At 44.0% G+C, this 57,671-nt stretch carries 60 protein-coding genes (1 of these 60 cut by a window edge); 56 read left to right on the top strand and 4 right to left on the bottom strand.

What is annotated here, in order from left to right:
* Nucleotides 1-95: 95 nt before the first annotated feature.
* The 36 genes from DESRU_RS19105 to xerA all read left to right on the top strand — a co-directional run bounded on the left by DESRU_RS19105 (nt 96) and on the right by xerA (nt 31,978).
* On the top strand, nt 96-320 hold the full coding sequence (locus DESRU_RS19105) for a hypothetical protein (protein ID WP_013843741.1): 225 nt from the start codon (nt 96-98) through the stop codon (nt 318-320).
* Nucleotides 321-332: 12 nt separating this feature from the next.
* Nucleotides 333-704: a hypothetical protein gene (locus DESRU_RS19100; RefSeq protein WP_013843740.1), complete on the top strand. Its 372-nt coding sequence runs from the start codon at nt 333-335 to the stop codon at nt 702-704.
* Nucleotides 705-719: 15 nt separating this feature from the next.
* Complete coding sequence (locus DESRU_RS19095; RefSeq protein ID WP_013843739.1) at nt 720-1,079, top strand: hypothetical protein; 360 nt, start codon at nt 720-722, stop codon at nt 1,077-1,079.
* Between the two features lie 59 nt (nt 1,080-1,138).
* Nucleotides 1,139-1,489 carry a hypothetical protein gene (locus DESRU_RS19090; RefSeq protein WP_013843738.1) on the top strand — a complete coding sequence of 117 codons (351 nt, stop codon included), beginning with the start codon at nt 1,139-1,141 and terminating at the stop codon, nt 1,487-1,489.
* Between the two features lie 86 nt (nt 1,490-1,575).
* Nucleotides 1,576-2,253, top strand: a complete 678-nt coding sequence (locus tag DESRU_RS19085) for a hypothetical protein (protein ID WP_187290594.1) — start codon at nt 1,576-1,578, stop codon at nt 2,251-2,253.
* Nucleotide 2,254: 1 nt separating this feature from the next.
* On the top strand, nt 2,255-4,099 hold the full coding sequence (locus tag DESRU_RS19080) for a VirB4 family type IV secretion system protein (protein WP_013843736.1): 1,845 nt from the start codon (nt 2,255-2,257) through the stop codon (nt 4,097-4,099).
* 74 nt (nt 4,100-4,173) lie between these two features.
* The gene (locus DESRU_RS19075; protein WP_187290593.1) at nt 4,174-5,580 is read left to right on the top strand and encodes a pilin; all 1,407 of its coding nucleotides are present in this window, start codon (nt 4,174-4,176) and stop codon (nt 5,578-5,580) included.
* Between the two features lie 12 nt (nt 5,581-5,592).
* Nucleotides 5,593-6,588: a hypothetical protein gene (locus DESRU_RS19070; protein ID WP_013843734.1), complete on the top strand. Its 996-nt coding sequence runs from the start codon at nt 5,593-5,595 to the stop codon at nt 6,586-6,588.
* A 129-nt stretch (nt 6,589-6,717) separates the two neighbouring features.
* Nucleotides 6,718-8,481 carry a M23 family metallopeptidase gene (locus tag DESRU_RS19065; protein WP_013843733.1) on the top strand — a complete coding sequence of 588 codons (1,764 nt, stop codon included), beginning with the start codon at nt 6,718-6,720 and terminating at the stop codon, nt 8,479-8,481.
* A gap of 54 nt (nt 8,482-8,535) precedes the next feature.
* On the top strand, nt 8,536-10,317 hold the full coding sequence (locus tag DESRU_RS19060; protein ID WP_013843732.1) for a CpaE/TadZ family protein: 1,782 nt from the start codon (nt 8,536-8,538) through the stop codon (nt 10,315-10,317).
* 11 nt (nt 10,318-10,328) lie between these two features.
* Nucleotides 10,329-11,162: a GGDEF domain-containing protein gene (locus tag DESRU_RS19055; protein WP_013843731.1), complete on the top strand. Its 834-nt coding sequence runs from the start codon at nt 10,329-10,331 to the stop codon at nt 11,160-11,162.
* 519 nt (nt 11,163-11,681) lie between these two features.
* A complete protein-coding gene (locus tag DESRU_RS19050; RefSeq protein WP_013843729.1) occupies nt 11,682-11,936 on the top strand; it encodes an AbrB/MazE/SpoVT family DNA-binding domain-containing protein in 255 nt (84 codons plus the stop codon).
* On the top strand, nt 11,936-12,343 hold the full coding sequence (locus tag DESRU_RS19045; protein WP_013843728.1) for a type II toxin-antitoxin system VapC family toxin: 408 nt from the start codon (nt 11,936-11,938) through the stop codon (nt 12,341-12,343). Before DESRU_RS19050 ends, DESRU_RS19045 begins: the two co-directional genes overlap by 1 nt.
* A gap of 187 nt (nt 12,344-12,530) precedes the next feature.
* Nucleotides 12,531-12,839: a transcriptional regulator gene (locus tag DESRU_RS19040; protein ID WP_013843727.1), complete on the top strand. Its 309-nt coding sequence runs from the start codon at nt 12,531-12,533 to the stop codon at nt 12,837-12,839.
* Nucleotides 12,814-13,071 carry a type II toxin-antitoxin system RelE/ParE family toxin gene (locus DESRU_RS19035; RefSeq protein ID WP_013843726.1) on the top strand — a complete coding sequence of 86 codons (258 nt, stop codon included), beginning with the start codon at nt 12,814-12,816 and terminating at the stop codon, nt 13,069-13,071. Before DESRU_RS19040 ends, DESRU_RS19035 begins: the two co-directional genes overlap by 26 nt.
* A gap of 114 nt (nt 13,072-13,185) precedes the next feature.
* Nucleotides 13,186-13,407 (top strand): AbrB/MazE/SpoVT family DNA-binding domain-containing protein, encoded by a 222-nt coding sequence (locus tag DESRU_RS19030; RefSeq protein WP_013843725.1) that lies wholly within the window; start codon nt 13,186-13,188, stop codon nt 13,405-13,407.
* Nucleotides 13,404-14,297: a stalk domain-containing protein gene (locus tag DESRU_RS19025; protein ID WP_013843724.1), complete on the top strand. Its 894-nt coding sequence runs from the start codon at nt 13,404-13,406 to the stop codon at nt 14,295-14,297. Before DESRU_RS19030 ends, DESRU_RS19025 begins: the two co-directional genes overlap by 4 nt.
* Nucleotides 14,297-16,135 carry an Athe_2463 domain-containing protein gene (locus tag DESRU_RS19020; protein ID WP_013843723.1) on the top strand — a complete coding sequence of 613 codons (1,839 nt, stop codon included), beginning with the start codon at nt 14,297-14,299 and terminating at the stop codon, nt 16,133-16,135. Before DESRU_RS19025 ends, DESRU_RS19020 begins: the two co-directional genes overlap by 1 nt.
* Before the next feature lie 272 nt (nt 16,136-16,407).
* Nucleotides 16,408-17,514 (top strand): Fic family protein, encoded by a 1,107-nt coding sequence (locus DESRU_RS19015; RefSeq protein ID WP_013843722.1) that lies wholly within the window; start codon nt 16,408-16,410, stop codon nt 17,512-17,514.
* A gap of 50 nt (nt 17,515-17,564) precedes the next feature.
* Entirely contained in the window at nt 17,565-18,455 is an 891-nt protein-coding gene (locus tag DESRU_RS19010) for a stalk domain-containing protein (protein WP_013843721.1), read from the top strand.
* 3 nt (nt 18,456-18,458) lie between these two features.
* Nucleotides 18,459-20,300, top strand: a complete 1,842-nt coding sequence (locus DESRU_RS19005) for an Athe_2463 domain-containing protein (protein WP_013843720.1) — start codon at nt 18,459-18,461, stop codon at nt 20,298-20,300.
* A gap of 83 nt (nt 20,301-20,383) precedes the next feature.
* A complete protein-coding gene (locus tag DESRU_RS19000; protein ID WP_013843719.1) occupies nt 20,384-20,872 on the top strand; it encodes a Tad domain-containing protein in 489 nt (162 codons plus the stop codon).
* 205 nt (nt 20,873-21,077) lie between these two features.
* Nucleotides 21,078-21,527, top strand: a complete 450-nt coding sequence (locus DESRU_RS18995) for a hypothetical protein (RefSeq protein WP_013843718.1) — start codon at nt 21,078-21,080, stop codon at nt 21,525-21,527.
* Between the two features lie 4 nt (nt 21,528-21,531).
* Nucleotides 21,532-22,293 carry a Flp pilus assembly protein CpaB gene (gene cpaB, locus DESRU_RS18990; protein ID WP_013843717.1) on the top strand — a complete coding sequence of 254 codons (762 nt, stop codon included), beginning with the start codon at nt 21,532-21,534 and terminating at the stop codon, nt 22,291-22,293.
* A 1-nt stretch (nt 22,294) separates the two neighbouring features.
* Nucleotides 22,295-23,563, top strand: a complete 1,269-nt coding sequence (locus DESRU_RS18985; RefSeq protein ID WP_013843716.1) for a CpaE/TadZ family protein — start codon at nt 22,295-22,297, stop codon at nt 23,561-23,563.
* Entirely contained in the window at nt 23,564-24,934 is a 1,371-nt protein-coding gene (locus DESRU_RS18980) for a TadA family conjugal transfer-associated ATPase (RefSeq protein WP_013843715.1), read from the top strand. It begins immediately after the preceding gene.
* Complete coding sequence (locus DESRU_RS18975) at nt 24,934-25,857, top strand: type II secretion system F family protein (protein ID WP_013843714.1); 924 nt, start codon at nt 24,934-24,936, stop codon at nt 25,855-25,857. The genes DESRU_RS18980 and DESRU_RS18975 overlap by 1 nt, the downstream gene beginning before the upstream one ends.
* A 15-nt stretch (nt 25,858-25,872) precedes the next feature.
* Entirely contained in the window at nt 25,873-26,745 is an 873-nt protein-coding gene (locus DESRU_RS18970; protein ID WP_013843713.1) for a type II secretion system F family protein, read from the top strand.
* A gap of 21 nt (nt 26,746-26,766) precedes the next feature.
* A complete protein-coding gene (locus DESRU_RS21045; RefSeq protein ID WP_013843712.1) occupies nt 26,767-26,913 on the top strand; it encodes a hypothetical protein in 147 nt (48 codons plus the stop codon).
* 39 nt (nt 26,914-26,952) lie between these two features.
* A complete protein-coding gene (locus DESRU_RS18965; protein ID WP_013843711.1) occupies nt 26,953-27,144 on the top strand; it encodes a hypothetical protein in 192 nt (63 codons plus the stop codon).
* 14 nt (nt 27,145-27,158) lie between these two features.
* Nucleotides 27,159-27,659, top strand: coding sequence for an A24 family peptidase (locus DESRU_RS20065; RefSeq protein ID WP_013843710.1), 501 nt, complete (start codon nt 27,159-27,161; stop codon nt 27,657-27,659).
* Nucleotides 27,650-28,060 carry a TadE/TadG family type IV pilus assembly protein gene (locus tag DESRU_RS18955; RefSeq protein WP_238446329.1) on the top strand — a complete coding sequence of 137 codons (411 nt, stop codon included), beginning with the start codon at nt 27,650-27,652 and terminating at the stop codon, nt 28,058-28,060. Before DESRU_RS20065 ends, DESRU_RS18955 begins: the two co-directional genes overlap by 10 nt.
* Nucleotides 28,061-28,177: 117 nt before the next feature.
* Nucleotides 28,178-29,650: a hypothetical protein gene (locus DESRU_RS18950; RefSeq protein ID WP_143758824.1), complete on the top strand. Its 1,473-nt coding sequence runs from the start codon at nt 28,178-28,180 to the stop codon at nt 29,648-29,650.
* Nucleotides 29,651-29,694: 44 nt separating this feature from the next.
* Complete coding sequence (locus DESRU_RS18945) at nt 29,695-30,024, top strand: DMT family transporter (protein WP_013843707.1); 330 nt, start codon at nt 29,695-29,697, stop codon at nt 30,022-30,024.
* A gap of 76 nt (nt 30,025-30,100) precedes the next feature.
* Nucleotides 30,101-30,823, top strand: coding sequence for a glycosyltransferase family 2 protein (locus tag DESRU_RS18940; protein WP_013843706.1), 723 nt, complete (start codon nt 30,101-30,103; stop codon nt 30,821-30,823).
* A 186-nt stretch (nt 30,824-31,009) separates the two neighbouring features.
* The gene (gene xerA, locus DESRU_RS18935) at nt 31,010-31,978 is read left to right on the top strand and encodes a site-specific tyrosine recombinase/integron integrase (protein WP_013843704.1); all 969 of its coding nucleotides are present in this window, start codon (nt 31,010-31,012) and stop codon (nt 31,976-31,978) included.
* Nucleotides 31,979-32,010: 32 nt separating this feature from the next.
* On the opposite strand, the gene DESRU_RS18930 is transcribed toward xerA, so the two are convergent.
* The gene (locus DESRU_RS18930; RefSeq protein WP_187290592.1) at nt 32,011-33,222 is read right to left on the bottom strand and encodes a two-component regulator propeller domain-containing protein; all 1,212 of its coding nucleotides are present in this window, start codon (nt 33,220-33,222) and stop codon (nt 32,011-32,013) included.
* A gap of 281 nt (nt 33,223-33,503) precedes the next feature.
* On the opposite strand from DESRU_RS18930, the gene DESRU_RS18925 reads away from it, so the two are divergent.
* Nucleotides 33,504-34,343, top strand: a complete 840-nt coding sequence (locus DESRU_RS18925) for a hypothetical protein (RefSeq protein ID WP_013843702.1) — start codon at nt 33,504-33,506, stop codon at nt 34,341-34,343.
* Nucleotides 34,344-34,574: 231 nt separating this feature from the next.
* Here the strand turns inward: DESRU_RS18925 and DESRU_RS18920 are convergent, their stop codons facing one another.
* On the bottom strand, nt 34,575-35,606 hold the full coding sequence (locus DESRU_RS18920) for a hypothetical protein (RefSeq protein WP_013843701.1): 1,032 nt from the start codon (nt 35,604-35,606) through the stop codon (nt 34,575-34,577).
* A 214-nt stretch (nt 35,607-35,820) separates the two neighbouring features.
* On the opposite strand from DESRU_RS18920, the gene DESRU_RS18915 reads away from it, so the two are divergent.
* From DESRU_RS18915 to DESRU_RS18865, 11 genes are all read left to right on the top strand, one after another.
* Entirely contained in the window at nt 35,821-37,422 is a 1,602-nt protein-coding gene (locus DESRU_RS18915) for a hypothetical protein (protein WP_013843700.1), read from the top strand.
* 54 nt (nt 37,423-37,476) lie between these two features.
* The gene (locus DESRU_RS18910; protein WP_013843699.1) at nt 37,477-38,232 is read left to right on the top strand and encodes a hypothetical protein; all 756 of its coding nucleotides are present in this window, start codon (nt 37,477-37,479) and stop codon (nt 38,230-38,232) included.
* Between the two features lie 10 nt (nt 38,233-38,242).
* On the top strand, nt 38,243-39,898 hold the full coding sequence (locus DESRU_RS18905) for a hypothetical protein (protein ID WP_013843698.1): 1,656 nt from the start codon (nt 38,243-38,245) through the stop codon (nt 39,896-39,898).
* A 72-nt stretch (nt 39,899-39,970) separates the two neighbouring features.
* Nucleotides 39,971-40,858: a VanW family protein gene (locus DESRU_RS20060; RefSeq protein ID WP_013843697.1), complete on the top strand. Its 888-nt coding sequence runs from the start codon at nt 39,971-39,973 to the stop codon at nt 40,856-40,858.
* Between the two features lie 323 nt (nt 40,859-41,181).
* On the top strand, nt 41,182-42,252 hold the full coding sequence (locus DESRU_RS18895) for a ParM/StbA family protein (RefSeq protein ID WP_013843696.1): 1,071 nt from the start codon (nt 41,182-41,184) through the stop codon (nt 42,250-42,252).
* Nucleotides 42,253-42,329: 77 nt separating this feature from the next.
* Complete coding sequence (locus tag DESRU_RS18890) at nt 42,330-42,926, top strand: HD-GYP domain-containing protein (protein WP_013843695.1); 597 nt, start codon at nt 42,330-42,332, stop codon at nt 42,924-42,926.
* 322 nt (nt 42,927-43,248) lie between these two features.
* Complete coding sequence (locus DESRU_RS18885) at nt 43,249-45,222, top strand: VirD4-like conjugal transfer protein, CD1115 family (RefSeq protein ID WP_013843694.1); 1,974 nt, start codon at nt 43,249-43,251, stop codon at nt 45,220-45,222.
* Nucleotides 45,223-45,304: 82 nt separating this feature from the next.
* Nucleotides 45,305-46,231 carry a TraM recognition domain-containing protein gene (locus DESRU_RS18880; protein ID WP_041275489.1) on the top strand — a complete coding sequence of 309 codons (927 nt, stop codon included), beginning with the start codon at nt 45,305-45,307 and terminating at the stop codon, nt 46,229-46,231.
* Entirely contained in the window at nt 46,228-47,283 is a 1,056-nt protein-coding gene (locus DESRU_RS18875; RefSeq protein WP_013843692.1) for a ParB/RepB/Spo0J family partition protein, read from the top strand. The genes DESRU_RS18880 and DESRU_RS18875 overlap by 4 nt, the downstream gene beginning before the upstream one ends.
* 20 nt (nt 47,284-47,303) lie before the next feature.
* Nucleotides 47,304-48,287 (top strand): S1 RNA-binding domain-containing protein, encoded by a 984-nt coding sequence (locus DESRU_RS18870; RefSeq protein ID WP_013843691.1) that lies wholly within the window; start codon nt 47,304-47,306, stop codon nt 48,285-48,287.
* 51 nt (nt 48,288-48,338) lie between these two features.
* Entirely contained in the window at nt 48,339-49,016 is a 678-nt protein-coding gene (locus DESRU_RS18865; RefSeq protein WP_013843690.1) for a hypothetical protein, read from the top strand.
* A 2-nt stretch (nt 49,017-49,018) separates the two neighbouring features.
* Here DESRU_RS18865 and DESRU_RS20645 read toward each other — a convergent pair whose 3' ends face one another.
* Nucleotides 49,019-49,450 (bottom strand): hypothetical protein, encoded by a 432-nt coding sequence (locus tag DESRU_RS20645; RefSeq protein ID WP_143758821.1) that lies wholly within the window; start codon nt 49,448-49,450, stop codon nt 49,019-49,021.
* Between the two features lie 217 nt (nt 49,451-49,667).
* Here DESRU_RS20645 and DESRU_RS21040 point away from each other — a divergent pair, with 217 nt between their 5' ends.
* The 6 genes from DESRU_RS21040 to mutY all read left to right on the top strand — a co-directional run bounded on the left by DESRU_RS21040 (nt 49,668) and on the right by mutY (nt 56,146).
* Nucleotides 49,668-49,805, top strand: coding sequence for a hypothetical protein (locus DESRU_RS21040; RefSeq protein ID WP_013843689.1), 138 nt, complete (start codon nt 49,668-49,670; stop codon nt 49,803-49,805).
* Nucleotides 49,806-50,221: 416 nt separating this feature from the next.
* Nucleotides 50,222-50,776, top strand: coding sequence for a hypothetical protein (locus DESRU_RS18850; RefSeq protein WP_013843688.1), 555 nt, complete (start codon nt 50,222-50,224; stop codon nt 50,774-50,776).
* A gap of 296 nt (nt 50,777-51,072) precedes the next feature.
* The gene (locus DESRU_RS18845; RefSeq protein ID WP_013843687.1) at nt 51,073-52,263 is read left to right on the top strand and encodes an ornithine--oxo-acid transaminase; all 1,191 of its coding nucleotides are present in this window, start codon (nt 51,073-51,075) and stop codon (nt 52,261-52,263) included.
* Between the two features lie 96 nt (nt 52,264-52,359).
* Nucleotides 52,360-53,475 (top strand): aminopeptidase, encoded by a 1,116-nt coding sequence (locus tag DESRU_RS18840; protein ID WP_013843686.1) that lies wholly within the window; start codon nt 52,360-52,362, stop codon nt 53,473-53,475.
* Between the two features lie 365 nt (nt 53,476-53,840).
* A complete protein-coding gene (locus DESRU_RS18835; protein WP_013843685.1) occupies nt 53,841-55,076 on the top strand; it encodes a competence/damage-inducible protein A in 1,236 nt (411 codons plus the stop codon).
* Nucleotides 55,077-55,078: 2 nt separating this feature from the next.
* A complete protein-coding gene (mutY, locus tag DESRU_RS18830) occupies nt 55,079-56,146 on the top strand; it encodes an A/G-specific adenine glycosylase (RefSeq protein WP_013843684.1) in 1,068 nt (355 codons plus the stop codon).
* Between the two features lie 20 nt (nt 56,147-56,166).
* Here the strand turns inward: mutY and DESRU_RS18825 are convergent, their stop codons facing one another.
* On the bottom strand, nt 56,167-56,586 hold the full coding sequence (locus tag DESRU_RS18825) for a YlbF/YmcA family competence regulator (protein WP_013843683.1): 420 nt from the start codon (nt 56,584-56,586) through the stop codon (nt 56,167-56,169).
* A 481-nt stretch (nt 56,587-57,067) separates the two neighbouring features.
* On the opposite strand from DESRU_RS18825, the gene DESRU_RS18820 reads away from it, so the two are divergent.
* Both DESRU_RS18820 and DESRU_RS18815 read left to right on the top strand, forming a co-directional pair.
* Nucleotides 57,068-57,256 (top strand): 4Fe-4S binding protein, encoded by a 189-nt coding sequence (locus DESRU_RS18820; RefSeq protein ID WP_013843682.1) that lies wholly within the window; start codon nt 57,068-57,070, stop codon nt 57,254-57,256.
* A 137-nt stretch (nt 57,257-57,393) separates the two neighbouring features.
* Nucleotides 57,394-57,671: the start of a respiratory nitrate reductase subunit gamma gene (locus tag DESRU_RS18815; RefSeq protein WP_013843681.1), read on the top strand. Its footprint extends 538 nt past the window's final position; the window shows 278 of its 816 coding nt (coding positions 1-278); its start codon is at nt 57,394-57,396; the stop codon falls past the right edge of the window.

The following is a 57,671-nucleotide window of genomic DNA, read 5'->3' as shown; positions in this document are numbered from 1 at the left end:
CTGCAATGGTTGCATTTTTCTGCTGCTGACATTGCCTTATTAAAAATGATGATGAAGGGGGGTTACTCGGAAAGTTTCTTTAGGAGGGGGACGGGTTGCCTAAAAAAGCCTGGTTAATTAGTTTTTCACTAGTACTGCTATTTCTAGCCCTATCAATCTTAATTCTTGTATTAGCAGACATTCAAACAAAAATTAATTATGTAGGTTGGGTTTTTACAATAATGCTAATTGTCTCGGTGTTATACAGTGTAATGAAACCAATTCTGGTCACCAAAAAAATTATCGATATTGCCCGTCAAGGGAAAAAATCTAAGCTCTAAAAGGAGGGGACTATGAGGAAAACATTTATCCCCTATATTCTAATGTTGTCCTTACTATTCATCTATCCACCGGCTCTTTATGCCGAAGAAGAACAAAATACTAATTCAATGGTACAAGAGCAAGTGATCGACGTATCCAGCGGAATTCCGTTGGTTACAAATGAGCAGGTGGTCAATAAGCTGAACCGTATGAACCAGGAAGTGTACTTTTTAGCCCAGGGATCAATTGGTTGGTGGATGGTCAACGTTCTATGGATACTCGTTCTCCTGGGAATATTTTTTAAAAAGGCTTGGCTTGCTCTGGGAGCAGCCTTCATAGGTTTTCTGTTCGTCATGTTTGGCCCCCAGATTATGGGGTACTTGAATCATCTAACAAAAGTTTAAGGAGGTGAAAACCAAGTGGCACTATCACCATATAAAAAATCATTAGTAATTGTTCTTCTCCTCATTATCATGATGGGAATAACGGTAAGTTCGGCTATGGCTGATAATATTGATATAGGGAGCGGGATTACAGAGGTTTCAAATAAAGCGGTATCTGAAAAACTATTAGATATCTTTAAAAAAGCCGCCTATATATTCAGTGCCTTTGCAGCCCTCTGTTTATTAGGGGTTGCCGGGAAATTTATGGTATCTAAAGGGGATGAGAGGAAAACTGCGGAGGCAAAAACCTGGTTTCAGTGGGTTACTATAGGCTTAATCATTGTCGCATTAGGACTTGTATTCTTAGGCTTTATAGCTTGGTTAGTTAAAACTTAAGAAAGGAGATCGGCCCCCGGACTTCATCCGGGGGCCTCACTTATAACATGAGGATGTACATGGTGCCGTTTAAGAAAGAAGATGAACCCGTGATTCTTTCATTGTTTGGTTTTGACTTAAATACCCGAGAATTAATCTGGAGCTGTAGTTCATTTATCCTCAGCATTTTGTTAGGAGTCATTCAAATCATCATCCTGAGTTTTCCGGTTTTCGTTCCCTTTCTAACAGCCATTCCCATTATTGTGGGGGGCCATTACATGGCTCTTAAAAGGGTGAAACATATTGACTATTATACTACTTTGGATAAGCATATCTGGTTGAAACTGCAAGACCGGTTTACCTGCAAGACCTATCTAAATTATCGCCGTAATACCAAACTGCCGTTAAAGGATGGGGAGGGATCACTGTAGTGGAGTTTTTATTCCCGTTTCTGGTTTTGTTTCTGGTTATTATTCTAGCCCTCGGGATGTTTTTTTTTATACAGCAAACTTCCTCCATGCCGAGATTTATGCAAGAAAAGAAGAAAAAGCTGAACCAACCGGAAGAGATTTTTAAAGAAGCGCACATCAGTGAGCTGATTCATTATAAATATATTCAAAATGGAATTTACCGCCAGGGAAATCGGTATTTCGGGATAGCCAGTCTCAATGGAGCCAATTTTAGTGTAATGTCTACCCCGGAACAGGATAACAAGGAAAGCATGATTGTAAGCATTCTCAGTCAGGTTGATTATCCGAATCAATACATTTCCAATACCGTAATCTCCGATACGGAAAAAGGCGCCCTTGAAGTAAGGCGACGGATCAAAGAAGCCTCGCCGGAGGAATTAACGCCCGGATTAAGGGCTTATATGACCCTGTATGCTGATTTTCTAACCGGCATGAAGCTGCAGAGAGCGGTTTTATCGGCGCAAAGTTGGCTTGTTATCGGCTCTTTAAACGACGATGATGACCCGGAAGAGGCGATTATCAAACGCTTTGAGCATATTTCAAAAAAACTTCATCAAAGGGTGGGCATTGTCATTACCCGGTTGACCAAAAGAGAGGATATCTATGATGCCCTGCACCAAATCCTATTGCCGGATCGAATTATTTCTCCCAGCAGCCGGGTGAATGCAGGGGTTACCGAGCCGCTGCACTGGTCCAGGAATGAAATCAGCAAGGGGGTGGAATAAATTGTTTGGTTGGAAGAGAAAAAAAAGAAACCTTGGGAAGACCAAGAGTATCGAAATAGCAGCACCCAGCCTTCATGATTTAAGTCTGCCGGACAGAATTCAGTTTTATGACGATCATTACCGGATTGATCACCTGTATTGCTGCACGTTGGTTGTAGATGCAATTCCTGAGATTATCAATATGGGATGGTTTAATAACATTACCAACCTGGGCGGGGTAACGGTTTCCGTGAGCAATATTCCCAATAAGCGTAGAGAGGCCAATGAGAAAGTGAACGGCTGGAGAAGTATTGTGGGTTCTGAGCTGATTTTAGCAAAAAAAGCCGGCAATACCAGCGCAGTTGATACTCTGGAGGTCAAATACAACTATTACAGGCAATTGCTGAGAGATATTTCTCTGAAAAGAAATAACATTGTTACGGTTACCGTAACCGTTATGATCACTGCTAAATCTTACGAAGAAATGGATAAAAAAAAGAGCAGAGTAAAGGATTTACTGGCCAACACCAATTCCCGTACTCTTTACAAAAGACAGCACCAGGGGCTTAAAAGCATCTTACCTTTTATCGATACGAATGTACCGGAATATCACGATGTTACCGTGGCCAATGCGGCTTGCCTGGCTCCCCTGATCAGTACCGACTTCAGTCATCCCGCAACCGGTAATGCAATTTATTTTGGTGAAAACGCAACAGGATCTCCGGCCTTCCTGGATTTATTTATCGGTCCGCCGCGGCTCTTCGGTCCTCACATGTTTCTGACAGGGATGACTCGAGTGGGGAAATCCTACACCGTGAAGGGGATGACGGCGAGATCCAGGGCGCTGGGCATCAAAAGCGTCATCATTGACCCGGAAGGAGAGTACGGCAACCTCTGCAAGTCCCTTGGCGGTGTGCTGATACGGTTTAATCCGGGGATGGAATGTATGTTTAATCCCTTTGATGTGGAGCCCGATTATGACGAAGAAACAGGAACGTACTATATCGACCTGCTGAGTAAAGCCGGAGAGATTATCAGCTTATTCTCCGGTTTAATTGAAATAATGGGCGAACGAATGACTGCTGAGGAACGGGCCTTGGCCAGTGAAGCCATCCGTCAAGAGTACCAATCCTGCGACATAACCTCGGACCCTCAGAGTCTGTTTAAAGAAGGGACTGGAAAGAAAGAAGGGGAAAAGTACTCCGCCGGACTGGAATATAAATCGCTGCCAACCATTAGCAGCTTTATTGAAAGGCTTAAAAAATTAGGCGCCCATCGTCTTGCAACCATACTGATTCCCTTTACCAAGGGCCATGAGTATGGTTTTTTTGATGGCCAGGGAATCGGTTCGCTTTTTGACGCACCGATTATTGTGTTTGATTTAAAGGGACTGAACAATAAGTTCGCGGTTACCTACGCCAATTTAGTCATGCTTTCCTGGACCCTTGAAAAATTTATTAAAAAGCACCGGGAAGTTAAAAAGAGGGTTGTTTGTGACGAGTGCTGGATGTTTCTCCTCCATCCGGACACTGCCGAGTTCCTTTCCACGGTTTCCCGCCGGGGCGCTAAGTATAATACCTCCCTTCTCCTTGCCACGCAGTCTTTCCGAGAGTTTATGACAAAAGAAGGAGAAACCATCATTAACATGTGCGACACCCGGTTTTATCTCAAAATGCAGTCTACGGACGCCAAGGGTCTTGGACAGATGTTTGATATTCCCCCGGATGTGATTGAACAAATTAAGAGTTTTGAGCCAGGGCAGGGACTGCTGAAAGTTGGCAATGAGATGGCTGTCATCAACTTTAGGGGACTTCCCTTTGAAGAGTCCTTTATTCGCAGTGATCCGGAAGCCATCATAAGGCGGTAAGGGGGGATATGGTGTTAAAAAAAATCTTTTTGGCATTAGCTATTTGGTCTATAATGGCTGCCCCTGCTTATGCGATGACATTAAAACCTATGGTGGAAGATGTTAGTTCAAAGGTCAGCGATAAAGGTAAAGTTACTTTAACCATTAAGGTTAAAGTGGTAGTTTCTGGGGATAATGTGGATCACAATATAACCATTTATCGAACTCCTCTGGGAGGGGATAATAAGCCGACTGGAAAACAAGAAAAAAGAGGAGAGATTTCTTGCCCGAAAGTAATTCTGGAAGGACCCTTAGACAGTGAGAGAGCGACAACAACCTTTAATGAAAGCCCCGGAAATGGCAAATATCGATATACCGTTAAAACAGACGATGGATCTTCTAGGTCTACAGATGTTACCCTAACCAACCATCTCCCAGGGGCCGATGATGAGGACACCAAAGGAGGGATAACTTCCCTCCACTTTACCAATAAGTGGCTTTCCGTTGTTATGTTGTGGTATTGTACCTTGGTAATGCTCTCGGGGGCGTTTATATTCCTGGTCATCGTTCGTTCCGGATACCGGTACTATCATTCTTCCATAGACCCGTCCATTCGGGCCAGTTTGTTAATGGATATCCAACGCTGTTTTGTGGCCATGCTGATTATTATTTTGGCTCCCTACTGCATCTATCTGCTGATACAAATTAACGATGCCGGGGTTTCTCTTTTTAGAAATATGACCAAAAATATCATTGATTCTACCAATCTCGAATTACAGCAAAAAAATTTGGACGGGGCCGGAATGTTTGAAACCATTGTGGCCGCACCCTTTCAAACCATTGTAGCTATTTTTAATGATGTTTTTGATCTTTATTCACTGGATCAACTAATTTTTAATGACACAGCTCAATCCCCCTTCTTTGGAGATATTTTTGGACAAATACAGGTTGGCAACGTTTTCGCAACAGCTCTGCTGAACATGTGCTTTATCGGTTTCAATGCCTATTTTAACGCTCTATATGAGATCCGCTTTTGGGTTGTTTCCGCGGCCTTTGTGGGTACTCCCCTCATCGTATGGATCTGGGCCCTAACGGAAGAGAGACAGGTACTGGAACTCTGGGGCGGAGAGATAATCAGCACGATCTTTATGCAGTTTTTTCACGCCTTGGTTTTCGGGGTGTTCTTTACCATCCTGGTAGCGAGCCGGGTGGAGCATTCGGCCACCTTTATGGTAAATACCCTGTTGGCAGTGGCCAGTGTAGATGAACTGGCATTGACCTTGAGAAAGGTTGGGGTTTGGTTTGCCTCACTGGGGGGAGCGTTATGCTTTGGAACCCTGCTTTCTGTTGCAATTAAAATGGCCGTGAGCAGAGGCGATGAAAGGAAAATTACCGAGGCTAAAGAAAGCTTCTCTAAGGCTATAACCGGTGTTTTTGTCTTAGGGCTATCTCTCATTATCGCTGGATTTCTGGTTTGGCTGTTCAGCGGAGACTGGTACTAAGGGGGCGTTAAAATGAATGGTGATGGAGATATTACGATTTGGCAGGTTTTTTGGATGATTGTAGCCGTTGTGCCGGCCAGTAAATTTATCAGAGAGATTTTTATGAAGCTGATAGCCCGTGTTGGGGGCATCAATGAGGAGTCCTTGGTTGGAAAAGGGCTGGGTTTACTATCCCTGGCAGCATTAACCACGGGGAAAAAAGGGATGCCCGCTTCCCTGCCGGGAGGGGCCCTTTCACTTGTCAACGGAGACGTGCTAACTGGAGAAAGTGGTGGCATAAACAGCCCAACTGGAGGCGGGGGAGGAGTTCCTTTTATCCCGCCGTCCCTGCCCGGCATTTCTCAAAATCAAGGAAGCCTTTCCGGGATAAATCCAACACCAATGATAAGTTCGTCTCCAATGGTCGCTCCTAGTGCTTCAACTCCGGCTGCCAATACCTCTGTGGCCACCGATTCGAGATTAGATTTACCTTCCGGTTACGCACAAAGGGACTCCGGGATGCTAGTGCCAACAGATTATAAAGAAACTCAGGCGGTCGGCCCGACCCCCTCTACAGATATAGGCAGATCCACCATGGTCAACCCTATGCAACAGACCCTTCAGGGAAAAGGAATTGAAAGGGCGGGAAGGGCGGGTTATGCTTCCGGTTTTGTTTCAAGTTTAGGGATTCCCCAGATGGCTCCGGCACTTGGGGCTGGAATGGCGGCGGGGGGAAGAGGGGCCTACACTGCCACTGCCATGACCGCCGGCTTGGCAAAGGAAACGTTTTCACAGCTTAAAGAGGGACATGGACTGGATTCCTTTGGGAATGCCGTCAAAAACTACACCGGCCAGGATTCTCTATCCGGAGGGTTATCCGCCATGACCGGTTCGATGATCGGATCAACCTTTGGATCTCATTCGGCCATGAGCTTGGGGAATCATTTTTCCGGCGCTGCCGAAAAGATTTTTACACCGGATTATAGGATGGATTGGCATAATCCGTTATTAAAAAGCGAGGAAGATTAATCTTTCTCGTTTTTCTTTTTAGGGAGGCTTTCCGGTAGAGGCGCTGGATTGCTGCGGAATGAGCCTCTAAGATACCTCACCTCTAGATGGTGGGGTATTTTTTAGTAGAACAATGAAAGGACCGATGCCATGGATGAAAGGAATCTTGAGAAAGTCTTTTTAGTCGCAGGAAAAACTGCGGCTAAAAAGCTGGCAAAAAAATTTTGGGTTCTCATATTACCGTATCTTCCGGTCATCTTATTTGGCTTTTTTATTTTCTTTATGATTTGCTGGCTGATTGCCGCCGTTTACTCCGCCTTCCCCATCGTTACGAAAGATAAGAAAAACCCGATACTTGCGGGAGTTTATGAGAGTGAACAGGATAAAGAACTCCACGATAAGTATGTAAAATTAGCAAACCAATACAATGTTGTTGATACCTGGATCGTTTCTGGAGAATCATCCGTAAATAAGCCCCACTATCCGGGAAAGGGAACCTATTTAGGGGCGTTAAATGACCGATACAATCATGACGAGGAATTAAAGCTGCAATGGGGAAATATTCATGCCGCCTGCCTTTACAAGGCGTATAGTTTAAACTTGACTGAAATCTCAAAGGACCTTCCGGAAGACTCGGCCAGGAAGCTGCATCCGTATTTTTATTACAAAGAATCCGAAATTATAACTACAACCACCAATGAAGACGGAGAATCCGAAACCACTAGAAGATTGGTTTATTTGCTGGTGGAAGCCTACACCATCCAGGGTCACTATCAATATCATTATAAATGGGTGACAGAGACTAGAGGCAACACAACTATAACCTATGAACAATTAGAGGACACCCTGCAGATTTTGCCTAATAAGTGGCAGAGGCTGGAGAATTTTATATTGCAGGAATACAAAATTAATCAGGATTCCAACGACCTGGCCCTGGCCAGGGAGGGAGTCTGGGAAGCAGGAATTGCGTTTAATGAATATAAAGAATGGCTGGCCTGGCTGAAGGAAAATGACTTAATGGGCAAATACTTATCCCAGTCCATGATTCCTTCGGAACTTATTCCGTTTTTCAAAGAAGCGGAAGAGAAATATGGCATCCCCTGGTGGTTCCTGGCAGCCATTGCCTATAAGGAATCTTCATTTAATCCCAAGGCAGAAAACACAGAAACAAAATGCTTTGGATTAATGCAGGTATCCCCGAGTAATTGGCAGGTTTATGCTGCCAGATTAGGCTTTGATCCGGAGCTGCATAAAGAGAATCCCCGGGCCCAGATTCTTGTCGGGGCCTACATGCTTCGGGAGTTGGGTTTTAAGAATGTGGACTGGCAGGGAGACTGGAAAGAACAATCGCTGCCCATACTGATCCATTATGGAGGCTTTGTGGAGGTTCCGAGCAACTTAAAAAATAAATATAGCTCTGTAGAAGAATGGTGCCGGGCGGTTTATGCCTCTAAAATTTGGGATTATGCCGAACAGTTTAAGAAAGAAACCCTGTGGCCGGTACCGGGTTACACGGCGATTCGCTCTCCTTTCGATTTAAACCGTCTGCATCCTACTAAAAAAGTGGTCCTCCCACACTATGGGATTGACATTGCTGCACCGATGGGAGCCACAGTGATATCAGTGTCTGCTGGAGAGGTTACGCGTGCGGGATGGGAAAATCCAAATAATCATAAACAAGGTTATGGCTTATATGTAACAATCCGGGATGAAAATTATTTATATAAATATGCACATCTCAGCCAAATCAATGTCAAGCTTCATCAAAAAATACAAGTTGGTGATATAGTAGGTAAAGTAGGTAGTACAGGTGATTCTACCGGACCTCATCTACACTTTGAAGTGAGGGATTTATCCCAGGGAGGGCCTTCAGGTCTGCCCATTGACCCCTTGTTGAAATTATATGGCAATTAAAAAAGCAAGAGTCAGGTTATAGGACCTGGCTCTTTATATTTGGAGGTGACATTCATGAAAGTCTTGTTAGCAACCGGTCATGAAGAGTTGGATGGTGTATTGAAAGAGATGATCCCTAAGCAGGGGATCGAAGTGGTAGGGACTTGCCTAAACCGCATCGTTCTCAGCGAAGTGGCCAAAGAATTGGACGCCGACACCATCATTCTCTCGGGGCTGTTAAAGGGCGATGCTGAGTATGATTTAATTACCCTGGTTAAAAAATTGAGGGAAGAAGGAATTAGAGTCGTTGTACTTCCGGGTTCTCTTGACATGGAGAAAACGAAGCAATTGGTGACATCGCTGGTTCCCTACGGGGTTTATGACTATGTTTTTGATGAACTTACGCCAGGGGATATCATAGAAAGATTAAAAAACCCTGCGGTTCCCAAAGATATCCCCAATGCGTTGGTACGTGCAGCCATGGAACAACAAAGTGTAAGCCAGGAAGTAAGTCGGCAAGTTGAAAACCAGTTGCAAATACAGAAACGCATCAAAACAAAATTGGCAAATAAGCAGCAGAGTTTAAAAAGTAGAAACAGCCTTAATGATTCTCCGCCAACCGATACGATTCTTCTGGCTACGGGTGATGAAGCAATAAACGAATCCATAGCCACTTCAATATCCAGCCATACGGTAATGGTTGACAACCGGGAAAGCTTATTACCAATGACCGAGAGATACCAACCCGGTATGGTGATCTTATCTCCTTTGCTGCCGGGAGACATCGACATCCTGGAGGTAGTGTACCAAGTCCGGCAAGTAAGCAAGAATATTATTTTCATTGCCGGCCAAACGCCTTCCACCGACATAACCTTGTTAAGGATTAAAGAGCTCCAGGTTGAGGTGCTGACAGGGGAAATTAGTATTGGCACCATTCTGCAGACGCTGTTTAAAGCAACGGGGGCCACGGAGAAGGAGTATTCCTTGTCGGATGATGAGCCGGATGAAGAGGAAGACGGGGGGGAAGGGTCCCTTAGTAAATTTGCCCGGGCCGGAACAGAAATGGTAAAGAACCTATCGTCAAGCATTTCAGTATCAAAAATTGCCTTAAAGCGAAAAAAAACAACCGTCAATGATAAGGTTGTAGCGGTGGTATCGCCCGTTTCAACCGGTAAAACTTTCATTGCGGTAAACTTGGCCACAACCCTGGCGCAGATGGGCTTTAGAGTGGTGCTGGTGGACGGTGAGGTACTGCAGCAATCAACACACACCTGGCTCAATGTCTCCCAGGATGAAAAGGGCATCATTGACGCCATGGAAACGGACGATCCATTAACTTGTTCCTATCAGCACCCGATGTTGTCTAATTTATATGTGCTAAACAAAGATCCGTTTAGTGATTCTCCTTTTTTAGGTCTTAAGTCCATGATTAGAATTCTAAATTCCCTTAACGAAAGTGACGAAGTTGATGTAATTATTATCGACACATACCGCAATATGGCGGAGCCCTTCACAAAGGCAATCATCGAAACCGCCTCGCAGGTAATCCTGGTTGCTGATCTTGATTTCAGCCATCTTACTAAAATGCAGGCTGACTTAGATAAAATGGAGAATTCCCTGGACTTTAATAAGTTCAGCCTACTGGTGAACCGGGTGGTGGATAGTGATTATCTAGGGGTCTCGGATGCTGAAAAGGCCACCGGTTTACAGGCCGACGGAGTGATCCCGGAGAGAACCAAAGAAGTCCTGGAAAGCATCAAAAATGGTATACCGGCAGCCCTATTCTGCCCGGAGATTAAAATGGCATTTGGAGATTTTTGGAGTCGTAGGGAACAAGAGCTTCAGGCCTTAGCTTAAGGTGGCTGATTATGAAGTTAAAACACGGATTTGACTTACTTGCTCTCTTAGGGATTGGAGCTTTAATCAGTGCATCCGTTCTATTTGTTATGGACAACAAGTGGATTGCTGGTATTGGATTCCTGCTGTTATTACTCCAGATACTTCTTTTGCTGGTGTTAAAGAAGCTTTTTTTAAAAGACTGTGCGCTCCTGATGGCGTCCATCAAATCACCGGATACCACAAGGAATGAAGGCTATCAGTTTCAGGACGTTGCTTCAATAAATGACAGAATGAATCATTTAAAGATAAGTATCATTTCCCAACTTGAAAAAGAAAGGAAAACGCTGGGAACACTGGCGGATAAGTTTTATAATGCAAAGACCCAATCCATCAAGGACCCGTTGACACAAGTCTATAACAGACGATTTTTAGAGGATAAAGTTGAATTTCTTATTAAGGGAGGACAACCTTTTGGAGTAATCTTTTTAGACATAGATCACTTTAAAAAGGTGAATGACAATTATGGCCATGATGCCGGGGACCTGGTACTAAAAACACTGGCCCATCGAATAGGGGAGGGAATACGTCCGGGAGATATTCTTGCCAGATATGGTGGAGAAGAATTTGTTATCGTGGCTGATAAACTCAACAGCAAAGGCCAAGCTCTTAATCTAGCTGAAAGAGTAAGGTTTATGGCGGCGAGTAAACCAATTGAAATAGGTGAATTACAACTAAGCATTACCATTAGCCTTGGCGCTACGGTTTTTGTAAATGGGGATTCGATGGACAAAGTATTTAAAAGGGCGGATCAAGCGTTATATCAGGCAAAGGAGACGGGGAGAAATAAGGCTGTTTTCGGCTGAGCTCCTGTTAACCCTCGTTGTTTCGTTAACTAATCGCGGGTAATTGAAAACCTCTGAAATTGTTAGCGCAATTTCAGAGGTTCTAGGAAAACCCCGGTAGATCGAGGCACACGAGCCGTATACTTAGTATGGTATTCCACCTATATTTTCTGAAAATAATTTGCGAATGTCAAGAGACAATAAGTAAATATTTACCATATAAAACCAATCTATATAGATTGGTTTTTTGCTTTATAGGGGGATTTTCTTCGGGATATGAGTCAATAACCCCAAGGATATCAGTAATTGAAGTCATCCTAGTTAAATTCTATTCTGAGAGGAGGTCACGTTTTAATGCCAAAATGTATGACTACAACTCTGAAAAACCTATCTTCTTTTATCCCCTCTGATGAACCAATTATCGTCATTGAGGATATTTCAGAATTAGTAGCTTATAAGGAATGAAAAAACTCACCTTTGACAGTGTATTCTATTTACTATATTATAAGAATATGTAAGATGAGTAAGAGGAGGTAAGCCGTGTACACTGTCAAAATATCTTCAAAGGGGCAAATCGTAATCCCCGCAGAAGCAAGAAAGAAGCTAAACATAAAAGAGGGAGATACCCTGGCCGTTTCTGTTGAAGACGGGAGAATCATACTTAAAACCAGACCGGCAAAAATTAAAAAAGGCATTGTGGAACAGACTTTTGGACTTTTGTCAGATATAGACTATGATTTTAAGGAACATGTCAATCAGATCCGCAAGGATTCTGGAAGAAGGTTTGATGTCTGATGAAAGTAATTTTTGACACCAATATTATCATTGACCATTTAAAACGACTTCCACAAGCCCAGGAGCAGCTTCGGCACGTTGAAAACGGCGTATATGAAGGATACGTTTCTACGATTACCATTATGGAACTTTTATCGGCCCCTAGAATTTCAGAGGAACGTCATGAAAAGATCAGAAGTTTATTGGAGATTTTTGAACACATTCCTGTAGATCGAAAGATTGCAGCTGCAGCCGGAAAACTGTTATCCACCTACCATGCTTCACATGGGTTAAATGCCATGGATGCCCTGATTGCAGCCACAGCCCTGGTCCATGAGTCCGTTCTGTTTACGCTGAATAAAAAGCACTTTAGATTCATCGAAGGATTGGTTAGCATTAATCCATATTTAGCAGAAGATCAAGGCTAACTGTAGCGCATCATTACCGGCAAATAAGCCGGTTTTGTATTTTTATAAGGATAAAAAGATTTACCAAAAAGGAGGTCGTTTGAAAATATTTCCATAAAATGGACTAATCTGCTGGACATAGCTATCCAATAATGATAGAATACAGAAAAACAGTAAAACTGTAAAAACAGCGAGGCGGTGTTTTGTTATGGAAAACAAAGCGATGATTCAGCAAGTACAAAAAAGAATGATTATCAGCATAAACAATCCTGCTAAAAAATTGGGAATTAAAGAAGGAGATTACGTTAAAATCGAGATTGATGAAGAAAAGAAAGAGCTACGCATATCTCCGGTAGATTGGCATGATAAGGATCAAGACTATTTTTGGACCGAAGCTTGGCAACAAAAAGTAAAACAGAGTCTGAAGGATCTGGAGGAAGGACGTGTTAAATCTCACGGCAGTATGGATGATTTGATAAAGGAGTTAGAAGATGCCGAAAATACTAAGAACGGATAAGTTTGTAGAAGAATTTTTACATCTTGATTCAAAGGAAAAAAAGCAAGTCATTAAGACTTTGCAACTTCTTGAGAGTAATCCCCGGCATCCCTCCTTGCAGGTTCATCGAATTAAAGGTACTGCTCTATGGGAGGCTTATGCGAATAAGGATATCAGGGTCATTTATGAGCAAACAGGGGACACATTGCTCCTTCTGGTTTGTGGCCACCACGATCTCTTAAAAAGATATTAGTGAAAACTGAATTATTTATTTAAATATTATTCAACCTCCTCTTGCATTAAAAAATAGGGTTTAGTAAAATATGAGTAAGGAAAATTCCTTACTCATAGAGAGGAGAATACTTACTTGGCAGACAAAATAACTTCGACAATTACTTCTAAAAATCAAACAACTGTTCCTTCGGAAGTACGGTTCTACCTGCAGTTAACGGTCGGGGATACAATAGAATATTTCCTTCATGAACAAGGTGTACTGATTAAAAAAGCGGTTCGTGATGATGAAATTGATTGTCCTAACTGCTGTGGTACCGGACGATGTAAAATTGAAAAGGGAGCTGATTTTGGATGAAAAAAATTGGAGTTGGGTTTTTGACCGGCTGCTTGGCCCTGGCCCTGGCCACCGGCGCTTTGGCCGAGCAGAAAGAACAGGTCAACGTGTACGAAAATAATAACCTGGTGAAAAGCGTGGTCTTCATTGAAGGCAGGGGCGAATACTTTGTGGATGGCCAAACTCCCGGAGTGAAAATGGATGCCGCGCCGTACATCAGCCAGGACAGAACCTTCGTCCCGGTGCGCTTCCTGGGTAACGCCCTGGGTGTCACCAATGAAAACATTTTTTGGGATACGGAGACCAGCAAGGCAAAGCTGGTGCTGGGCAGCCGGTCCGCTGAGCTGACCATCGGAAAGAAAGAACTGCTGGCCGGCGACCAGGCCAAGACCATGGATGTGGCGCCGGAACTGAAAAACGCCCGTACTTATCTCCCAGCCCGGTTTGTGGCGGAGGCCCTGGGCTACCAGGTGGACTTCATTGACGGTTTAGTGGTCTGTTATCCGGAAGGAACGGAGAAGCCGGATGTCTCGGCAGTGAAGCAGTATCTGCAGGAGCAGCAGCCGCAGCAAGGCGAGACATACAACCTGAACGGCTTTACGGTACCTGTGAAACCCGAGACTGAGATTTTAATCGATGATGATAAGGAAAATAAGGTTGAAATAAATCTTGCTATCATCGTTCCCAACCGGGATGTTCAGGCCCAGTGTGATGAAGCAGAAGAAATTTTGGCCAGTAAGTTCGGAAGTGAGTTTGCTAAACAAGTGGTGGACGTGGCCAGGACAAAAACACAACAGCTCGCAGCTCTTGACAAGAAATTTACCGGACCCAATGGCGAAACTATATGGGTTATTTCTAGCTATGGTGGTACTCGAACCAGTATTACTATTTGGAGTAAGGGGGCTTATTAATGCGTAAAATAAGCTTGCTTTTCACAATAATATTTGTATTTAGTATGGCCGGTTCTGCAATAGCAAAACCGGCCAATATTATAGAAGCATTGGATAAAGCCAATGAGGACATTCGGGCTAAAAATGACGGCGCTGCTTATTTCTTCTCTCAAAACACCGATGGTAAACCAATCAACGAGGCAAACTGGTCAAAGAATAGTCTTTTCAGCTATGGAGCCCCCCAGGAAGCTTCGCCCGGCAGTAATGATTTTGATCCTATAACCAAGCAGTATCGCTATCATGGCTACACTATGAATGGCGAAAAATACACGAACACCTTTTTTAGAAACGACACCACGGACATTGTTAATATCAATAGTTCAAATTGGATTTTAAGGCCATGGAGAAATCCTGCTGTGCAAAAGTTTGTCACTAATACAATGAAGGAACCGCCATTAGATCCTAAAAACCCCTTCAACAACGACCCGGATTTGTTAGAATCCATTAACCTGGGCTTTGAAAACCTAAAGGACTACAACCCCTACATCCGGTTCCAACGAGACGGAAAACAATGGCAACAATATGTACACGTTTTACAGCCGCCCACTGAATATACATTCGGAATGGGACGGCTGTTTCGTTTGGTGGGAGGCCAGATGCGCTACCTGACCATTCCATTGCCCCCATTATCCTTATTAAAAACCGAAATACCTGACTTTTCCGTCAGCCTGGAAGTGGACCGGTTCAAAAATGTTGAACCGGGAGACAAAATCACCTCCACCGTGACCTATACCCTCAACCCGGACCATCCCCAGCCGGAAAAAGCCTGGCTGCGGCTGCATCATGTGGTCAGCGGGGTCGAATACCCCATCACCCTGGAACCACTTGAACCGCAAGACACCCCGGACCCGGATGGATTTCTCACCTTTCAGCCCGGGGAAAGCAAAACCTACCGGTATACCTTCACCGTACAGGATCAGCCGAGCAAAATCCTGGCCCGCATCAACCCGGTAGATATTGATCAAGACCAAGACTGGTCCAACAACCGGGACGAAGCCTGGATAACCACGGACAACCTTTGGGTGGAGATCATCGACTACACCAAAGAAGCCCAGATTGGCGGGACCGCCTCGGTGAAGGCAAGAATCCATAACGATACCGGGGAACTGCTCACCACCCGCCTGGTGTGGAAAGTCAACGGCGTGATCATGAAAGATATTTCCAACTATGACCTGATCGGATCCCTGGATGACACCCTGACCTTTACCATGCCGGGTGATGCAGCCATCGTAACCGTAGAAATCAACCCGGACCGGGATAGACCCTCCGACGAACGGAGCTACGACGATAACCGGGACAGTTGTACCGTCAACCCCCTGGCGGTGGTCATTCCCCCGGATAAAGAGTCATCCAGCCTAAAGATAAGTATCAGTGCACCGTCTAAAGTGGATGCATTTAAACAATGGTCCTATACCATCACCGTGACCACCGACTACCCGCCCCCGCCGCCGCCTGCCGATGGCGAAAAAGACCCGCCGCCACCGCCCACCATCACCATGAACATGAGCGCAAGCGGCCAAACGGCCGATACAAGCGTGGGCTACCAGTATTGGAATAACGGCTACCAGAAGATCGACCCGGTAAAAAAGACCGATCAAAAAGTCTTCAGTGCGGGGTGGGGAAAAAACCCCCACACCTTTAAATACACCTATCCAGCCACGGGATTATGGGGAAAACCGGTGACCGTGACAATCAAGGCCGACGCCACCAGCAGCAAGGGCCAAAGCGCCAGGGACTCCGCCACGGTTACCATTAACCCCTGGCCTATACCGAATCAAGAGCTTCAGTTAACTTATTAAACGAGGACAAACGGTAATGAATTTCTTACGTTTCGTAAGAAATTCATTGGATACCGGAAGAACCTGCGGGCCCTCCTGACTTTTCCGTCACCTTGATTGGCTGTGGAGAAAGAAGGTTTAGTGAAGAAAAGGGACTGTAGTTATGATAGATGAGCATATAAATTTGATCTTAAAAAAGGTAGATATAAAGGAATGAATTAGTTTAATTAAATAATAGAAATTATTTGCGGAAGTTAAAGGGATTTGGTAAAATTAACTTGAGGTGATATTGAATGGCCTATCAACCCCGGTACGATTTTACCAATGAATTAGTAAACCTGCTTTCTAAAATTGAATATTTTCGCGGCCTCGTAACCAGCAAAACCTTGCCGTTGCATATCTCGGAAAAGCTGAAAGAAAGAGCTAAAATTAAAAGTACTCACTATTCCACCTTTATTGAAGGGAATCCACTAACCCTGCATGAGGTAGAAGAAGTAGTTAACCGACGACCGGATCAATCGGATAGCTACCACATGCAGGAAGTGCGGAACTATTGGCGGGCGTTATCCTTTTTAAATAAAGCCAAACTCAAAAAGCTACCCGTAACGGAAGAGTTTATTAAGAAGCTCCACAGAATTATTGAAGTTCGGGGCCCCGGCAGAAGAGGAAAAATGAGCGAATATCGGGGGGCAACCCCTCCGGGAGTCCTTTTCTGCGTGAGAGATAATACTACGGGCGCTGTGGAATATATCCCCCCCTATTGGGAAGATATCCCGGGTTTAATGAAGGGTCTGGTAGGATGGATCAAAAGAGAGGAAACCTTACCGGTTCCGATTAAAGCAGCAATTGCAGCCTATCAATTGGTTACCATTCACCCCTTTGACGATGGTAACGGTCGGGTGGCCAGAGCGTTGGCTTTATATATCCTCATGCTTCATGGATATGATTTAAATGGCTATTTTACGGTCGAAGAAAATTATGCCAAGGACCTCCAAACTTACTATAACAGCCTACAAATGGGATTGCCGGTTTCTTACTACGAAGGACGAAATACTCCCAACTTAACCCCTTGGATTACCTTTTTTTTAACCACCATGGCGGAGGCATTTGAAGACATCGCCCAGTCAGCGATACGGCTACATGAAGCCTCTGAAGGAAAGCTTCTCGAACTTTCTAAAAAGGAAATTGAATTGCTGCAACTGGCTTTACGCTTTGAAGGCCGCCTGCTCTCATTAGAACTAATGGCAGAATGGTTTCTGGTTAGTAAAAGGACGATTCAGGAATGGGTTAAGGATTGGGTAGAAATAGGACTGCTGGAACCGGCCACGGGAACCAAACGGGTTACTTCTTATAAGATCGGTGAGCGATATAAAGATTTGAGATTAAGCGATATTAGTTAAGCTTCTCTGTTGTAGAGGTTATGTAAAATTAAAAAGGGAGCTGATTCTGATTGAAAAAACTTGGAGTTGGGTTTTTGACCGGCTGCTTGGCCCTGGCCCTGGCCACCGGCGCTTTGGCCGAGCAGAAAGAACAGGTCAACGTGTATGAAAATAATAACCTGGTGAGAAGCGTGGTCTTCATCGAAGGCCGGAGTGAATACTTTGTGGATGGGAACACTCCCGGAGTGAAAATGGATGCAGCGCCGTACATCAGCCAGGACAGGACCTTCGTACCGGTACGCTTCCTGGGCAACGCCCTGGGTGTCACCAATGAAAACATTTTTTGGGATACGGAGACCAGCAAGGCAAAGCTGGTGCTGGGCAGCCGGTCCGCCGAGCTGACCATCGGAAAGAAAGAACTGCTGGCCGGCAGCCAGGCCACGACCATGGATGTGGCGCCGGAACTGAAAAACGCCCGCACTTATCTGCCGGCGCGTTTTGTGGCGGAGGCCCTGGGCTATCAGGTGGACTTCATTGACGGTTTGGTGGTCTGTTATCCGGAAGGAACGGAGAAGCCGGATGTCTCGGCAATGAAGCAGTATCTGCAGGAGCAGCAGCCGCAGCAAGGAGAGACTTACGACCTGAACGGGTATACGGTGCCGGTAAAGCCGAAGACGGAGATTTTGATTGAGGATAGTCCTCGTAGCAATATTGAGATGGCTATTACTATTATTATCCCCAACCGTGATGTGGCGAAACAATGTGATGAGGCAGAGCAAATCTTAGCTAGTAAACTGGGTAATGATTTCGCCAAACAGGTAGTGGATGTGGCAAGGACAAAGACAGCACAATTAGTACAGCTGGATAAAAAATTTACTGGTCCCAACGGTGAAACGGTAAGGGTTATTTCTAGCTATAGTGGTACTCGGACCAGCATCACTATTTGGAGTAAGGGGGCGTAACAAATGCGTAAAATTATGACCCTATTTCTAATCATATTATTTGTATTTAGTATGGCCGGTTTTGCAAGTGCAGAACCGGCCAATATTACAGAGGCTCTGGCAACAGCAAATGATGACTTAAGGGCAAAAAATGATAATGGGAACTATTTTTTTGCCCAAAACGAGCAAGGTAAACCCATAAACGAGGGACTTTGGTTAAAAAGCAAGTTGTTTAGCTACGGTAATCCTCAAGAGGCTTCACCAGGGGCAAATGACTATGACAAAAATACTAACCAATACCGTTATCATGGTTATACAATGAACGGTGAAAAATATACGAATACCTTTTTCAGAAACGACACTACTGAGATTGTGGATGTCAATAGTGCTAATTGGATTCCGTTTCCCTGGGAAAAAGATAATGTACAAAATTTTGTTACTAACACAATGAAAGAACCGTCATTAGATCCTAAAAACCCCTTCAACAACGACCCGGATTTGTTAGAATCCATTAACCGGGGCTTTGAAAACCTAAAGGACTACAACCCCTACATCAAATTTGAACGAACCGGAAAACAATGGCAAGAATATGTGCACGTACTGCAGCCGCCCACTGAATATACATTCGGAATGGGACGGCTGTTTCGTTTGGTGGGAGTCCAGATGCGCTACCTGACCATTCCATTGCCCCCATTATCCTTATTAAAAACCGAAATACCTGACTTTTCCGTCAGCCTGGAAGTGGACCGGTTCAAAAATGTTGAACCGGGAGACAAAATCACCTCCACCGTGACCTATACCCTCAACCCGGACCATCCCCAGCCGGAAAAAGCCTGGCTGCGGCTGCATCATGTGGTCAGCGGGGTCGAATACCCCATCACCCTGGAACCACTTGAACCGCAAGACACCCCGGACCCGGATGGATTTCTCACCTTTCAGCCCGGGGAAAGCAAAACCTACCGGTATACCTTCACCGTACAGGATCAGCCGAGCAAAATCCTGGCCCGCATCAACCCGGTAGATATTGATCAAGACCAAGACTGGTCCAACAACCGGGACGAAGCCTGGATAACCACGGACAACCTTTGGGTGGAGATCATCGACTACACCAAAGAAGCCCAGATTGGCGGGACCGCCTCGGTGAAGGCAAGAATCCATAACGATACCGGGGAACTGCTCACCACCCGCCTGGTGTGGAAAGTCAACGGCGTGATCATGAAAGATATTTCCAACTATGACCTGATCGGATCCCTGGATGACACCCTGACCTTTACCATGCCGGGTGATGCAGCCATCGTAACCGTAGAAATCAACCCGGACCGGGATAGACCCTCCGACGAACGGAGCTACGACGATAACCGGGACAGTTGTACCGTCAACCCCCTGGCGGTGGTCATTCCCCCGGATAAAGAGTCATCCAGCCTAAAGATAAGTATCAGTGCACCGTCTAAAGTGGATGCATTTAAACAATGGTCCTATACCATCACCGTGACCACCGACTACCCGCCCCCGCCGCCGCCTGCCGATGGCGAAAAAGACCCGCCGCCACCGCCCACCATCACCATGAACATGAGCGCAAGCGGCCAAACGGCCGATACAAGCGTGGGCTACCAGTATTGGAATAACGGCTACCAGAAGATCGACCCGGTAAAAAAGACCGATCAAAAAGTCTTCAGTGCGGGGTGGGGAAAAAACCCCCACACCTTTAAATACACCTATCCAGCCACGGGATTATGGGGAAAACCGGTGACCGTGACAATCAAGGCCGACGCCACCAGCAGCAAGGGCCAAAGCGCCAGGGACTCCGCCACGGTTACCATTAACCCCTGGCCCATACCGAATCAAGAGCTTCAGTTAACTTATTAAAATACATGCTTGGAAAGGACCGGTTTATTAAGCCGGTCTTTTTCTATTTATATAGGACAGTAAACAGTAAAAAGGAGGCGTTTTTGCTGAAATTCATTCGGGAAGAAAAAGGGATCATATCGGCCTACTTCGGTGTTCTCTTGCTTGTTTTTCTGCTTTTTAGTGCACTGGGCTTAGACTATGGCAATGCCTTTGTCCTAAAGCACCAGTTACAAAGCGCCTGTGACGCCGCATCTTTAGCGGGAGCTTCAGCGGTATCGGCCAAATTAATCACCGATGGAATGGGCAATGTCACCGGAGAAAAACTGGTTCTTGATCCGGTGATCGCAGAGGCCAGAGCCACCGACATCTGGGCCCAGAATGTGGCAAGCTTAAAATTTACCGCAAAGGGGGTGACCATAGTCGATACATCAAACCACCTTACCCTTGACAGCGATGGGGACGGTTACCTGGATACCTACCGTTGGGGAGTGACAGCCACGGTCCCGAGCATATTGGCCGGTCCTTTAACCGGGATGGGAAATGAAATAAGCGTTACAAGAGTGGCGGACAGCAAGGTAAGAGAACCGTAAGGAGGGATAGGAAATCTACAATAACTATCTATTAATTTGGTCAGAAACTTTAGCCGTAAGGATAACGATCATCCTGCTGGCCATCGGTGCAAACCTATTTCCCATCCTATTGGGACCCATTTGCCTGTTCTTAGGCATTTACCTTATAACCGTTATATTATGGGCCATTTACCATAAGAGAAAGTCTAAGAAGACCGGATTAAAAGTGACCTATCTATTGCCCTGTGAGTATTGGCTTTTCAGTCGGTTAGCTAAAAAAAAGCATATTCGCATACCCAAAGGCAGGATCTTGGAACTGCATCTGAACACCAAAGTATCCTACAAACTTGATTGTCACGAAGCCAGAGAACGGTTTGAGAGAGACTTAGAACAGGATCTCATGCTAATCAAGCGGAGAATGCTTTTGAACGATTTCGGTTTAAACCCGATCATCACTTTAAACACCTTTAATCGCCTCTGGTTGAGAAAAACCCTGGAGATTCTTGGCGGTACCAGATACCAGAAAGTCGTTTTAACGCAAGCCGCCTGCAACTTGTACACAGCCCAAAAGCATAAAAAAGTATTCAAAAAAATGTTTCCAAATTGCAGCCTGAAAGATCCGGGGCGTCAATCCCCTGAAAAATGGGACCTCATTGTTTTTTCGAAAGGAGTTTGAACCTTTGAACCTATTTAAAAAGCAGAGTACAAGTACGTACCTGTTGATCTTAACCATTTTAGCTGCTCTGTCAGCGGGTTTCTTGGGAGTACAGACCATGAAGAAATACACCAATGCACTTCCGGTAGTTGTGGCTAAAACAGAAATACCGCCCTATACTCCCATCACCCAGGAGATGCTGACGGTAGAAAACCGGCCAGAAATTACTGTCAAAAAGGGCATGTTTGCCAACCCCCAGGCCGTTATTGGAAAAGTTGCTAAGACTTCGATTCCGGAAGGATTTCCGGTAAGTAGTGCGTTTTTTGCCATAGAGGGACCGGGAAGTTTAGTTACAACAAAAATATCCGAGTTTAAAGATCCCAGGTTAAGGGGTACGCCGGTAAGGGTTGATGCAATCAATTCATTGAATGGAATGATTGTCCCGGGGGACCGGGTCGATGTAATTGGAAGCATGAAATTACCGATTGGCGGCATCCAGCAGCCCGTAAGTCAAATTATCGGTATCTGCATACCGGTAATATCCATTATCGGTGATCCTGCTAATCCATCCGGTGTTTCACTTGCTCTAACCCCACAACAGGCCCAGGACGCCGCCTTTGCGGAAACTGCCGGACAGATAAAACTAATTGTCAACCCCTATCAGCCAGATATTAACGCAGCAAAAACGACGCCTACAACGCCGGAATCCTTTGTGAATAAATATTTACTTTCCTCCCCCAATAACCCCAATAATTTGAGTACCGAAAATACGGAGGTGATCCCATAAAGTGCGGATTTTACTTTGTGATCCCAATAATGAGTATCTACAACGGTTCAATACCGGTAGAGAGGATTTTGTAAAAGTAACCACCTCTAAGGAAGCAATCGGGGCAGGAGTATTTAATTTGGCCGTAATATCAACAGAACTCCCGGAATGGGAAGGACTGGCCCGCCATTTTGTCGGTCAAAATACGGAGACATACATCATGTCTCCCAATATAACCGATATCAATGTATGGAAAAAAACGACGGAAATAGGCTGCAAAGGGGTGTGGGCCAAGGAAAATGTTCAGAATGAACTGTCTATAAAAATTCAGGGACATATACCTCAAAATGCCGGTGGAAGAAGCAGAAGGCCTTTAAGAGGTCAGCTTACAAGAGATTCCCATAACAACGAAAATCATCATGTGGCAGAGAACGTTCTAACAAAAAACCTACCACCGAGACAGCAAACAGCCGCATACCATCCGCAAAGTCAAAAACCCCCTGCCATTGTGGTGAACAGAGAATTAATCTGCTTTTTCGGAGTGGACGGTGGGGTGAGCAAGACGACGATGTCCATTAACACCGGGGTTGGGCTGATAAAAAAAGGGCAAAGTGTGGTTATTGTGGATTTCGATGTGTTTTCCGGGAATGTGTCTACCCGGCTTAAAGTGGCGCCTGTAACTACCATGGTGGATTGGATCAAAGGGCATAATGAGGATCTCAGCAAATGCCTGGTGGATCATCCTAGCGGCTTAAAAATTCTCCCGGCACCTCTTAATCATGAAGAAGGCGAATTAATTACCGAGGAAGTGGCTATAAAAATTCTGTCCATCTTAACCAGACGGTTTGATGTGGTGATTGTTGATACGGCCCCCCTTTTAATTGCCCCAACCGTCATTACCATGGAAAATGCCACCCGGATTTATGTGCTTTGTCCCCCGGATGCAGCCACTGTGGCCAATACGAAGAAGGTTATTAAACGTCTGGATATGATTCATTTTGAACGCTTCAAGTTTAAACTTCTCGTAACGAAAATGCCAAAGAGTAAGCCCCTGGAGGCCAACCATATGGCTGCCACATTAGAGTTGGAATTGGCAGGCATCATTCCTTATGACGAAGGGGTTCAGGTGGAAACCAACAAAGGGAATCCCCCTATCCTAAGCCGGCGGGCTAAGAATTTTGCCCGGGCGGTTAATATTTTATGCAATACAATTGCGCCCAACCTTCAGGTTGCCAGTGAAAGATTTAGCCTTCTCAACTTTTTTAGACGCCGTAAGGAGGGAATTATTTAAATGCAGGATGCCAAGGGTATCATTGTTACCCCGAGTTTTGGTTATTTAAACAGGAAGATTAAAGAGGGCGGCGGTACGCTGGTCAGCGAACAGCATCTAGGACAAAAAGACACACAGATCTTAAGATCGAAAGTGAATCAGGTTATTCAAGGATTTGATAAAAACCTTGTAGCTAATAAACATAACCCGGTTATAAGAGAAAAATTAACGTCGATGATTCGTGACGCAGTGATGCAGGAGGGAGAGAAATTTCCCTCCTTATTACGTCCCGCCTTGGAATCATTAGCTGAAGAAATTCAAGACGAAATACTGGGATTTGGCGTTATTACAAAACTGCTGGATGATCCGGAGATTTCAGAAGTAATGGTACTGGGTCGCAGAGTGAGCCTAACGGAAAAAATCATGGTTGTTTACTATGAAAAAGATGGGAGGGTGTATGAGGCGGATGTTGTGCCGCCGGATGAGGAAACCGTATACTCCATAATTGAAAAGATTGGAGCTCCCATCGGACGGCGGGCGGATGAAAGCATGCCGATGATGGATGCCCGCCTCCCGGATGGGTCCAGGGTAAATGCAATTATTCCTCCTTTAGCTTTGGACGGTCCTTGCTTAACCATTCGGAAATTCAAAAAAGCGGTGGATATAGAACATTTAATTCATTTATATAAGGCTTTCACGGAACGGGATGCAGAGTTCATGGAATCCTGTGTCAGAGGCAGATTGAATATTGTGGTATCCGGCGGTACAGGCAGCGGCAAGACCACCACTCTGAACGCTTTATCTTCTTTTATCCCTTCAGATGAGCGGATCATAACCATTGAGGATGCGGCAGAATTACAGTTAAAACAGCCTCATGTTGTTCGATTGGAAACCAGACCCCCAAACATGGAAGGAAAAGGCGCCATCACCATTCGGGATGAAGTCCGCAACGCTTTACGTATGAGACCGGATCGTATTGTCGTTGGGGAGGTTCGCTCAGGCGAAGCATTGGATATGCTGCAAGCAATGAATACGGGCCATGACGGTTCCCTTACTACCGGGCACGCCAATTCTCCCCGGGATATGCTGGCCCGTCTGGAGACAATGGTATTAATGTCCGGCATGGACCTGCCCGTTCGGGCAATACGGGAGCAAATCGCGTCCGCAGTAAACTTAATCATTCAACAGGACCGGTTTAGGGACGGCAGAAGGAAGATCACGCAGCTTGTAGCCATACTAGGAATTGAGGGCGATAAGATTATTACTCAGGATTTATTGAGCTATAGCGGCAGAGTAGACGCTTTAGTTCCTGCGCCAGGGAGAAGCAGGTTCATACCGGTATTGGAAAAAGCAAATATACCGGTTCCTTCTTGGATGGAGGAGGCGATTTAATGGAGCATATCTACTTCGGTTTGTTGTGCTTTTTAACGGTTATAGCCTATGGAGCCTATATTCTTAATACCCTAAAAAGTAAAAGAACCATACTTGAGGAAATTGTGAACCTGGAAAAGGAAGCTGTTCAGGAGAATTTAAAAAGGTTTAGGCTGGCCCCAACCAACAATAGCTTTATAAAAAAGCTGGTTTTAACCTCAAGGCAGGCAGGGCTAAATGTTGGAGAACTAGAGATATTTTTGGGGATGTTTATTTCCTCTGTACTCACCTTTTTAATAGTGACCACCCTATTTTCAACGCCATATATCGGTTGGGTCGGTATTCTTATTGGGCTGTATTTGCCCTTTAGTATTCTGCAGGACAAGATAAGAAAAAGGGGTGAAATCCTGTCCAAACAACTTCTTGGAGCCTTAATAATGTGGTCGAACAGTATTCGATCGGGGGCCACCTTATCACAGGCCATTGCGGCATCAATAGATAGGGTAAAACCAGAAATCAGGGAAGAATTGAAACTTATAAAGTATGATCTTGATTTAGGTATTTCAGCAGCAGAAGCTTTGGAAAAGGCTCAAGAAAGGATACCGGTAACAGAATTTAAAATGGTTTGTATGACAGCTCGAATTCACAAGCAGCTAGGCGGTAACCTGGCGGAAAGATTTGAAAAGATTGCCACCACCATTGAAGATCGTATTGATACCCGGAACAACTTAAAAGCCTATACGACCCAGGCGCGTTTGGGATCAACCGTAGCCGGACTAATGCCCTTCGGTGTTCTCGCGGGGCTAAGAATCATTTCACCGGACTACCTAGACCCCATGATAAAAACGCCGTTAGGTAATTTTCTATTGATACTATCCGTGGTTTTTGTGTTTTTAGGTTGGTTTACCATTAAGAAAATGGGTGAAACAAAAGCGGTGAAGTAAGGGGGTGTATAAATATTGAACGTATATATTCAAATTGGTATCTTCTGTGGTGCAATTCCCGTTTTTTTCTTTGGTTATTTAATTAGTAAACAAAGAGAAGCCCGAAAACGTTTGGAGGAATATATACAAACGGAAAATCAGAAACCGACCCATTCTAAAAATATTAAAAAGTTAATTCTAAAAATCATTCAACCACTTTTACCTTCTGAAACCGTCCTGGAGGGCATGAGGGTGAGCCTTCAAAGGGCGAACTTATCAAAATACAATCCGGAAGATATCTATCTTCTTCGATGGGCTTCAACTCTTATGGTAGTCGTTCTAATGTGCATCCTCATGTTTCCGGATGTGCAGGGGATGTTCATTTTTGCTGGCTGCGCGGGTGCATTTTTCTATCTTCTGCCGCCCATTTTAATTAAGCGCAGAATCATTGCCCGGCAAAAAAGAGCACAAAATGAAGTGCAAGATTTTATTGATCTGGTGGCAAACGGAATTGAAGCCGGATTGGAACTGAATAATTCCATTGATAAGGTGACAAGACAGATCCCTGGCGTGTTGGCGGAAGAATTTCAAATTGCATTTAGTGAAATCGCATTAAACCGGAGAAGGGCTCAAGCCTTTATGGCCTTGGCAGAACGATTGGATGTAGAAGACGTCACATTATTAATTGATGCCATTAATCAAGCTGAAAAAACCGGTGTATCCATGGCAAAGGTCTTAAAGGATCAGGTTAACCGGATCAGACAAAATTATAAAACAAATGCGTTGAAAATGGCCCAGGCAGCGACGATTAAAATGCTTGCGCCTCTTTTTTTCTTCATCTTGCCCGCATTATTAATTGTAGTCTTGGGCCCCCCATTGATAGGAATTGGGAAACTGTTGGCATTTTAGACAATGAAAGGAGGGAAGTTGATGAAGTCATTTATTTTAGAAAATAAAGCAGTGGCTCCCGAATACACCGGCCTATTAGTACTGGGGTTAGCAATAGGCGTTGGTGCCATGACCTATTTTGCTCCAAAAATCAAAGCAGTTTTTCAGGCAATTGGCTCAAAACTTTAGCCGGTTGCCGGTTTATAAAAAGAAACGGAGGAATTTAAAGTGAAAAGGCTATTTGGAATGGTTAAAGAGTTTTTGAAAGAGGAAAAAGGTTCTACTCCTGAGTATGCGGGACTTCTTGTATTGGGGGCGATAGCAGCAGTTGGCCTGGGGATGTACTTCGCAGGCAAGGTAAAAAGTACTTCCTCGGCAGGTGGTGCTAAGCTGGATGCAGCCAGCGGCTTCTCCTACTAGGTGGTATCAGAACCATGACTGTTAGTGTGCTATTAGCCGGGCTTTTGATTGGGAGCTATACGGACCTCAAAGACCGCATCGTTCCTAACTGGTTAACTTTTGGGTTGATTTTTCTGGGGGTGGTCATTAACACTTTGGCCGGCCCCGGCCTCCTCTTTTCCTTAGCAGGAATCGCTGCCGGATTTATACTTTCATATCCGGTATATTTGTTTTGTGGTGTCGGGGCCGGGGATGCTAAATTAATGATCGCTGTAGGAGCCTTTCTGGGTTTCCAAAGCATCATCATAATTGCCATATTATCAGCATTAATTAATGGAATTTGCTCCATAATTGTTTTAGCAAAACAAGGTAAACTAAAAGATTTAATGACCTTTACCGTAAGTCATGGCGCCTATCTCTACGCCAAGACCAGCATTCAGGATTTTAGCAAAGAAGAGATACCAATGTACGGGAAGGGGCAGCCATTTGCCGTTTATGTCGCGCTGAGTACCATTGGTTTCCTTTTATGGAGGTGAACCCGATTAATTTCTTAAAGTGCCGAAGAGGTTCCATTACAGCGGAATTAGCCGTTGTTCTACCACTAATCACATTTTTAACCGCGGGCAGTATGATTGTTATTTTAGCCCTTTGGGCCAAAATTGTGGTAGTGGATGCGGCAAGGGAAGGGGCGCGCTATGAGGCCCTTAATTTAGGAAGTGCTGAGACAAAGGTGGATGAAGTATTAACGGATGGTAAACTGAATGTTGCCAATAAACAAAGCGTGACGGTGGTTAGGGACACCAATTATGTTACGGTTACTGTAAAGTATAATCAACCGGCCCTTTTCCCGCTGCTGCCTCAACTAATTGGCGGCAGTGCTTGGGGAAATCATTTTTTATTAGAGAGCAGCCAAGTGTTCAAATTGGAAAAACCATAAAAATACCTCCCCGGTCGGGGAGGTATTTTTAATAAGGGGGTGAGGTTTATTCGAAAGTCTCTGTTTCTCTTTGGGGCCGCATTTTTTGTATTAATGGCCCCGTTTATAATACAGGTCTTGCTTACACCGGAAGGTTATATTGCAACCGGTTTTGTGGCCGGCGGATGTGATTATGAAACCTTTATCGCCAAAATGAAATGGGGATCAGAGGGTCATTGGAGTTATAATAACCGGTTTACCGGGGAAATTACACAACCGGCCCCAATCTATCACTTCTACCTCTTTCTCGGTCATCTGGCGGGCTGGATAGGGATTAAGCTTCCATGGATGTATCATTTGGTACGAAGTTTCTTGGCTGCTTTTTCTTTCGTATATCTATATAAATTTTTAAGAAAACATGTTCCTGTAAATCCATTCATTGCTTTGATATTGACAGTTTTTGCTTCTGGCGGATACTTAAGCGTCCTGGATGATGTGTTTAATACCGGCTTTAACTCAGGGAATACAGACCTTTTTCTGCAAGGCAGGGTTTGGTTAGCATATATCTGCTATCCTCATTATTGTCTTGAGTTTTTAGGGGTTTTATTACTGTTGGATTCTTATCTCTCTGCCAGGTCCTGGATGGCGCTGACCGGGGGGATAATAATTTCCCTGGTCCATCCATTTCTTTTAGGACTATTTTGTCCGGTGATATTAATAAGCTCGGTCTTCCGGAAGGACTATAAACAGGCTTTAATGTCTTGCTCGTTCGCTTCCCTGGGTTCTTTACCCATCTTAATTCCTCTTTCCCAAGCCATAAAGGAAGTAGAGTGGTTAAAAATATGGAGAAACCAAACCCGCCTTACAGTACTGCCTTTTTGGAATTATTACATCTTAGGCTATGGGTTAACGGGTATTGCCGGTTGGTATGGTTTTGTAAAATGGGTTACATCCGGAGATCGAAAAAAGAATATGTATTTGTGGGCTGCCTGGATGGTTGTGGCAATGTTGTTATCCTATACGGCACCATTGCCGAATAAACGAGAATATGCTTTTTTCTTTTCAGTTCCCATAGGAATTTTTGCAGCCCCTTGGATTGAAAAAGGAATTTGCTTTTTTAAAAAAAGTACAAGTAAACTGTGTCAATTAGCAGGACCGGTCCTAGTAATGATTGTTTGCATTTGGCAGAGCATAGCCGTATATTCAGAGGCGCTTATTTCATATACTCCAACCACCATTTCCGGATGTAGCTATATTTCTCCGGAATATCAACAGGTATTTAAAATCATTGAAGCGGATGGGGCCGATCGCGTTGTTTTGTCTGAATATTGGTATGGCAATATGGTTCCTGCATTTACAAAAAGCCGGCCATATGTGGGACATCTCTGCGAGACACAAAACTTTAAGGAAAAGAAACAGATATCAGAAGACTTTTTAATAGGACGCCTTGGGAAAGCGCAAATGGAGGAAGTGCTAAAGAATAACAAGATAACTTGGATTGTTTTAAATAAAGATACAATGAAAGATAGTACTCTGGTTCAGAAACTTTGGACACCGGTTTTTAATGGCCAGGAGGTCATCCTGTGGAAAGTGAATAAGGAATGGTTTTAATGTTCTGATCATTCCGGGCTTTTCTTTTTATGGAGGTGTTTTTGATGAATATAACCATTAGCCTTGCACTTTCCCTGGTTCTAGGGGCCGGTGGCCATTTGCTGGTTAAAGAAGGTGTATCCAGGGCTGGCTCAGGGTTATGGGCGTTACTACATCCAGCCGTTATTGCAGGGGTAACCTGTTATTTTTTAAGCATGCTAGCATGGTTACCTTTCCTGGCATCCAAGCCTGTCGCCCAGGCGGTACCGGTTGCTGGAATCACTTATATGTTAGTCGCCCTAGGGGCGGGAATATTAAGTGGCCAATGGCTAACCGTTCATCAGTGGGTAGGTGTTGCATTGATTGGTGGCGGTGTGTGGCTGCTGGGGAAGTAAAAGAAGGAGAGATACCCAGGTTACTATGTGTAGCCTGGTTTTTCATTTTATAAGGACTACTTTGGGGGTGTTATGAATGAAGGTAACGGTTTTAGCACCGGCTTATAACGAAGAAGCAGTAATTGAAAAATTTGTAAGGACCGTAATGGATCAGTTAGGCGGGTTATTAAGTTTCGATATGCTTATTGTAAATGATGGCAGCAGTGACCGTACAGGGGAGATCCTTTTACGATTACAACAAGAGTATAACAATCTGGCCGTAGTCACGCACCCTGTAAACCAAGGCCTTGGCGCAGGATTAAAGACTGGATTTAGTCATGCTAAAGGAGATGTGGTTGTTACACTGGATGCAGACCTTTCACAGCCCCCCAGTTTAATTCCCAAAATGATAGAGGAGATCAAGATGGGAGCGGATGTCGTTATCGGTTCCCGATACATTCAGGGAGGAGGCATGAAAGGAGTTCCTCGTTGGCGAATGATTATCTCACGGCTTGGGAACTGGCTTATACGAAATTCTTTAGATATAAGGGTAAAGGACTGTACCTCCGGATTAAGGGCCTATCGTAGGGGGGCTGTACAGGACCTTGGGGAAATTGGTTCGGGGTTTGAGGTGCAGCTAAAAATACTTCAGCAATTAGTACAGGTAAGATTTGCAGAAATACCCTTGAATCTAGTAAACCGGACAGCGGGAGAAAGTAAAATGAGATATTTCAGTTTGGTACCCAGGTATCTATTCCTGTTAGCTTTTCCCTGTAAAAAGAACAGGAAGAAAACAAAAACTTTTGTATTTGAGGGATAAAACATGAAAAATCTAGTAATGAAGATCATCTCTTTAAAGGGAAAAACACAAAGTGAATTAAAAATCGAGTTAAATAAGATCTTGAATGATTATAAATTTACTAAAAAGAAGTAAATCATCAAAAAAAGATTCAGCCTTGTCTTATATAATAATGGGGGGAAAATAAAGGATAAGGCGGGATAAAAATTGCTAGATGAACTTACTTTAAAAATTATCCAAATATTAGAGGGAACAAAGGATACAGAAATTTTAAAAAATGATCTGCATGAATTACTAAATCAATATGAAATCAAAAAAATCCCCAAAGGTTCATCTCCCTATTTTATGAAATTACTTGATGATTTTATTCTAATTAAAAAAACGGAAGGTCTTTCGGGAGAAACTCTAAAGAAATATAAAGGCGTTCTAATTGATTTTGGCATTTATATTCAGAAAGATGTAGCGAGTGTGACATCAAACAATATAAGAGAATGGCTAAATGCCCATGAAGGAATTAAGCTGTCTACCATGCGATATTATATAAGCGTATTAAAATCATTTTATAATTACTTAATCACAGAAGAATATATCTTAATCGATCCAACAAGAAAAATCAAAACACCAAAGCTTCCTAAAAGATTGCCTAAAGCACTTTCATTAGATGAATTAGAGATATTAAGAGAAGGTTGTAAATCTCTTAGGGAAAAGGCCATCGTCGAAGTATTTTATGCCACTGGTGGCAGGTTAAAAGAAATCCATAACATGAACATAACGGATATAAACTGGCAAGAAAGAACGATTGTCGTCATTGGAAAGGGCAATAAGGAGCGACCTGTATTCATTAATTCCAGGGCCGTTTTCGCATTAAAAAAATATTTATCTAGCCGACAAGACCAAGAAGATGCCTTGTTTGTTACGGAAAAGAGCCCCATTAAAAGATTATCTCCTAGATCAATTCAATCAGTGTTTAAGAAAATAGTTAAGCGAGTAAATTTTGTTAAAAATGTACATCCTCATGTAATGCGTCATACCATGGCCACTACAATGATTAATCACGGAGCCAGATTAGAAGATGTGCAGGGGATATTGGGACATTCATCACCTAGTACCACTCAGATCTACGCACAAGTTAACATTCACCGCCGAAAGGAGGCTTATCTAAAGACTTTTCGTTAAGGTTTTGGGTTAAGTTTTAACCCGTTTCCTAATTATGAGCCATGATATTGCGGAATACGAATATATCCGGCCACGTTACCTACGGATTCTGCTGTTCCGCCGTAGGTCCCGGTGTACCAGGAATTGTTCTGGGCATTATTGGCCTTATCGTAAGTAGCGCTCAGAGACTTACCATTGTTGTTATATCCATTTTCGAGAATGTTTTTACCACTCGTAGCACTTTCATTAGCTTCCTGCGCTTCTAAGGCTGCTTTATCGGCAGCTTTTTTGGCTGCCTCAATCAATTTGGCTGAAAAACTATCGGTATCTGTATACCAAGCCCCTTCAATGTAAGCAGCGACTTTAGTATCGCTTACCACCCATACAATGCCAGTACTGTCCACTGTAAAATCGGCTATTCCAATTGGTGATGGAATTGTTTTTTTCCATATTCCATCTTCATAATAGGATAATCCCCCCGCGGTGGTTACTCCCCATATTTTACCGTCTGGACCGTTTTCTACTTTTAAGCTACTAATGGGTCTTGCACTAGAGGAATCAGATGCACTTTCCATGAGGGTCCAAGTACCACTTTTATAAATAGCCCATCCAGAAGCGTAATCATCTGAGGCTACTGCTATGATTGAACCATCACTCGTGGTAGCTAAAGTCCATATATTACACCGCCCCGGGATAGGAGGATCACAACGAACCCAACTGGAGCCATTCCAATAGGCTACCTCATTATTGTCGCTTCCAATCCAGGGTTTCCCAGTATGATCTACAGTAAAACAATGTATATTAAAAGGAGCATACACTGGTAAATGCGTAAATCCTTCACCGGTAAAATACCCAACGGTTGGATAACGATAATAATCTCCCTCTGGATAACCAAAAGTCCATACAGTACCATCTTTCGCTTTGAAAAAATATTCATAGCCAAAGTTACTTATGACTTTTCCTGTTGAATTCATTTGGAAATAACCCGTTGTATGTCTATTATCATCAGAATCATACAAACCGGAAAACCATAAACGACCTTGGTTATCAATGAAAATATCATAAACAGCATCGTTTGGCGTTTTATTATAGGGATAGGTGCCAGATATGGTGGAATTACCGGCTATCCAAGCAGAACCATTCCAATAGTAGTTCGTTGTTCCAAAATTCTTAGTGATCCATATCAATCCATTACTTGAAGTTATTCGGGAGAATTTATTGCCTGGCAATGTTCCAAAGGAAGCTGCATGAGCCGAAGGTTCCATTGTCTGCAGTATCAAAATGAGTAAAAACCACCTTATAACTATTCTCATGAATACACCTACTTTCAATAATTATTTACCTTGCTTCGATCCGAACTAAAAGGCCATACCTACCACATCCTTTAATAAATTTGATAAATAACCCTCTCACTGTGTAGCGAGAGGGTTTATTTATATATAACATAATGAAAGGAGGTTTTGCCTATAATGATGCAGTTATAGCGAACAATAAATCCGGATTAGGAAATTGGATTAAATTAAGGTTTTCAAAGGAGGTAAGGAAAATGATTTATAAAAAGCTTATTTTTCTAATTACCCTAATAGTTACTTCAATGACCTTTACTCAAAATGCTTTTGCTGCTCAGTATGACTCAGGCCAATTTACGTGGATTGGCAACCATGTAAATTATCCAGTAACATTAAAGGTTGTATATATTCCTGAAGCCAACTCTATTCTTATTAAAGGGGTAAAGAGTAATTTTGGGCTAGACGCTACTTATAAATTCCCCGATACAGCCACAACCACTTTTAAAGTCGATGAGTTAAAAACCGTTGGAGAAAAAACCTGCACTATTGGAACATTTGGCGGTTTAATACCTGATACTCGATATCAACTATATATAAGAGCCTGGAGTGTAATAACACCGACTCAGAGTAGAAGCGTTGATCATTCGGAAATACAATATTTTGAGATGTACACCGATCCGGCTATACCCAAAGCAGGTGGAGGTGGAATTCTTCCTCTAACAGTTGGAGTTGACACGGTGACGCTTAAAATAGATACCATGGACAACCCCCAGGATACTAGTTATACCATTCAAAGAAGAACAAGCAGCTCCTCTTTTGTCGATTTAGTTACAACACAAAACCTAAACTTATTTTCTGATGTTGGTTTATCAGCCAATACAAACTACTACTATAGAATCAGAATCAATGCAAAAAGTGGAAGACAATATTTCTCTCAAGAATACTCAGTAACTACATTACCGGATTTATCTATCACCTACGCCGAGCAGGCCAAAATAAGTGCTGATAAAGCAGCAGGGTATTCCTGGTACACCGGTACCTACGGTGGGGCCTCCGAAAGTGTAGGGAACCTGGCAGGATATATTCGTATTCCGTAGTAATTTGCGTTATAAAACAAGCCTTTAAAAAATTAAAGAACAAGCCAGAGCCCTTGTAATATAAGGATTTTTCTATTATCAGCTATTCCATTCTAAAATCAATTTAAGACAAAATTTATTTTCTATCACAAAAATTAATTACTTATAATAACAGATTTAAAAAATTTTTCATTAATATGTTATTTATTAGGAGATAAATCGCCCTATAAAGGCTTAAATATGGCTATATTACTACGGAATACGAATATATGTTGCATCCTGAGAGGCCTGATTAGCCTTGTCATAACTTTGGTGCGCCCAACTGGCCGCCGAGGTTCCGGCATCAATCGTCTGATTAACGGCGGTCTGTGCCCTGGAGGCTGCGGCATCGGCTGAGGCTTTGGCTCCCTGGGCGGCTGTAACGGCTGAGTTGGCTGCATCTCTTGCTTCTTCCGCAGCCTCTTTCGCATAGTAGGCATCAGAATAAGTGTAAATTGTAAAGGACGGTCCGGGATTAGTCCCTGCGTATAGCCATGTCCCCCACCATGTCATTGCTTCAAAGCCGTACCTTGTTGTATAGTTGTAATATTTATCCGTGGTTATACTTGCGTCACTATAAATTAAAGTGGTACCCGCAGTAAAAGTACGTTCAATATATTTGCTGCTTTGGCCACTAATATAAATATCTAAAGAAGGTAAATTTTCATTGGAAACCAAATAAAAATCAATTTTTTTTGTATCCATATTGTAGTTAGCAGTTACCGTATAAGTATTACTATAGTCATAGTATTTTACATTTTGTATTTCAACTTGAAACCGGGTACTGTTACTATAGTATTTTTCGTCATCTAACAGCACTATCTGGTCATATCCATTATCCGGAACCGTCACAGTATATTGATGCCATGCTGTATCAGAAAAGGATGTCTGTAATACCTGATAATTAACATCATCCGTTGGTCGTGGAGAATATGGTCTACTTGAGTTACTGCCTGCTTCCCGAACTGCATACATCGAAAATACTGAACTGGAGTAACTACCTACTCGTTTTACCCTGAAGGTTATTTCTCTAATTGAAAGCACCCCATTGGTACTTCCTATGCCAATAACATTACCACTATAAGTAGATGACTCTGAACTATAAAATAGTCCCATATTTCCTGTTTGGTTATCTGTTTTATAGCTTAATGCTGCCTCAGAGACATTACATTTTAAAAAAGCTATAAAGATAAAGCACATAAGTATCAATTGAAATATTTTGATATTTAACTTTTGATTCTTCAAAATATAGCCTCCTTCTTTATTTGTTTTAAAAAACCTGATTAAAATTAATACAACATTGTTATCACAACCTTTCATTTTTATTTTTATAATAAAAACCCCTCTCACTGTTCATAGCGAGAGGGGTTTTGAATTTATAAAGGATGTGATGATTATGGACCTTTAATCATTGATTTAGAAGAGGAAATAATCAAATTAAGGAAAGTAGGTGTAATCAATGAAGAAGAGATTAATAAATATGTTAATTGTCCTCCTAATAGCTGGCCTTTTGCCGGGAGTAGCCTTTGCGACTTCCTTTGGAACGATACCAAATGAAATGTTAAAAGTTACCTCAAAAGATGGAATCATTTGGGCGATTAGAGAAACCGGAAACCCAAATTATTACTGGAATGGCTCCAGTTGGGTTTCCGGAAATACAAGCCTATCGGGTCCCTATGGTTCAGCATATGAAAATAAATTTGATATATTTATTGACGATATGGGGCGGCTTTGGTTTTCAGGTGTGAGGACCAACGATAATGAATATTCTACGGGATACTTCCAAATGACTGCGGGAGGGAAAACTGTAAGTGACTATGGTTATCGTTATTTTGTAAAAGCTAATGATGGTACCGTATGGACATGGGGGTATCCCAGCAGAGATGTTAAAAATACTCCAACGGTAGCATATTTTAACGGTGAAGGATTTACAAATCTGCCTGTAAAAGCCCCATTTTATTTGTCTGGACCATGTTTAACCATAGACCATGATGGTAGACCTTGGGTTTGCGGAAGTGGTCAAGGAGACTATAATAAGGTAGCCTATTGGAATGGCTCTAGTTGGGTTCGTTGTGATCCTCCTTTCCCAAATGGAAATATGATAGGGGGGCTTACAACAACGGAAGATGGTTCGATCATGGCATTTGCAGATTATAGTTATGGATATGGGTGGGCTCTTTATAAAAACGGAGTCTGGACCATAAAGAACTTTTCAAAGGATGACCGTTCTGCTAATCCTGTAAAAACTTATGCAAACATCGAACTTGGACCCGGCGGCAAAATTTGGGGTATTTCAAATACTGATGGTACTAAACTAGCATATTATGATGAAGGCATTTGGAAAATAACTATGCCAGCACCATTTGGAATATCCGATTTTACGGTTGATAGTTCCGGTATAGTCTGGGCCATAAACGGGAAACAGGCGGCTGCTTATATAGAAGGAGCATGGCTCACAGATACGGATGGGTTTTCATCCAAACTAATTGAAGCTGCTAAAAAGTCTGCTGATGCAGCTAAAGTCAGTGCTGATGCCGCGGCTGCGAATACCGGGGCGGCTGTAACGGCCGCCCAAGGTGCTAAGGCCTCAGCGGACACCGCAGCCTCCAGGGCGCAGACCGCCGTCAATCAGACAGTGGATGCAGGGACCTCAGCGGCCAGTTGGGCGCACCAAAGTTATGACAAGGCTAATCAGGCCTCTCAGGATGCAACATATATTCGTAACACGCAGCTTCCCTCCCTTGAAACGAAACTAAATAACCTTCAGGTGTCCGTAACCAATATCCAAAACAGTGATACCATGCCACCAACGGTAGAGATACAAACGGTTTCAGGAGCCAGAGCGACATCCGGAAGCAGTATTCAAGCCATTGTAACGGTTACGGATAACCGCCCCGGACCGTACACTTATAGCATCAATGGTGGTTCCTATAGTACATTACCCGATGACGGACGAATAACTTTACCGGTATATAGCTCCGGAAATAATTCAATCACTGTAAGTGTTCAGGATGCTGCCGGCAACGTTGGGAGTAAAACCATTGTAATCAGGAAGTTTTAAATTTCTACCCCAGTCGTAAAGACTGGGGTAGATTTATTTTAAGGGGGGAAACCAATGAAAAAAATCTTTCTAACGGCTGCTTTGTTAATCAGTATAGTTCTTTCCGGATGCAATCAAAAAATCATTCCTACGGACGATGGTCCAGACTACGCTGTAAAAAACTACATAGATGCTGCCAGCCAAGCAAAATGGGACACCGTAGTGCCAATGCTTTCAGGGGAGGCTTTACAGGAGATGCAGACTGGAATGGAACGAGTGAAAACCACACAAAAAGTAATTTCCATTCAAACAGCGTCAGAGATTCAAACCGATACCTTTGCCGTGATTAAAGCTGATGTTATTAAAACCAATAATTACGGTGTCACTAAGTTTAATGACTTATCCTCTTATGAGTTCCGTCTTCAAAAAACAGGTGAACATTGGCTGATTTATAAAGTATCTCAGAAAGAGCTAAAGCCCGACAATCTAAAAAACGGTACAATGCCGGTTGCAGCGAGAGAGAAATTGAAAACCTACCTGGAATTGCCTATGTCAGAAAAAAAGGAAAAGGACTATCTTTATCTTGCAGGTCCTATATTAGAGCTCTCTCAGAAGTCTAATCCTCATGTACCTGAGATGCAGCCTAAAACAAAGGTATTGGAAATCACCCCGTTGGGGATAAGCGAGAAATATCTTGTCGCCAATGCCCTTTATACGGTTCAAATAGAAGGGTATAGACCTGCAGTCATTAAAGCAATTGTAGATATGGTAGATCTGGCGGGGGAATGGAAGATAATTAAACTGGATATAGCTCAAAACGCGAAAGAATAGGAGGGGGTTGATGGTGTACCGGTATCTCTTAATCATGATTTTTCTTTTATCACTTCCAGTCCCTGCCTGGGCCTTAACCGTATTTGAGGATGACTTTATCAATACCACCCATGTGGATATGACAAAGACGACCGCAATTATTGATCTTTCCGATACCTCCGTTAAACTACCAATGATAAACACCCCAAATGCTATCGCGATGAATAAGTATGGTGATGGATATGCAGTGGTAACAAAAACCGGTATACAAATGTACGAATGCGATGATTCTGCAGATTCCATAAAACAGAACAATATTTTTTCCTGCCCATTTATTACAGATGCCATTGGGGTAGCTATCAGACAGGATAATCTAAACATATGGGCTATTCGCCAGGACGGAGTACAATACGCTAAATTCAACGGCTCTGCTATGGCTGATGAGCCTGCCTTAAAGGCCTCGGGCATAGGGGCGGTGGTGTCGGTGGATGCCTGGGAGGGTTCTGATAAAGCGGCCGTATTAATAAAAGATGATGAAGGCAGCGCACAATTAAAAATTTATAATGCCCGGTCCGGGGCTTTAGTCAACGAATTAACACAAAATACCACCATCCAAGACCCTGTTGCAGTATCTATTGTTAAAGGTACCGCAGATCTTCGGGTGGCCACCAAAGATACTATTTATTATTTAATGTATGATGATTTTACTGGTAATTACGTAGAGGACACTGCAAAAAAAATTACAGGACTATCCGAGATTTTAAGTCTTAGTTCAGATCAGTCCACCCATGCAATAAACAGTAAATCAAATGCACAGCTTTATTTTGATAATGATACCGGGGGAGGAAAAAGTGTATCGGCCTACAGTATTGGAACTGTTTCCGAAGCCTTTGCCATCTCTTTGAAACCGGATAGCTATGATCAAGCAATCGTAACTTCATCCGGAGAGGTCCAATATTGGCGTTATGATGATGCCCAAGGAAAAATGGTTCGTGATAGCCGTATGGAGAAAACAGGGCTGCAACTGATGGGTGGGTACATGGCACCGAAAGAATATTGGTCTAAAATATTTTCTACTGATAGTGATTTTGAAGAAGTTAAATTAACAGTAACAGAAGATATTCCTGCAAATACATCCATCTCCTATTGGGTATCAAGCAATGGAGGAATCAATTTCACTGAAGTAGCACCTGGTCTATGGTGTACGGTTCCTGTGGGAAAAGACTATGTTGTAAAAGCCATTTTAAACACAATGGATGATAATGTTACGCCAAGAATCTTGTACTTAAAATTAGAGGCAACCACTTTAAATATACGGGATTTAAAAGTAACTGCGATTGCTAAAAACAAAATAGGACAAACATTACCTACAAATATCTTTCCGGTAGAAGCAAAGGCCGGAGCGGATGTTGTTTTTGAAGTAATAACGGAAGGAAATGCAGAAACGGTATGGGCGGACTTTACAACAGGCGCTAACGTCGTGTTAACAAATAGACAATCAATAACGGATGATATCAATGTCTGGTGGGGATCATATATTGTTCCCGTGGATGCAGTAAATCCCTCCAGCATCGGAATAACTTTAACCGCACAGAAGGGAGTAAAACAAAAGCATTTATCGGTAAATCCTTTTATAAATGTGCGTGGAAATATATATGAAGTACTTGATTTGACCATTACTAAATAAACCTCTATATTTAGGGGTTTTCTTTTTTAGGAGGGATGCCGCATTTATTATCTTTATATTATATCCTCCTTAATGTTGGCAGGATTTACTTATAATATCAGCGAGGTGGCCTGGTGGAAGGTTTGGTATCCCTGGGGAGCTTTGCTACATTTAATTAGCTTGTTTCTAATTGACAAGGGAAGTAAGTTTATAGTTGTTTTTACTCTAAACGCTCTTCTATCTTTAGCCGTATTTTTATTGTTTTACAATCAGCTCACATTACTTTCAGGGGTATTTATTGGAATGAATGTTTTTTTGTTAATTCCTCTCCTCTACTTCCGTGTTAATGAAATTGAAAATAACTGGGGATTAATGGCCTGTATGATGCTGATTCTTGCTGTAGGATTCCCTAAAAGCTTTACCACTGCTAATGCATTGGCCCAGCCAACACCGTCAGCATCGCTTACAGGCCAAGGGTGGTTTAAATCAACTTCAGAAGTCAATGTGGATATCCATAACAGGCATTGGAGGATCATTAGCAAAGGATCAATGGTCATGAAGGAGGGTGACCCGGGTACTGTCAATGCAAAAGTAGCAGCTCAATATATAAATCATAGGATTGTTCCCCAGGGTAATACTTTTTCCTTTAATGAAACCGTTGGTCCGAGAACTGAAAACCGGGGGTTTGTTCCATCCAGTTCATATATGGCTACTGAGGAAGGTACTATCAGCGTACCTGATATTGGAGGAGGGATCTGCCGTACATCAACACTTCTTAATTATGTGGTAATAAATGCAAAACTCCATGTACTTGAACAGCATGGCCATACTGCTGCCGTGCGTTATGCAAACCCGGGGGAAGACACTGCTGTTGCTTGGCCCAATTTAGACTATAAGTTCAAAAATAATAAGAATGAGTTGATTAAAATTATCACTAAATGGGATAAGGGTAGGTTAACTATTGAAATATGGGGTATATAGAAAGGCGGTTCAGGTTTTAGTTTTTAGATTTAAGGCCTGGTGAGGACTGGTGCTACAGCAGCTTAAATGAACCGAGAAGCCTCCGCTTCGGTCCATGGAGCCATCGAAATCACTCCATGAAAGGAGTAATGTCCATGTATTCTGCTTGTAAATATTGTGATTGTTCCAAGAAATGCACAAACCCAAAATGTAAGCCTTGTTCCATCAAGAGTAAATATTGTAATTCTCAGAAACAAGCCAAGGCGGTTGTTTGGCATCGTGGTAAAGCCTGTGAGCATGCATTGGTTAGATATAATTAATTCAATTAAAAGGAGAGTGTTTTTATGTTCGTTATATCAATCGATCTAGGTTATGGTTGGGTAAAAGGGTGTAATTCTGAAGGTAAAGAAATATGTATTCCTTCCTTTGTTGGCTCTGGCCATGAGCGGAGAATAGCAGATGAGTTAAACCAGGAAGTCGATGAACTGGATAATATACATGTAGTGATTGATGGAAAACATTACTTTGTAGGGGAGCTTGCAAAACGAGAGTCCTTGGACAAAACATATACCCTTGATACCTACAAAATATCTCACCCTATGACCAAGATATTACTAGCCACTGTGGCAGCGATGCTGGCTTCAAGAGAACCACAAGATACGCATATAGTAACCGGACTTCCTTACGGAGATTTTGATTACCAGAAAGATGAAATGGAAGATTTTTTGACACACTTTTATTCCGCTGTTCAGTTTATTAGCGGACCCCATAGGAGTAAAACAAAAAAGATTCAGTTTAAAAAACATTCTATACTGCCGCAGGCTGCCGGCGCATTGATCCCAAGGAAAAATAACAATGTAATGTCTTCCGAATATTTGGAGGGAGTTATCGACGTAGGGTATAAAACTTGTGACGTGGTAGCCTTTGAGACACGAGGAAAATCTACGTTCTTACGAACTGATCTTTGTGACACAATTGATATGGCCACAAGCAATGTTTACGAATTATTACAAAAGACAATAAGAGCTCAAATTGGTTGTCGATTAGATGTTAGTCAAATAGAAAGTGCTATAATCAAACAATATATTATTTACAGAGGAAAAAAGCATTCCATCAAGGATGAAATTAATCAGGCGAAGCAGGCCATAGCGAAGACGATTATTGATCTGGTTAGATCAAAGTGGCGAGATAATACAGATCTAATGGAACATATTTATCTTATTGGTGGAGGCGTCTTACTACTAGAAGATACTCTTAAAGAGATTCATCCTGAAACAATCATTGTGGAAAATCCACAGCTAGCAAATGCTGCCGGCTATTTTAAAATTATTTCTGCCCAGTACGATATTTCTACTTACGAAGCCGAAACAGAAAAACCTCTGAATCTTGGGAATATGAAATTTTGTATAGCATAGATAATCCTATCCTTACCCTGCCTTTTTGGCGGGGTTCATATTTTAGATAGAAATAAAAATTAAAGGTGGTGTTAAACATGAAAAATCTATATTGGGCGGAAAAGTTGATGAGGCCAATACCAGTGCTACACAAGCATGCGGAGCAAACAATGGAACTGGCAATAAGAACTGCCATTATCATGTCGTTTGATAAGAGAAGAGTTGCCTATGTAGGTATAGCGGCATTTTTGCACGACCTGGGTAAAACTACTTGGCCTAAGGAGTTGTTTTATAAAACACCTGTTCTTCCTCATGAGTGGGATGTGATAAAAGATCACACCATTCAAGGTGAAAAAATCATTTTAAGTAAATGGCCGAATGTGTCCCGGGATATCTTGCGTTTAGTATCCCAACACCATGAGAGACCCGGCGGTCTAGGGTACCCAAATGGTATATATGACCCTCCCTTGGACGTGTTGGTACTGGCAGCTTGCGATGTGTATAACGCAATGGTTACTAAAAGAGAATATCGAAATACAATAAAAGAATTTGCTCCAGAAGTAGCCTTATTGGAAATAGCCAAGTTTGCTCCGGAACAAGTGGTTGGTGCATTGGCGAGAGCGGAAACGCTCCGTAAGTTGGAAGAGGCAGAAGAAAAACAGCGGTCATCTTTTTTGCAATCTATGCAATTTTAATGAATTTTGGCTATAAATATTCCGTTTTTTAATTTTACCATGTTTACTTAGGGGTGCTCCCCTGAAAATCTTTTGAGGAAGAAGTAATGATTATGGGGCCCCTAAAATCATGATTGGAATTGAACAACGGGAGACTATAGCACCTAATGCTTGGTCTTAGTCAATCTGGAAAATCTTTAAGTATAGAGTGCAGGAGGTGTTTAACTGCCCCGCCATCGGTTCTACCATGACTGTCCCAAGGGATAACAAAGGTCAATTACTTTATAAAAATAGACCAACTGGAAATTACTCTGTTGGTCATATCATACAAGGAGGTGTGAAATTGAAGGATGACCTAACTCATGCCAGAGAAAGACTATCTGGCCTGTTAACGGGTTGGTGGCAAGGCGATATCAAGGAGAATAAATGGACCCGGTTTATGCTGCTGTTCCTTATGGGTGGTCTGTTGGATGTATGGCTTCTCAGCACGGTCTCCGCATGGATTATCAACCATTATTACGGATTAACCAAAGCCCTGGGAATGGCAGCGCCGGGTATCCCGGATCCTCGGTGGTATCTAACGCATCCCCTGCCGGTGATCTGGTCCTATTTTAGAAAAATCTTTACCGGGTATCCGTTGTCCGCGCCCCAGGTATTTACGGGATGGGTGTATCTTAACATCCTGATTTTTGGTTCGGCAGGGGTTTACTTTATAAGAAAAAAATTTGTGAAAAAGGACGTAAGGGATCTTGGAAGCGCTAAACTGGAGGATCCCGCCGGGGTAAGAGAGTTTCTGGACTACAATTACCAACCCGGTATTTTTTTTGGCGGTATAAAAGGGCCCTTTGGCGGCCTGAAACCGGCCATTCTCCGTGAAAATGCGCCCGGAAACCGCAATGTGGCGGTCTTTGGTCCGCCGGGATCCAGAAAGACTTCAACTTATATCAGCAACAACCTGTTTCAGGCGGTTCGTTCAGGAAAATCGGTGATTGTACCCGATCCCAAGGGGGAGTTAACCAGAAGCTTTAAAAAATGGCTTGAAAAAAGGGGCTATGTGGTTAAAGTTTTTAATCTGGTAAACATGTTAAATTCCGACAGGTGGAATCCTTTGTCCGAAGTTCATGATGAATTGAGCGCGCAGGTGTTTACCAATACCGTGATGGTGAACACGGTATCCCCCAATCAGAAAAAAGGAGAAAAGTTTTGGGAGGATTTAGAAAGAAACCTTTTAAAGGCGTTGGTTCTCTATGTTGTTACGGAAATGCCGGTTCATAACCGAAACCTAGGCACCCTTTATTCCCTTCTGGCCACCGAGAGTGTGGAATATCTGGATAACCTCTTTGCAATATTGCCTGAAAGTCATCCTGCGCTCATGCCCTTTAAGTTTTATAAGAAAAACTCAGATGTCATTAAATCTGGAGCCATTACCGGACTGGGGGGACGGCTGGAAGTTTTTCAAAACCAAATGGTCTGTGAGCTAACAGCCGGCAACGATATTGATCTTGAACTGCCCGGCAAGCAGAAGTGTGTTTACTTCTGCATCATGTCGGACAAGGACAGCGCCTTTGATTTCATTGCCAGCGTATTTTTTAGCTTCCAGTTCATCCGGCTTATGGATTTGGCCGACCGCCAGCCCAGGGGGGTACTGCCGGTTCTGGTAGACGCCATTCTTGAGGAGTTCACCAATGTGGCTCAGATACCGGACTTTCCTAAAAAGTTGTCCACCATGCGGGGACGCGGGATTGCTTGTTCAATTATCTTCCAGAATATCCCTCAATTAAAGCTGGCAGTAGGCAACGAGGCCTGGGAGATTATCCTGGGGGACTGTGACTATTGGCTCATCCTTGGGGCCAAAGAGCTTACCAGCGCTAAATATATTAGTGAAATGGTGGGAGATACCACGGTAGAATCCGAAAGGGACTCCCGGCCCAAAGGACTGGCGGGATTGAACCCCTTTGCAGGGGCTATCTCCAAAGCGCCAACCAAGAGAAGGCTTATTGATCCTGCGGAAGTAACCCGGTTAAAAATCGACGAATGCCTGCTTCGTCTTCAGGATGGCCGGCTGATGAAGCTGGATAAATTCTGGTATAAATACTATCCCTGGTACAAGGAGCTGGAAGAGAGTCATATTTCCAACTATCGGCCCAAGTGGGCGGAGGAGTACCTGGCTCGTTCCAGTCAAAAACAAATATTTTTGAATGCTAAAAAATATTCGGTTTCATCGGCTCTCCTGGAAAAGAAAGATTATGACCGGGACAAAGCAGTACAAGATGAAAATAGGGCCCCAAAAGGGGCGGGAGCTTCTTTCTGGGATTAAAATTACCGGACATTCTTAATAGTTGGTTTTAAGCATAACGGAAAAATTGTTTAGGAGGGATTTAATGATTTAAATTTCTGGAATGGCACTATATCAAGGGAAGGAAGAAACATTGTTGATCAATTGGCATAAAGAAGTATTTAGCTACGGTCATGGGGAAGGCATCCTGCTTGGACAAGTGAATGGTATGCCTGTCAGAATTACCCCGGGCCAGACGGAAAAAAGCATCATTGTTTTTACCACCGGCCAGTCCAAAACCGGGAAATGGATTCTGGTGAATGCCGCTTTGCAGGCGATCCATTCCGGGGAATCACTGCTCATTTTTGATGAAAGAGGCCGGATTCTCAGATGCCTTAAGCATATTTTTGAAGGAGAAGGTTATTCCCTTAAAATCTTAAATGAGCCATTGCCACGGGTTCCGGCCAACCGAGAATACCTGAAGAATTTAACCGGGGAAACAATCATGAACCGGAGACCCGCTGCAGGGGAAAAATGTGCTTATTTCTATATTCAGCAGGGAGAACTGAATGGTTATAAAACGTTAAAAACACTTTTTTTAAATTTAGGTTTACCGCATCAGGTTCGAAAGGACGGCGCTTCCCACGGGTTAAATATTCTGGTGGATAAGATCAGCGGACTGGGACCCATTCCATTTCTAAACCGGTATTTGTCCGGGGAGGAGTTGCCGGAACTGAAATTTACCATTGCGACTAATGGTCTAGAGGAATTGAGAGAAACCTATCCCCAGGAATGGCAGAATGTCCTCAATGCCTGTGCGGCAGTGCTTTTTACGGACATCAAAGATTATGAGACAGCCAATTACCTTGCCAATCTTACCGCCAGATCATTGCCCCGGAAAGAGACAGATTGCCTCAGCCCGAACTGGAATCTGATTGAACAGGAAAAAATTGATGTGGTGATTAATGGCTTCTATACGTCTGTTGATGCCATAGACTACAGGGATCATCCTGTATTTAAAAGATTTCTGGAGAGGAGTGATCACTCTTGACCAGGGAAGTTTTTCAAGAAGTCATACAGGTGTCTGTGGATGATTTGGATGATCATCCGGATAATCACATTTTTCTTATGGATGAACAACAGCTCCAGGAGTTGGCGGAAAGCATTGCCGAAGTGGGGGTTCTGCAGCCCCTGCTGGTAAAGGACACCGGGGACGGACGTTTCCGCATTGTTTCCGGACATCGCAGGAAACGTGGGGCTGTTAGGGCAGGACTGACCGAAGTTCCCTGCATTGCTATAAATAATGAGTTAGATGAAGGGATTATTTTGGTGGACACCAACTTGAAAGTACGTGAACTAACTACCATGGAAAAGGCCCGGGCGATACGCTATCTCAAACAAAGGGCCGGAATGCGGCAGGGGACCCGGGGAAGCCTCGGAAACGGTTTCCGAGGTTTGTCCGAGTTATTTAAAGACTCGGACCGTAATTTAAGAAACTATGATAAATTAAACGATTTAATCTCAGAACTGCAGGATTGTGTGGAACGGGGGATTCTTGGCTTAACGGCCGGGGTAAGACTGGCCTGCCTGCCCGCTTATGTACAGGAAGAACTATATAGAGCCCTGGGGGACGGCGTTAGGGATATTGGCCCGGAAGAGGTTAGAAAATTAAAGGAACAAAACGACCGGGGTTATCTGATATTAGAGGTAATGGAAAAACAAATTAAAAGCATGGAGAAAGAACTGGCGGTCCATAAGGAACTGCAGGGGGAAAAAGAAGACTTGGAAAAGGAGATCCAATCCCTTTTTGCCAAGAAGAAATCCTTGGAATATGACCTGATCGACCATGAGAATGCGGTTAAGACCCTGCGGGAGCGGGCTATGAAAAAGGGAGCTTCTCTTTATAATTTGATCGAAGAAGTATCCCGGCCGGTTGCCGGGGCTAAGCCTAAAATTGAAACCTTACTGGACTTGCCCCTGGAAGCTGCCACCGCCACACATCTGATAAAGTGGGCGAAGGTATTGATCGAGGTGGGCCAGATGGTTGAGTTTGCCGTAAAACAATCTTTAGAAACCGATAAGACAAGGCTTCAAGCTAAATAGAAAACAGGAGGATAATATTTATGTTTCAGAAACCGATTAACAGTTTGGGTCAGGGGATGAGTGAAGGCTTTTCCGGCAACAAAACCCTTCTTGATGATTCTAATACCTGGGAATTTCTTTATGACGCCCAAAGGAAAAATAAAATTATACAGGGCAGTGTCAGTGGAGTTGAGCCGGACCGGTCCGGCGGTATAGTGAGGGAAAACCTGATTATTTTCATTGGTTCCATCAAAGGAGTAATCCTGCCGGATGAGATCGGGGAGCCCCGGCCTAAGTATCTGTCTGCCTTAATCGGAGCTCCGGTGGCCTTTAAGGTAAAGCAGTGCGCCCGGAGCCAAGGGGTGGCGTACCTCTCCCGCAAAGACGCACTGGCGGAAATGGCCGGTGCAACCTGGGAAGAGCTGAAAAAAAGTTGTGAAGAGTTGGTCCAGGTTTTGGATGAGATGAATGCTCTTCGTCCGGAGGAAGGACAAGAACCCACCGAAGAAGTCCGGCATCGTATGCAGGAATTAGGACGTAAGGCGATTCAGGTGGGGCCTGTGCGGACCGCCACTGTAAGATCGGTTGTTAAAGAAGGCGCCTATATGGACATTGGCGGGGTCTCCGCCTATCTTACCGTACGGGATATGTCCTGGGGCAGAGTGGAAGACGCCCGGGAATTGGTCAGGCCCGGTATGAGCTTTGATGTGCGGGTCACCCGGGTGGATTTCGAAAATGCTTACGTACGGGTCAATCTCCGGACGCTGCTGCCGGACCCCTGGACCCATGTTCAGGACCGATATAAAAAGGACGGCCGTTATAACGGGGTAATCAGTCGTTACACCAATAACGGGAAGCTGGTGGTGGAGCTGGAACCGGGCATCAGCGCCATTTGCCCAACGGTGTCCGAACAGGAATATACCATTGGGGACACGGTCAATGTACGGTTGAATATCGTGAACCTAGAGAAGAGATATATTACCGGTGTAGTCACCGGGCTTTCCAGATGGGTCCATTTTGGTTAAAGATGAATTTATTAAGCACCCGCATCCTGTTCTGGAAAGGGGGAATAAAAAATGATCCACTTGGGACCCTTTCATGGAAGAAATACACATTACACCAGACATTGGATACCCTCCAACGGACATATTTTAACCGGTGAAAATGAAGTGATCCTGCTAAAAACCCTGGCTGCTTGTAGAGTTCTTTCCCGCAACCAAATGGCTGAACTGACGGGACTTAACGTCAGGCATTCCGTCACTGGACTGGTCAAGAAAGGGTTTCTGGACGAATACCGCAGTGATGGTGCGCCTCCTTTATATACGCTGGGAGTTGCCGGAGCCCGGGTAGTGAAAAAGCGGCACAGCCTGTACCGGACCGATGAGTTGTTGCGAGTAACGGCGGCGAATCAACTGTGGATAAAAATGAAAAAAGTTTGGCCCGGGGCAGCCTGGGATCTGGAGGGCAGCTATCCCGCCCTCCTCAATGGGGAACAGCGATTCCTGGTAGTGGCTCCAAGGCTCATCCAGGGTGACAATATTTACACTCTCCGGGCTTTTAACTATATTGAAAACAAGCACCGCTTATTTGTTGTAGCCACCAGCAGGGAACATGCCTTGGAAATCGCCCGTCAGTCCATCCCTACAAATTTTGTAAGGTATACCTGGGATGCCCTTTTAAAAGAGGGAATCCTTTTTTATCTGTTGGAAAAACAGGATCTGGTGCCGGATACAAGATTTAATCCCGGCAGTTAGATTTAAATAAAAAAGGATTGACAGAGACAACAGGGCAGTGTATAGTTAAAGCAACCACCAAAAGGTGGACATTTGTGTTTGGTGAAATAAAATTTTGCCTCTTCGGCATGACCGGAGGGGCTTTCATATCCTGAAACATTGAGCCCATGTTTTCCCCACGGAAGGAAGTTGCCCCGGGGGAATGTGGGCTTTTTTGTCGTTGCATGCTTAAATGGAAAATATTTACATAAAATATATGTGCCGCACCTTTTTGAAACAGCCCTGTGTCCACTACCAATTCCTGAACTGAAGGGGGTGGGCAGGGGTTTTTTTATTTTTCTGTGGGTTTCCGGGAACATGCCGGACAGGCAGGCTGCCGGAAATCCGCAACTAAACTTAACTTTTCCGGCATGATCGGAAAAGCCATAAAACGCGGAAATTTTTCTTGCCGACAAGATTGGCAGGGACGTCCAGAGAAAAACATAATCTGCTTTGCTGAAAAGTGGAGACAAAAAACAAAGAAAGGAGAGAGTTCAAAAAAGAGGGTAAGTTGTAACAATTAATAAGGAAAAGCTTTTACCATAGTAAAAACGGGATGGAAAAATATGAACCGGCAATCCTTTGGATCTGCCGGTATTTATTTTCCCAAAAAAAGAAACGGGGGAAAGGAATATGCCTAGAGAAATCGTGGGTTTTTTAGTAAATAACTTTGAGGCAGTGGCAAAATTGCTGACGGCCATCATTGTTTTAATTACGGAGTATGTTAAAACTAAAAAACCAGAAAAGCCTAAAAAGAACAAAAGACGCTAACCCCCCTAAGGATAGCGTCTACACCAAAAACATTTTGCTTTTCCTGATAAGAAAAGCAAAATAAACTCACTTGAACAATAACATATCTTAAAAAGTTAATCAAGTATTTTGAAACGTTATTAAAATATCCCCGGGATTCTTTCCGGGGATATTTCCCTGTAAGGGATGTTTAGTGTACTGCTTAAAACCCATCGAGGTGGTTTTTAAGCAGTACATTGAAACATCCGTCTTTGCATGACAAAGACCAACTAAACCTAAAAATGCCTTTTCGGCATCACCGAAAGGGTCTGCAACACGAAACCGACAGACTGTGCCTCCGGGCCCGGTCTTTAAAATATAAGCCAACTTGGCAAGGCTGCATTCCGATCTGAAAGGGGGGATGACGCGCAGCCTGCCAAGGGGGCTGCCGTCTTTTTATGAAACATTATTTTGACTTGTTTAACCAGGAACTGGAGAAACTTTCTCGCCTGGACCGGGAGTATGACCGGATTTATTGCGAATTAACCCGGATCAGTGAAGAGAGAAGAAAAGTCAAATATAATCTCGAAAGGCTGGAGAAAATTAAAAGCCTGGCCGAACAAAAAACACCGTCGGCTTGGCAATGGTTATATCTTGGACAATCCAGAGACTTTCCGGAATATGAATGGTCCGAAGCCTGGACGTTCACCATGGCCGGTTTTCTGTTTTATATTACACTGGCCGAACTTAGGAACCCTGAAAAGGGAAGATATTTTGTGAAAATACAGGGTATTAGAAACGGAGATGCCTTTTATCTCCAACATGTATATACTTTAAGACAGCTTAATCGTTATTTTGATGATATAGAGAAGGCCAGAAAATGTGTCAAACAGTGGCAGAGCAGGCTTCTCAAAGATTATGAGGCCGAATTGGATTTAGAGATGAGCGTGAAAAAGATAATACAAAGAGAAATGGTTGATAATAAAGAAAAGGGAGAATTAAATAATCGCTAAAGGTTAAAGTTTTTAAAAAATTAAGGTTATACTTTGAATTAAAAGAGGGAAGGCCGCCGGCCTTCCCTCTTTTTTATTTTAAAAAAGGTTATACTCTAAAAATCCATGGGGGAAGCTCTCATTAAAGAATAAAGATTCTGGCGAGGTTGTAAGTTTCTATACATAAATATTAATGTTTCCGCTTGGACAATAGGGTTTACTTTCCTGGTTTGGCAGGTTATTGTCTCCCTTTGTAGAAGTTGTTGAAATATGTCTGTGCAAACGGGTCAGAATATAGATGACAGGGAGCGTGCGAGATGAATTTATCAAACAATATTATTGAAAAAACCGAAGCGCTGGGTGCCCGCAATTATCATCCTCTTCCCATTGTTATTGCCAAGGCCGAAGGGGTATGGGTAGAGGATCCTGAAGGAAACCGCTATATGGATATGCTGAGCGCTTACTCCGCCTTAAATCAAGGGCACCGCCACCCCAAAATTATTAAAGCCTTAAAGGATCAGGCGGATAAAGTGACCCTGACTTCCCGGGCTTTCCATAATGACCAGTTGTACCGCTTTTATGAAAAGTTGGCTCAAGTAACCGGCAAGAACCGGATTCTCCCCATGAACACCGGGGCCGAAGCGGTTGAGACGGCGGTTAAAGCGATCCGGCGGTGGGCCTATGACCGGAAAAAGGTGGTGGAAAACCAGGCGGAGATTATTGTCTGCCGGGGAAACTTCCATGGGAGGACCACGACCATCACTTCCTTCTCTTCAGAGGAAGAATATAAAAGAGGGTTTGGGCCCTTCACACCGGGATTTAAAATTATTCCCTACGGCGATACGGAAGCCCTTAAAGGAGCCATCATGCCGAACACCGCCGCCTTTTTGTTAGAACCCATTCAGGGAGAAGCGGGCATTGTAATTCCCAGGGAAGGTTTCCTGCAGGAGGCTTACGCCATTTGCAAGGAAAATAACCTGCTTTTTGTGGCGGACGAAATTCAGACCGGCTTTGGCCGAACCGGCCGTTGGTTTGCTTGTGATTGGGAAGGCGTGGTCCCGGATATCTATATCATGGGAAAAGCGCTGGGAGGCGGTGTTCTGCCCATTTCCGCCGTAGCGGCCGATGAAGACATCCTGGGCGTCTTTGAACCCGGTTCCCACGGGTCCACCTTTGGCGGCAACCCCCTGGCTTGTGCCGTGGCGGTGGCTGCTTTGGAAGTGCTGGAGGAGGAGAACCTTCCGCAGCAATCCTTAACCCTGGGCGAATATTTTATGAATCAACTTAAGCAGATCAAAAACCCTGTTATTAAGGAAATCCGGGGCAAAGGATTATTCATTGGCCTTGAGCTGAACACAGAGGCCCGCCCCTATTGTGAAAAATTAAAGGAAATGAAGCTCCTGTGCAAGGAAACCCATGTTCACACCATCCGTTTTGCGCCGCCCTTAACCATTACCAGGGAAGAACTGGACTGGGCCTATGAGCGGATTGCCGCCTGCTTCTCTTAGGGCTATTTTGGGATATAATTTTCGGGTCCTTGATATAATGGTTAAAGAGGGAATGGCCTTAAAGGTCTCCACGGTTTTACAGTAAGGGGGGATACGGTGATTGATCCAAGATTGAGCAAGCTGGCCGGAAACCTGGTGCATTATTCCTGCCAAGTGCAGGAAGGGGAAAAGGTGTTCATAGAGAACATTGGTTTGGAACTGCCCCTGGTAAAGGAACTGGTCAAGACAGTTTACCAGGCCGGCGGGATGCCCTTTGTGTCCGTTAAGGACAATGCGGTGGAAAGGACCATTTTGCTCGGCGCCACCGAAGAACAAATGAAGAGTCTGGCCCGGTACGAATCCGCCAGAATGAGCGATATGGACGCTTATATTGGCATCCGTTCCGGTAACAATGCTTCAGAACTGGCAGATGTTCCTTCGGAAAGGATGGAGCTTTATTTTAAGCATTTCTGGAATGAAGTACACGGAAATATCCGGGTTAACCGTACCAAATGGGTGGTCCTAAGGTATCCGTCGCCTTCCATGGCCCAGTTGGCCAATACCAGTACGGAGAATTTTGAGGATTACTATTTTGATGTTTGCAACCTGGATTATGCTAAAATGTCCAAAGCCATGGACCCTCTGGTGGAGTTGATCAACCGGACGGATAAAGTGCGCCTGACCGGTGTGGGCACGGATTTAACCTTTTCCATTAAGTCGCTGCCGGGGATAAAGTGCGACGGCAGACGAAATGTGCCCGACGGGGAGGTTTACACCGCTCCGGTAAAGGATTCGGTCAATGGGGTCGTCACCTATAATACCCCGTCTTCCTACCAGGGGTTTACCTTTGAAAACATCTGTCTGGAGTTTAAGGACGGCAAAATCATTAAAGCCACGGCCAATGATACTGAAAGAATTAATAAAATACTGGACACCGATGAAGGGGCCAGATATGTGGGCGAATTTGCCCTGGGGGTAAATCCCTATATCACCCGGCCCATGAAGGATACCTTGTTTGACGAAAAAATTGCCGGATCCTTCCATTTTACTCCCGGCAGTGCTTATGACAGTTGTTTTAACGGAAATAAATCCGCTGTTCACTGGGATCTGGTGCACGTTCAGACGCCGGAATTCGGCGGTGGGGAAATTTACTTCGATGGAATACTCATCCGCAAAGACGGGCGGTTTGTTCTTCCGGAACTGGCAGGACTGAACCCGGAAAATCTAAAATAAAAAGATCAAAAAGCCGTAGCGGATTACGGCTTTTTTCTTTTGCTGTCGGGTCTTTGCTCAGGAATAAGAAAAGTATTCTTTGCCTGTAGATGCATAGGTTTAATAAATATAGATAAATCTTTTCTTAGAGGGAGAAAAGCGGCAGCGGTTAAATGGATTCATGACTTTTACGAGGGTTCTTTTGCCCTGGGATGTTTGAAAGGAAATAAGTTTTAAACGGATCTTAAAAAGATATGCCAGTTAAAAGACAGTTGATTTTTCTTTTTAAATAAAAGGATTTTCTTTTTATTTTAAAGAAACTCAAAAACAGAAACCTCATCAGTGACATGAAATAAACGTTAGAAAATGATTACCTGGAGGAAGCTATGAAAGCAGAAATTTTATCTGTAGGAACTGAATTGCTTCTGGGAGACATTGTAAACACCAACGCTCAATATTTATCAAAGAGACTGGCGGAAATGGGCATTTTGGTTTATCATCAGTCGGTGGTGGGGGATAATCCCCAGCGTTTGCAGGAGGCCTTTGCAGAAGCTTTTAAAAGGTCGGATATGGTGGTTACCACCGGGGGCCTGGGACCTACCAAGGACGATTTAACCAAAGAGGCTGCGGCAACCTATTTTAACAAAAAATTGACCTTGGATTCTGAGGCTTTCCGGCAGATTCAGGCTCATCTGAGCAGGGGCAACCGGGTGGTGACCGAAGCCCATAAAAAACAGGCCCTTTTTCCGGAAGGCGCGGTGGTTTTTTACAATGAGGTGGGTACGGCCCCCGGTTGTGCCACGGAAAAAGATCATAAAATTATTATTAATCTCCCGGGGCCTCCGGATGAGATGACCCATATGTTTGAGAAAGCGGTGGTTCCTTACCTGGCCAAGTATCAGGACGGGGTTTTGGTCTCCAAAGTGCTGCGGATTGTGGGGATTGGGGAAGCTTCCATGGCCCAGCGGGTAGACGATATTATTTCCCAACAAGGCAACCCCACCGTAGCCCCTTACGCCAAAGATTCGGAAGTGATACTCCGGATTACGGCCCGGGCCGGGAGCCGGGAGGAAGGGGAAAACCTGATTGCGCCGATGGAAGCAACCATTCGGGAAAGGCTGGGAGAAGATATTTACGGAGAAGGGGACACCAGCCTGGAGGGAGAAACAGTTAAGCTTCTGCTGAACAAGAAACAGACCCTGGCTGTTGCCGAATCCTGTACCGGCGGGCTGGTGGCCTCCCTTTTGGTGAACTACCCGGGAATTTCCGCCGCTTTTATGGAGGGTTTGGTGACTTACAGCAATGAAGCCAAAATCAGGGCACTGAGAGTAAACCCGGAGACCATTGAAAAATTTGGGGCTGTCAGTGAGGAAACGGCCAGGGAGATGGCGGAGGGTATTGCCAGAAGGGCCGGAACCGATATCGGACTTTCCACAACCGGTGTTGCCGGACCCGAGGGCGGCACTCCCGAAAAGCCTGTTGGCTTGGTTTGTCTGGGCCTTTATCTTAAGGGTGAAGTAAGGTCCAAACAAATGAGCCTGACGGGAAACAGAAATCATGTTAGAAGTAAGGCGGCGACAGCGGCCATTGATTGGCTGAGGCGAGAGTTGGGGAGGATTTAGTTTTGCCACTGAACTGGGTGCAATCCTTATTAAACTGGTACCGGGAAAATAAAAGAAACCTGCCCTGGCGGGAACAAAAAGATCCCTATGCCATCTGGGTTTCGGAAATCATGCTGCAGCAGACCCGGGTGGATACGGTGCTGGACTATTACCGGCGTTTCCTGGGCCGCTTTCCCAATATGGCAAGCCTGGCCGAGGCCGAACTGGACGAGGTGCTGAAATATTGGGAGGGGCTGGGCTATTACACCCGGGCCAGGAATTTACACCGGGGGGCCGGGGAAGTTATGACCAAGCACCGGGGCGTGTTTCCGGATAACCACCGGGATGTTTTAGCCCTGCCCGGTATTGGTGAATATACCGCCGGGGCCATCATGAGCATTGCTTTCAATGAGCCCTATCCCGCCATTGACGGCAATGTGCTGCGGGTGGCTTCCAGATTGTTCCTGCTGGAGCAGGATATAAAAAGTACCGGAGTCAAGAAGGAAGTGGAGGGCTTGCTCAAGGGGGTTTTTCCCCGGCAGGAGTGTTCAGATTTTACCCAGGCTTTGATGGAGTTGGGGGCTTTAATCTGCCTGCCGACCTCCCCCAAGTGCCAGGAGTGTCCTGTCCAGAGGGATTGTAAGGCATACCGCCATAACCGGCAGCAGGAATTACCCTTAAAATCAAAAAGCGGCCGACAGAAGAAGGTACAGCGCTACATTGCCATTGTTCAGGAACGGGACCGCGTGCTAATGGGCAAGCGGCCGGAGCGGGGACTACTGGGGGGACTATGGGAGTTTCCCGGTGTGGAGGGTCAAAATATGGAGGACTTCCGGCAGTTTAAAAAAGAGTATAACTTGGAAGTTACTCCCTGTGAACACTGGATAGACACAAAGCACATTTTCTCTCATATTACCTGGGATATGAAGGTATACCGGTGTAGCTGCCGGCCCGAGGCCATCCGAGAATCCCCATTGCAATGGGTGTATATCCAGGAACTGCATAATATTGCCATTCCTACCGCCTTCCAGAAGATTAGAGAGAAAATTCTTCAGGAGAAAAATGTTTCGCCTACCGGTACGGGCCGGTAGGCGGTTTTAGATAACTGGTTTTAGCAAGAACAGGAGCCTCCGCAGGAGCCGCTATCATTGGATGCGCAGTTGCAGCCGCCCTGGGCTTCGGGTTCCTCATCCTCGTTCAGAGATTTTCCGGTCAGCCCCTCTTGTATTTTAACGTTAACATCGTTCACAACCCCGTAAAAGGTTGCCTGGGCGTTAAGATACTCTTTTACCAAAGGATTAGAGGAAGCCTTTTTTTCCAATTCCTCTAATTTGCCAATATTTTCTTGGGTAAGCTGATGTCCCATCATTTGCATACGCTGGTAGGCTTTTTGCAATTGCTGGAAGTCATTGACCAATGCTCTGGCTTCGGAATCCTTGGCAACAGCCTGCTGGGTCTCTTTTACCCGGGTATATTCTTCCGTGGCGGATAAAGCTTTGCCTAATTCAATGGCCATATCATAAACAGACACGAATTATCACCTCCCGGTACTTATTTTCTCCAAATGTATACAAAATCCTACCTCCAAATGGCTAAAAAAAGCAAAATGCAGTAATTTGGTAAACCATAAGGATGCATAGGGAGAATGAATATAAATGGAGAAGAACTGAGAATGCTGCCAAATCTGTCCTGCAGAGTCAGCAATAAGTTCTTTACGCCGGGGCGGTAAAAATGGTATATTTCTATAAGTAGTTGTCCAGTTAAATAAAGTACCGGAAATATGTGTGGGAAAATTTGTACGGCACACATTTTCAAAAAAAATTGACGATTTAAGAAGGAATAATTCCAATTGCAACGAAATAGGCATAGTATCACTGGCAGGGGATAGGAATGCCTATTTGCCTGTTATTTCAACTGTGCCGGCGTTTGATATTAAGCGTAATAAGATAACCCCCCCAATCCCCATCCCCCAAAAAAGAATTTTAAATTTTTTGTTAAAGGAGGTATGTGGAATGTATATGATTTCAATTAACGCCGATAAATGCGAAGGCTGCGGCGAATGCGTTGACGCCTGTCCCGCCGGTATTCTTGGTATGGTTGACGCCAAGGCTGAAGTAACCGGTGCCGAGACGGACTGCATGGGCTGTGAAACCTGTGTTGTAACCTGTCCCAACGAAGCCTGTTCCCTGCAAGAACTTTAGAGTAAAGCTTGTTTTAAGGTGGGTTGGGGATGGTAGAGCGGACGCAAGGTCTTTTAAAGTTGGTTTTGCGTAGCGAAGCATTGACTGGTTATCGAAGTATATCATAAAAACTTTGGGCAACCGGAGGAGGTGTAGTGGTGACCTATTTTGTTTTACAAATACTTCCTTATATCTCTGTGGCGGTCTTTGTCATTGGGATTCTTTATCGACTGGGAAGATGGGCCAGCGGGCGGATTGTGCACAACATTACACTGACCCCTGCTCCGACCACCCAGGCGGGCGCCATGCTGGACATTGCTACAGAAGCGGTATTTTTCCGCAGTATGTTTAAAAGTGACAAAGCCCTGTGGGTCGGTGCATGGTTTATGCACATTGCCCTGTTCTTTATTATCGGTGGACACGTTATGGGCATCGG

Source organism: Desulforamulus ruminis DSM 2154 (assembly GCF_000215085.1).
Classification (GTDB): domain Bacteria; phylum Bacillota; class Desulfotomaculia; order Desulfotomaculales; family Desulfotomaculaceae; genus Desulfotomaculum; species Desulfotomaculum ruminis.
Note: the sequence above shows the minus strand (reverse complement) of the source record. Positions and strands in the feature narration are given on the sequence as shown.

What these genes read in the sequence shown, in the direction of transcription:
- DESRU_RS19100 (WP_013843740.1), top strand. Translation starts at nt 333, where the DNA reads ATGAGGAAAACATTTATCCCCTATATTCTAATGTTGTCCTTACTATTC.
- DESRU_RS19090 (WP_013843738.1), top strand. Translation starts at nt 1,139, where the DNA reads ATGGTGCCGTTTAAGAAAGAAGATGAACCCGTGATTCTTTCATTGTTT.
- DESRU_RS19085 (WP_187290594.1), top strand. Translation starts at nt 1,576, where the DNA reads ATGCCGAGATTTATGCAAGAAAAGAAGAAAAAGCTGAACCAACCGGAA.
- DESRU_RS19075 (WP_187290593.1), top strand. Translation starts at nt 4,174, where the DNA reads ATGACATTAAAACCTATGGTGGAAGATGTTAGTTCAAAGGTCAGCGAT.
- DESRU_RS19070 (WP_013843734.1), top strand. Translation starts at nt 5,593, where the DNA reads ATGAATGGTGATGGAGATATTACGATTTGGCAGGTTTTTTGGATGATT.
- DESRU_RS19065 (WP_013843733.1), top strand. Translation starts at nt 6,718, where the DNA reads ATGGATGAAAGGAATCTTGAGAAAGTCTTTTTAGTCGCAGGAAAAACT.
- DESRU_RS19060 (WP_013843732.1), top strand. Translation starts at nt 8,536, where the DNA reads ATGAAAGTCTTGTTAGCAACCGGTCATGAAGAGTTGGATGGTGTATTG.
- DESRU_RS19055 (WP_013843731.1), top strand. Translation starts at nt 10,329, where the DNA reads ATGAAGTTAAAACACGGATTTGACTTACTTGCTCTCTTAGGGATTGGA.
- DESRU_RS19045 (WP_013843728.1), top strand. Translation starts at nt 11,936, where the DNA reads ATGAAAGTAATTTTTGACACCAATATTATCATTGACCATTTAAAACGA.
- DESRU_RS19040 (WP_013843727.1), top strand. Translation starts at nt 12,531, where the DNA reads ATGGAAAACAAAGCGATGATTCAGCAAGTACAAAAAAGAATGATTATC.
- DESRU_RS19035 (WP_013843726.1), top strand. Translation starts at nt 12,814, where the DNA reads ATGCCGAAAATACTAAGAACGGATAAGTTTGTAGAAGAATTTTTACAT.
- DESRU_RS19025 (WP_013843724.1), top strand. Translation starts at nt 13,404, where the DNA reads ATGAAAAAAATTGGAGTTGGGTTTTTGACCGGCTGCTTGGCCCTGGCC.
- DESRU_RS19020 (WP_013843723.1), top strand. Translation starts at nt 14,297, where the DNA reads ATGCGTAAAATAAGCTTGCTTTTCACAATAATATTTGTATTTAGTATG.
- DESRU_RS19015 (WP_013843722.1), top strand. Translation starts at nt 16,408, where the DNA reads ATGGCCTATCAACCCCGGTACGATTTTACCAATGAATTAGTAAACCTG.
- DESRU_RS19005 (WP_013843720.1), top strand. Translation starts at nt 18,459, where the DNA reads ATGCGTAAAATTATGACCCTATTTCTAATCATATTATTTGTATTTAGT.
- DESRU_RS18980 (WP_013843715.1), top strand. Translation starts at nt 23,564, where the DNA reads ATGCAGGATGCCAAGGGTATCATTGTTACCCCGAGTTTTGGTTATTTA.
- DESRU_RS18975 (WP_013843714.1), top strand. Translation starts at nt 24,934, where the DNA reads ATGGAGCATATCTACTTCGGTTTGTTGTGCTTTTTAACGGTTATAGCC.
- DESRU_RS21045 (WP_013843712.1), top strand. Translation starts at nt 26,767, where the DNA reads ATGAAGTCATTTATTTTAGAAAATAAAGCAGTGGCTCCCGAATACACC.
- DESRU_RS20065 (WP_013843710.1), top strand. Translation starts at nt 27,159, where the DNA reads ATGACTGTTAGTGTGCTATTAGCCGGGCTTTTGATTGGGAGCTATACG.
- DESRU_RS18955 (WP_238446329.1), top strand. Translation starts at nt 27,650, where the DNA reads ATGGAGGTGAACCCGATTAATTTCTTAAAGTGCCGAAGAGGTTCCATT.
- DESRU_RS18945 (WP_013843707.1), top strand. Translation starts at nt 29,695, where the DNA reads ATGAATATAACCATTAGCCTTGCACTTTCCCTGGTTCTAGGGGCCGGT.
- DESRU_RS18940 (WP_013843706.1), top strand. Translation starts at nt 30,101, where the DNA reads ATGAAGGTAACGGTTTTAGCACCGGCTTATAACGAAGAAGCAGTAATT.
- DESRU_RS18930 (WP_187290592.1), bottom strand. Translation starts at nt 33,222, where the DNA reads ATGGAACCTTCGGCTCATGCAGCTTCCTTTGGAACATTGCCAGGCAAT.
- DESRU_RS18925 (WP_013843702.1), top strand. Translation starts at nt 33,504, where the DNA reads ATGATTTATAAAAAGCTTATTTTTCTAATTACCCTAATAGTTACTTCA.
- DESRU_RS18915 (WP_013843700.1), top strand. Translation starts at nt 35,821, where the DNA reads ATGAAGAAGAGATTAATAAATATGTTAATTGTCCTCCTAATAGCTGGC.
- DESRU_RS18910 (WP_013843699.1), top strand. Translation starts at nt 37,477, where the DNA reads ATGAAAAAAATCTTTCTAACGGCTGCTTTGTTAATCAGTATAGTTCTT.
- DESRU_RS18905 (WP_013843698.1), top strand. Translation starts at nt 38,243, where the DNA reads ATGGTGTACCGGTATCTCTTAATCATGATTTTTCTTTTATCACTTCCA.
- DESRU_RS20060 (WP_013843697.1), top strand. Translation starts at nt 39,971, where the DNA reads ATGTTGGCAGGATTTACTTATAATATCAGCGAGGTGGCCTGGTGGAAG.
- DESRU_RS18895 (WP_013843696.1), top strand. Translation starts at nt 41,182, where the DNA reads ATGTTCGTTATATCAATCGATCTAGGTTATGGTTGGGTAAAAGGGTGT.
- DESRU_RS18890 (WP_013843695.1), top strand. Translation starts at nt 42,330, where the DNA reads ATGAAAAATCTATATTGGGCGGAAAAGTTGATGAGGCCAATACCAGTG.
- DESRU_RS18880 (WP_041275489.1), top strand. Translation starts at nt 45,305, where the DNA reads ATGGCACTATATCAAGGGAAGGAAGAAACATTGTTGATCAATTGGCAT.
- DESRU_RS18870 (WP_013843691.1), top strand. Translation starts at nt 47,304, where the DNA reads ATGTTTCAGAAACCGATTAACAGTTTGGGTCAGGGGATGAGTGAAGGC.
- DESRU_RS18865 (WP_013843690.1), top strand. Translation starts at nt 48,339, where the DNA reads ATGATCCACTTGGGACCCTTTCATGGAAGAAATACACATTACACCAGA.
- DESRU_RS21040 (WP_013843689.1), top strand. Translation starts at nt 49,668, where the DNA reads ATGCCTAGAGAAATCGTGGGTTTTTTAGTAAATAACTTTGAGGCAGTG.
- DESRU_RS18850 (WP_013843688.1), top strand. Translation starts at nt 50,222, where the DNA reads ATGAAACATTATTTTGACTTGTTTAACCAGGAACTGGAGAAACTTTCT.
- DESRU_RS18845 (WP_013843687.1), top strand. Translation starts at nt 51,073, where the DNA reads ATGAATTTATCAAACAATATTATTGAAAAAACCGAAGCGCTGGGTGCC.
- DESRU_RS18835 (WP_013843685.1), top strand. Translation starts at nt 53,841, where the DNA reads ATGAAAGCAGAAATTTTATCTGTAGGAACTGAATTGCTTCTGGGAGAC.
- DESRU_RS18820 (WP_013843682.1), top strand. Translation starts at nt 57,068, where the DNA reads ATGTATATGATTTCAATTAACGCCGATAAATGCGAAGGCTGCGGCGAA.